Origin of the sequence: Pleomorphovibrio marinus (assembly GCF_003347495.1) — a bacterium.
Taxonomy (GTDB): Bacteria; Bacteroidota; Bacteroidia; order Cytophagales; family Cyclobacteriaceae; genus Pleomorphovibrio; species Pleomorphovibrio marinus.
On the sequence record NZ_QCXY01000002.1, the window covers coordinates 173,015 to 230,685 of the forward strand.

Genomic DNA, 57,671 nt, shown 5'->3' on the forward strand with positions numbered 1-57,671 from the left:
ATCAGCATTTATTAAAATTAACAGTATTGAATTTAGCGAAGAGTACAGTTCCTATAAAATAGATTCGGAAGCTATCCCTATTAATGAGAAAGTTGAAAATATATGATGATCTAATTGAAATTTTCTATCAATTAAAAATGCTAAATTTTAAGATAAATTACTATTTAATTAGTGCTTTATTTTTACACATCTCAAATGAAGCTTTGAAAAAGGTTTGACTAATATTTATCTGGACTAACGTGACCATTTGATTTGTTAAGTTCTCGATTACTTTATTTATATGTCAGTGTATGGCCGGAACGACAATTACCATGTGTAAATTGGAACAGTAATGTGTTTTTAACGACCTTAATTCAGATAAAACAGCCGGTTTACATAAGGAAAGCCGATTTGCGTTTGGCCTTGCAAACCATTTTTTATTAACTTAATAGCATTAGAGTTGGTAATGACAATTAGCCCAAATGAAAAAAGAAGAGTCTATAAATCCTGATGATTTTGAACGAGAAGTTGAATGCACCTACAAAAATGAACGTTACTCTGTTCGGGATAACGGATCAGTATTGCGACACGCACGTGAAAACAAGCCATTGCGTGCATATGATAATAAGTGGACTTTTGGAAGGCCAAATAACAATGGGTATTTGCTTATAGTTTCGGAGGTTGTTCATCGCATAGTGGCATATGCTTTTTTAGGTGAACCGCCAACTGCTCAACATATTGTTGACCATATAGACACCAATCGTCAGAACAATCGTCCTGAAAACCTTCGTTGGTTAACTAAGCTGGAGAACATACTGAACAACCCGATAACCGTAAAAAAAATAATATTTCACTGTGGAAGCATAGAAGCCTTTCTTGAAGATCCATCAATATTAAAAAACTATGTAAACGAAGACCGTAATTTTGGATGGATGAGAGCTGTATCACCTGAAGAAGCTCGAATATCCTGGGAGCGTTTGAAGAATTGGGCAAAAAAGGAAAATAATGGTACCACTTCTAAAGGCGGTTCATTGGGCGAATGGGTATTTAAGGATGACCAAAAATCTTCCTCATTTCAAGAAAATTCAGAATTTACAACTTCCCTAACCCCAAATGCTGTCCAAAAGGATTGGAAAACACCTTCCGAATTTCCTCTTTGCCCAAGGGAATATAAAGATAATTGTATTGAGGCCTATGCAGGAAACTTAAAGATTGGGGAAATATTTTCCAACGATAAATATTCAAAGTCAATTATTGAGAATTTTGCCACATCCAAAGGCAAAAATATTTTGTGGGTTATGTGTAAAAGTACCGATGAAAATGCAATAAAACCTTGGACTTTGGCACAGGTTATCTATGACAATGAATTGTTTGTTCATGAAAACCTCGGTAGTTTTTTCAAAAAAGAGGGTGCAGAAAAGCAATTTATCCATGCTCAGGGGTTAAAATGGACTGGCGGAGATACTTTGGACGATTTTTCTTGAGCCGAACGCAAATCCTAAACAAAGCTAAACAACCCAAAAATGCAAAAATGCTTGTATGCATTTACTGGACCTGAAGTGGAGAGGAATTGCAAATTGGTTTAAGGTTAGCTATATTAGAACCAAGCGATTTATAAACATGAAGCATAAGTGGGGTACGGGAGATTCATGCTCGGTTTTGAAAAGTAAAGGAAGACTCTCTGTCTGACCCAACTAGATGTCGCTTTAACAAATCTTTTAATCACGACAATAATTTTGATATGCCAAGATTATTTTCTTATTGTATCCCACATGACAATGGTGCAGCCCCAAATCCATTTTGGGGTGTATGCACCCTTAATATTTGTAAACCGGTAATTCGTAGGAATGCCAAAAAGGGAGATTGGGTTGTAGGAACGGGTTCTGCCCAACACGGCTTTGAGAACAAGGTTGTCTATGCAATGGAAATAACAGAAAAAATGACCATGCAAGAGTATGATAGCTATTGTAAGGCTGAACTCCCAAAGAAAATCCCTAAATGGAGAGGGAGAAATTATAAAGATAGAGTTGGTGATTGCATCTTTGATTTTTCTGTGGAACCAGCGAAAATATTAAAAAGTGTTCACGACGAAGGAAACCGTCAAAGGGACTTAGGTGGAAAATTCACACTCTTGTCAGATCATTTCTATTATTTTGGCGATAAGCCTGAACTTTTACCAGAACATTTATTACCTATAGTTCGGCAGGGACAGGGACATAAATCAACATCGAATCAATACTATTTTCACGATTTTATTGATTGGATTTTAACCCAGGGTAAAGCAAAAAACAAGGTTAATTCAGAACCGTACGACAGAAACTTATTTACTTTAGACTGTGACTATATTACCAAATGTGCAATCAGAGACAAACAATTTGATGATATGGATGAAGAACTCGAAGGAGGATTAAGTAATCACAATAATTGAGGTAGGCCATAGTGGGTTCAAGACCTGTTTTGGATCGTAATAAAAAATAAGCCAGAGGTCGGTTCAGCCTGACTTTTTTAATCTACTATTGCGAGATAAAGCCAAACCACTTTAGTAGTGCATCCCAATGGCTTGTTAGATTACGAGGCTCAATTCAAAATGGCTTTTCCAAGGAAAGTGGTTACAACCAAAATCCTCCTTTTATCCCCGATAAACCGATAAACGCCTTCCCTGCCATTTAATTTATTCAACCCTTATGGTGATAAATTTTAAAATATTGGCTTTATTTGCTCTCTATGCGGCCTGAACTAAAAAGTGCTTTGGGTTTTGGGATGTTGTCGGCAGTCGTGTTTCTATTCCCGGCGGTTTTTCATGCTCCCATTGTTTCATTTTTGGGGTTGTCCTCTATCACCCCACTCCTGGTTACCATGTCGGTGGCAGTGGTGGTCATGGTGATGTTTTATGCCTACAGGTGTTTCAAGCGGTATAAGGACACCGAAGAGGATTTAGAGGCAAGGTACCGGTTGATTTTTGAAAAATTACCGAACGCAGTGTGGGTGCTTTCCCTTAACGATTTTTCAATATTGACCGCCAATGAGCTAGCAATCAAGAAATATGGGGAAGTGAGTGAAAACGGCAGTCAAAAGGTGTTCAGTTCATTGTTCCAGTATCCGGAGAAAGTGAAGCTGGAGAACATGCAAGAACCCCATACGATCAGGAATTTAATCATGATTGACAAAAAGTATGATGCCAGGCATGTGGATTTATTTTCCATGCCTTTTATCTATGATGGTGAAGATAGTGTAATGGTGCTGGCAGTGGACCATTCTGAGATACACGGGTCCTTAAAGGAGAACATGAAATTAAATGAATCGTTGAAGGCTCAAAACCAGCAGTTGAAGGATTTTTCTTTTGTGCATTCTCATCACATAAGAAACCACCTGGCCAATATTATGGGCATATTGAATTTGGCGGGAGATCAAGAGCAACTTAACAAGGAGGTTCTGGATATGTTGAAAAAATCAGCACATAATTTGGATACTGAAATAAGAAAAGTTAATAAAATTTTGATGGAAAAGAATATTGAGAATGGGGAAAGCGTAAAGGATGGAGACCCCTCCAAGGTGATAGTATTTGTGGATGACGACAAGGTGCAGCATATGATTAACAAGAGGATTTTGCTGAAAATAAACCCAAAATTAAATTTAGTGTTTTTTGAGAACCCCCATGAAGCTCTCTCTTGGCTTGCAGAGAACCCGGCGGATATTCTACTGCTGGACATCAATATGCCTGAAATGGAAGGTTGGGAATTTTTAAGCCTGATGGGGCAAATCGGCATCAATATTGAGGTGAAGATGCTTACCTCATCTTTGGATCCAGAGGACATAGAGAAGAGCAAAAAATTTGAACTCGTCAGTGGATTTTTGGTTAAACCACTAAGGAAAGAGGTAATTGATGAGTTTATCAACGATTGATTGTTTACTTTTGTCCTTAATCAAACCCAAACATTGTTTAAACCATTTCCGGTATGGCAGAAAATACAGCAACTCACAAATCAGGCTTGAGGAGAAGAGTTGAGAATTTCTTCATTGGGCTGGCCAGTGCCTATCGATTTGTTGAGCGCTTTTTCAGGGAAGTATGGTTTCCCCCTTACGAATTCAAAGAATTTATCCGGCAGTGTTATCAAATAGGGTATAATTCTTTGCCCTTGATTTCCCTTACCGGGTTTATTGTAGGCGTGGTATTTACTAACCAATCCAGGCCCTCCTTGGCCGAGTTCGGAGCTACTTCCTGGTTGCCTGCCTTGATTTCCATAGCGGTAATAAGGGCCATGGGACCATTGGTGACAGCATTGATTGCGGCAGGTAAGGTAGGGTCAAGTATTGGAGCTGAGATTGGATCTATGAAAGTGACAGAGCAAATTGATGCTATGGAAGTTTCTGCCACCAATCCCTTTAAATTTCTGGTCGTTTCAAGGGTACTAGCGAGTACCTTCATGATACCTGTGCTGGTAATGTACACTGATTTTGTCGCGCTGATGGGGGCATTCTTCAACGTCAACCAACATGAGCTGGTAAGTTTAAGCACGTTTTTTGTACAAGTGTTTGATGCCCTTTCTTTTCTGGACATTACCTCCTCCCTGTTAAAATCGCTGGTATTCGGCTTCACCATCGGAATAGTGGGTTGTTATAAGGGGTATAACTCCACCAAAGGGACAGAAGGGGTGGGAAAGGCTGCCAACTCTGCTGTAGTGATGGCGATGTTTTTGATATTTATTGAAGAGCTTCTGGCCCTTCAGATCACTAATTTCTTTAGACAACTTTAATGAATGTACATGCAAAAAAAGGTAATTGAAGTGAGAGGTTTAAAGAAATCCTTTGGGGATTTGGACGTTTTAAAAGGGGTAGATCTCGACCTTTATGACGGGGAAAACCTGGTGGTTCTGGGGAAATCCGGAAGCGGCAAGTCCGTTTTGATAAAAATTATGGTGGGGCTACTCACCCAAGACGAGGGAACCTTAAAGGTACTGGGGCATGAGGTAAGTGAAATGGGTTCTAAAGCCCTCAACCAATTGCGGTTAAGGATAGGGTTCTCCTTTCAGGCAAGCGCACTTTACGACAGTATGACTGTAAGGGAAAATTTGGAGTTTCCATTGGTTAGGAATGTGAAGGGCATTGGAAAAGCAGAAAAGGACAAACTGGTAGAAAGCGTTTTGGAAAGTGTAGGACTAATCCAAACCATAAATCAAATGCCCTCAGAGCTGTCGGGGGGTCAAAGAAAAAGGATTGGGATTGCCAGGACGCTGATTCTCAAACCTGCAATTATGCTGTATGACGAACCCACTGCAGGTCTGGACCCTATTACCTGCATGGATATCAATAAGTTGATCAACCAGGTCAATGAGGAGTACAAGACCTCCTCTATAATCATCACCCACGACCTGACATGTGCTAAGGTCACCGGTGATAGGATGGCGATGTTAATTGACGGGGTGTTCAGTGCCGAGGGTGAATTCGAGGAGGTGTTCAAATATTCGGAGGACCCAAGTGTGAAATCATTTTATGACTATAATTTCATCCAATAATGAGAAACGACAATAAAAAAACAGTTATAGTCGGCATTTTCGTGCTGATAGGCATTGTCATACTGGTTGTCGGTATAATGACACTAGGGGCCCAGCAAAAAGCTTTTGTGAAAAGCTATAGGGTTTCCACGGTTTTTGACGATGTGGCTGGATTGCAGACGGGAAATAATGTCTGGTTTTCTGGGGTCAAGATAGGCACGGTAAGGAGAATTAATTTTTTCGGAGAATCACAGGTAGAGATAGAAATGAACCTGGAATCCTCGACTAAGGACTTTATTCGAAAAAACTCCAAGGCCACCATCAGTTCCGATGGACTGATTGGTAACAAAATAATCGTAATATATGGAGGAACTGGGGATGCTCCGCCCATAGAGGCAGGGGACAGGCTGGAAGCGGTGATGCCATTGGACACCGATAGAATGATGGAAACCCTACAGGAAAACAACCAGAACTTGGTGAGCATTACCAATGACCTAAAGAAACTAACGGGGAGGCTTGCTGGTGGTGAGGGGATCGTTGGTGCCATGTTGACCGATAGCGTGTTAGTGCAGGAGTTTAAATCCATCATGACCAATTTGAATCAGACCGCAAATAACAGTAATAGGATGAGTAGGGAGCTTGCAAGGTTTTCCACACAGCTAAATCAAAAAGGCACCTTGGTGGACGACTTGCTTAACGACACCACCTTGTTTGCCAACCTAAAAAGCACCAGTGGTGAACTGGATCAAACGGTGAAGCAGGCACAGGAAGCCACACAAAACATCACCAAAATCACGGAGAACCTCAATTCAACGGATAACCCGGCGGGCATGATGTTAAACGACGAGGAGTTTGCAGAGATGTTGAAAAGCACTCTGGAAAACCTGGATGTAGGGTCTGCTTCCTTTAACGAAACCTTGGAAGCGATGCGTTACCATTGGTTTTTTAGGCGGTCTTTCAGAAAGATGGACAGGGCGAAAGAACAGGAGGATGAGGAATAAAAGTTGAATGGTGGATGATTTCCACCATTTTTTTTGCCAAAGATTCTTTCTGGAAAAAGCTTTATAAATTTCAAAAAAGCCTTATATTATGGAATCAAAGGAAAACCTTTGAGGTTTAAGAAGTAACCGATTTTTAAAACATTTAACCCATAAATTCATGTCAAAAGATCCATATAAGGTTATTAAACAGCTTCAGACTTCCAGTGGAAAGCTAGACTATTGGAGTCTGGAAGCCTTAAAAGAACAGGGGCATGCCATAGAAAAGCTGCCCTTTTCCATTCGGATTCTGTTGGAAAATGCTTTGCGAAACTTTGATGATTTTGCAATCACCAAAGAAAATGTGGAGACTATATTGAACTGGAAACCCGGAAAATCGGACAAGGACATTCCTTACAAACCCGCCAGGGTGCTGATGCAGGACTTTACCGGAGTACCGGCCGTGGTGGATATTGCCTCCTTAAGGGCTGAAGCGGTTCGTAAGGGGAAGGATCCCAACAAAATTAACCCATTGATCCCGGTGGATTTGGTGGTGGACCACTCCGTGCAGGTAGATTTTTTTGGCACTAATTATTCCTACAAGAAGAATGTAGATGTCGAATACGAAAGGAATGGGGAGCGCTACCAGTTTTTGAAGTGGGCACAGAAATCCTTTGATAATTTCTCGGTAGTTCCCCCCGGCATGGGTATATGCCACCAGGTAAATCTCGAATACCTGGCTCTGGGAGTAATCGCCAGGGATGGTCAGGTTTTTCCGGACACCTTGGTGGGAACCGATTCCCACACCCCTATGGTGAACGGCATAGGTGTAGTAGGTTGGGGTGTAGGGGGTATTGAAGCGGAAGCAGCAATACTGGGACAGCCCATCTATTTCATCCTTCCGGAAGTGGTGGGTCTTAAACTTACCGGCAAATTGCCGATTGGTACTACCGCTACTGATATGGTGCTCACTATTACGGAGTTGCTTAGAAGGCAAAGCGTGGTAGGGAAATTCGTGGAAGTATTTGGGCCAGGACTGGACTCTTTGTCTGTTCCGGATAGGGCTACCATCTCCAATATGTCCCCGGAATTTGGTTGTACAGTAACCTACTTTCCCATCGATGACAGGACCTTGGACTATATGGCCAAGACTAACCGCAGCGAAGAGCAGATCAAGTTGGTGGAAGATTACTGCAAGGCAAATATGCTTTGGAGAAAAGACGAGTCCGCCATCAATTACTCCACAGTAGTGGAACTCAATCTCGATACAGTAGAACCTACGGTTTCTGGGCCTAAAAGACCCCAGGATAAAATATTGTTAAGGGAATTTAAGGATAAGTTTGGGCAGCTATTGCAGGAAGTCCATGGTCGGGAATACATCCCCCTTGCAAAAAGAGATGTGGGGCGCTGGTACGGAGAAGGTGGGAGTAGCCAGCCGACCGTTGATTCCGGATCCGGAAAAGCCGCAGACCAAGCTGAAATTGAGACCAAGATAAAAGATGGGCTAAAAACAGTAGTAGTAAAGCTTCACAATGAAAAATTCGCACTGCACGATGGGTCTATAGTAATCGCAGCCATTACCTCCTGCACCAATACCAGTAACCCAAGCGTGATGGTGGGCGCGGGATTGATGGCGAAAAAAGCAAGGCAGAGAGGCCTTGATGTCAAGCCCTGGGTGAAAACCTCCCTAGCCCCAGGATCCAAGGTGGTGACAGATTACTTGCAAAATGCCGGATTGCTAGAAGACCTAGAAGCTCTTAGGTTTCATGTGGTAGGCTATGGGTGTACTTCCTGTATCGGAAACTCTGGCCCTTTGCCCAGACACATTGCCAAGGCGGTGGAGGAAAACGACTTGGTAGTAGCATCTGTGCTCTCCGGAAATAGAAATTTCGAGGCAAGGGTACATCCACAGGTCAAAATGAACTACCTAATGTCCCCGATGTTAGTGGTGGCCTATGCGCTAGTGGGAAGGGTAGACGTCGATCTCAACAACGAACCTCTAGGATATGACCCCAACCTAGAGCCTGTTTATCTAAAGGATATTTGGCCAAGCCAGGAGGAAATAGTCGATATTCTGAGCACTGTGCTGTCTCCTCAGGATTTCAAGAAAAACTATGGGGAAATCTTTGAAGGAAACGACCAATGGAAGTCCCTCACCGCACCATCTGACAAGGTGTACCAATGGTCGGATGATTCTACCTACATTAAGGAAGCTCCCTTTTTCAAAGGCATATCCAAGGAAGTTTATGAGCCTAATGACATACACAGTGCTCATGTACTTTTGAAGTTAGGGGATAGTATTACCACTGACCATATTTCACCTGCGGGGTCATTTTCCCCACATTCCCCAGCAGGAAGATACCTCTTGGATAAAGGGGTGGAGAGCAGCAATTTTAATTCCTATGGCTCTAGAAGGGGAAATGACGAAGTGATGGTTAGAGGCACTTTTGCCAACGTAAGGATAAAGAACCAACTCTCTGACCAAGAAGGAGGCTTTACTACCTATATCCCCACCGGAGAAGAAATGTCAGTCTACGATGCCTCCCAAAAATACCAGCAAGAGGGCAAGCCACTGATAGTGTTGGCAGGTAAGGAGTACGGATCGGGAAGCTCCAGGGATTGGGCAGCTAAAGGTACTAGTCTGCTTGGTATAAAAGCGGTAATTGCCGAAAGCTATGAAAGGATTCACCGTAGCAACCTTGTGGGCATGGGGGTTCTTCCATTACAATATACCGAGGGCAAATCAGCGGATAAACTCGGCTTAACCGGAAAGGAATCCATAAGCATAACAGGGATTTCAGAAGGACTTAGCCCGCAAAAGGTTTTACGTGCATCCGCAAAGAGACCGGACGGTTCAACGATAGATTTTGAAGTAATTGCCAGACTGGATTCTGCCATTGAAATAGAATATTACAAAAATGGGGGAATACTCCATTATGTACTCCGGCAATTTCTAGAAAAATAGACCATTTGTTCCAAATGTAAACTTGAAATGAACCCCCTTTCTCACACATAGAGAAAGGGGGTCTTTCGTTTTTTAACCAATCAAAGGCTCTCTAAGCCTTATTCTTTTCCAGTGCCAACCCCGAAATTTTCCAAAAGGTTTCTATTAAAGAATTAATTGGCCTTGAATCCAACCACCTCCATTCCGGTTCCTACTTCATTTTTACCTTGAGATCAACAAAACGCCTGATGTTCTTGGGATTCAACCCTTTCTCTCCTATTAAATGCCAGACTTTAACGGGGGAAAAGGCCTATTAAGGCTAAAACTAAGTTTATGGGTATAGACCTATGTCCACACAAAATATTTAACGTTGATAAAATTTATTTCCGATTTTATTGGGATGTGCGACATTTTTACTATGTTTAAGGGATTTTGGAATTTAAAAAACGGAACATTTAATCTATTTGCAAAATCATTATAGCTGTTAGTCAGTTGATATAAACCCAAATAAAGGAATCTTGACAAAGATTCCTTTTTTTTTGGTTTTATATCGAACCATATTTTTAAAACATGACAAAATTATTTTAATAATAGGTTGAAAATTTAACCATGATGAATGCCTTAATACCTTAAGCCCATCTAACAGGTTTTAAATTGGACTTATTGCTCCTGTATACTTACAAGTTTTGGTTTTTGAGTGTTAATTAAGCACCTTACCAACGAAATCATGTTTTTTAGGGAAGTTCTGGTAAATAAAGTCCCTGATTGCTTACATTAGATGCTGGATTATGAATGAAATCAAACAATAAACGATGAACCCACTAGGAAAAACCACGCTTATTTTATGGACTTTAGTTTTTTTTGCAATGGATGCAATTGCCCAAGAGCAATTAAGGGCTGAGAAAATTGGTGATCGCATCGATGTTTATATTGGCTCACTTTTTTTCACTAGTTACAGGTTTCATGCCGATGAAAAATACCCTTATTTCTATCCTGTAAATGGCCCTTCTGGTACCTCTGTGACCTCAATGAGAAACGGGACCTATCCCCACCACAGTTCACTTTTCTTTGGTTGTGACAAGGTCAATGGAGGTAATTACTGGCAAGAAGGACTGGATAGAGGCCAGATTTTGTCCATAAGGGAGGATTTGGAGAGCTCGGAAGGGGATCAAATTAAGATCCACAATGAGTGTATTTGGACAAGACCAGGAGCCTCGGCACCCATAAAGGATGAAAGGGTAATTACCATCAGTTCCCCGGAACGGGGAATCTTTCAGATCGATTTTGAAATTACCATGGAAATGTTGGAGGAGGTGTTTATTGAAAAAACAAACCACTCGCTTTTTAGTGGGAGAATGGATCCTGATTTATCGGTGACCAATGGAGGAGTCATGGTAAATGCTGAAGGGGCTTCGGCCGAAAAGGAAACTTTTGGAGAAGCCAGCGCCTGGGTGGACTTTAGTGGGCCACGCTTGGAAGGAATAGAAGGGATGGCCATTTTGCAACATCCTTCAAGTAAGTGGTATCCTTCCCCTTGGTTTACGAGGGATTATGGGTTTTTTTCCCCTACTCCTATGTACTGGCCAGAAAACGAGAAAGGAACGAGACTTTCTAAAGGGGAGAAGGTGACCCTTCGTTATAGGGTACTTGTGCACCAGGGGGATCATTTGGAGTCCAAAATCAAGGAGAGGTTTGACACTTATGCTAAGGAGTGACAGGTCCACTATTTGGTAACCATAAATCTCTGTATACTCCTTTCGCCGTTTTCCCAAGTTAAGCTGAGCCAATACCATCCGGGTTTCAACAGATTGAGATCAATTTCGAGGGATGGCCTATTGGTAGAAGCGGAATAAAGAAGTGCCCCGCTCACATTTCTTAATTCCAGATTTGCTATTCCACTGAGTTTATTATGAGTAAGTTTGATGCTGTCTTTTGCTGGGTTGGGGTAGATATGCAACTTTGGCCCTATGCCTGATAGCATCAACCTAAGATTATCTGACCATGATAGGCAGCCCAGGGGGTGCTCAATGCCCACCTGATAAATCCCAGCAGATGAAAATTCTAAGCTGGGCTCCAAGGTGGTTGTCATTAGAGAGTCATTCCTCCTCCAATGATAGGTGAACCCTCCTACTAAAGTTTTCAGGTAGTTTCTCCTTTGTTCCAAAGGAGGTTTTGGAAGCTTTATATAAGTTATTTTCATGGGGTCGGTGTACATTTCTTGGTTACAACCTTCCGTTTTCACAATGGCCCTCATCCATTTGGAACCGGTTAAATTGGATAGTTTTAGGGGATTGGCCGCTTTAGAGCCTGGTAAGTAGTGATAGGAAACTCCTTTATCCGTACTCTCCTCCCATCCCAAAAGTTCGAAAGGCTGATCCGTAAGTGAAAGCACCAAGGTATCAGAAGGACTGCATACCCAATCCTTTCCGGTTATCACTCCTTGGTATTTCTCACAACCCCAACCAAAACGGTTCATTACTGGAAGGTGATCTGAGGTAGTACTTAGGTAATCTGGTATCCAGTCCAGTGGGTTTACAATGCGTTCCGAGCCTTTCAACCATTTATCTTCGAGCAGTTTATTAATTAGGATATTATCTATGACATTTGGGAAAGTCGGGAATGACCTCAATCCTGCATGGCTCAGAGATAAGGTGATGGGATTGTAGTTTAAAGAGTCATTGGTAAAGGCCAAAAAGGAGGATTCCGTGGTGCCCACAGTGGGAGCAGAATGGTCTGCTACCGTAGCAGCTAGGTCGTCGTTGAAATCTCCTAATAGCACAATTGGTGTTTGCAGGTAATGCTGATCCAAACTGTCTTTTAACACCTGTACATCATACTTTCTCATGGCGTATCGAGGGTTGCTTGCTGATTCGCCGCCACCATTACTGCGTGCGTGTATGTTGATAAAGCATATTCTCTTGGTTTTCCCTTCCAGATTAACCCAAGCTTCAAGCAGAAAGGGCAATCGGCCACTTGCCCAAAAGCGGTTAGGATCAGAGGGATAGTTTGTCAGTAGTTCCGGTGAAATCTCTTCCAACATTACACGGTGAGATATGGGTTCAATCACCGATTTTTTATATAGAAATGCCAGCTTTTGGGCATTTTCGTAGCCTTCTGGTTCCCTGGAAGCCGCTGGGGAAAGTACAAAAGCATAGGCTGGGTTTTCCTCTACCAAAAGTTCCATCTGCTTATTATCCACAATTTCCTGAAGTGCAAAAAGATCTGCATCTAGTCGTTTTATGATTTCTCCCACCCGTTTCCTTTGAAGGGAAACATCTTCAGGCCCATACTCTCTAGATCCAAACCACTCTACATTCCATGTGACGATGTCCAGGGTTTTCTCTCCCGGAATGGTAGATGCGGAAAGGTACCCTGCTTTTTGAATTAGTGTGTCACTCTCAAAGTATACCGGAGAACCATAGGCCCTGCTTTCTTTGGAAGGGGCTGAGAATTTCACATGAACTCTTTGTGTGGCTTTAAGCTCATTTTCAGAAAAAAGCAATTCAGGTAAAAAGTTTACACCATCTTTTGAAAATTCGAAGGCGGGTGAGGCGTAAATGCTGAGTTCGGCAAAGGCATCCGAAAAATCGAAGGAGAAGTCTCGGTGCTCAGGCGTGCTCCCATCATTGGCAAAATGCCAGTAATCAATTTGGCCTATGTCATGCCGAAGGTAAGGTGCAGGAGGGGATGCACTGTCATTCAGTTCTATATCATCAATAGACCATCTTGCTGCTCCCTTTTCCGGGGAAGATTCGTATACGAAGGCAAGTCTTATTTTCTCATTTCTATAACCCGTTAGGTTAATAGGTTGTGAAAAAGACCAACTATTTTCCTTGGCAAATCGGTCAGGAAGGGTTTCCCATGTAGCTAAGTTAGGGTCACCCTCGTAGTAATTCGTAGAAATCTTCAACCTTAATCTTGGCCCACCAAAGGCAACTCTACTCCAAAATGAAAATAAGGGAAATTGGAAATTGTTTAGGTCAAAGACAGGGCTGATCAGCCAGGCTTCCTGGGCAGTAATTCCTACTCCTGGGATAAACCCGTTCATCTGGATTCCAAAAGGAGCGTTAGTTCTGGGATTATTTTCGTTCCTTCCCAAGTTGGAGCATGCCCACTTTTCTTCCCCTATGGAAGAATGGAGGATCCACTCCTTGGGCAGGCCCACTTCACAGCTATCGTCAAAGGGCTCCCACCACCTTTTGGGGTCCATAATATAGGTTATTACTTCTAAAGTGGTGTATGCTGCGCCTGTACTTGAGTGAGATATGCTGCCCTGGAAAAACCCGGCAGAATCGGTATCATGGGTCACCCAGATTTTGATAGGGGAGGAGCCCGGTTGTTCTAGCCTCAACTCATTTACATAGGTGTGATTATCTACACTAAGGAGAAATGGGTAAGAAGCAGAAAGCTTCAAACTGTCTGTCAAACCCTTTGTTACAATTTCGTATTGTGCAAAAGAACCTTTTTGATCTTGGGTACTGTATCCAAAGTTTATTTGGCTTTGACTTAATTGTATGCTGGGAGGTTTTTCATGGCTGCGGATTTTACCTTTAGTTGGCAATGGTTGATTCCTTGGGTATCCCTCCAAGTTCCAGGTCACAAGGTTTTCCGGACTTCTATTTCTATCGGTTTGAGGGGAATCGGGGATGTCGTTTTGAAAGACCAGCCCTAAGGAAATTGTTTGAATAAGTAAGCAAAATAAAGCCCCGAACATGGAAATAATGTATGGTCTGCACATAATGCATAAATGGTAAAAATGAAAAATCCCATCCCCACTAATCCCAAGCTATTAATTTAATAATTATTTGGTGCATTGTAAATAGATGAATAATATTTGTAAATTAGGATCAATTTATATACGTTAAATGACAAATATTTCAACTATGACAAAGATTAAGTCGTTGAGCTCTCTGCTTATCCTACTTCCCCTATTAAGCATGGGCATTTGGTCTTGCGGAAGTGATGATGATGAGCCCCAGGTCACCCATGAGATTGTTGGCACTTGGGTATACGAATCCCACGCAGTGAACGCTTCCGTTAACGGACAGAATGCGCTACAATTCTTGATGGAAGGACTGGGGTTGACAGAATCTCAAGCATTGGTAGTAATGAACATGGCCTTAAGTGAATTTTTGGACCTTTCCGAATTTCAGGGTACCACTATTCAGTTTAGGGCAGATGGCACCTATCAAATCACCAGTCCGTCCGGAGTCGAATCAGGGACGTATGAACTTAGAAATAATGACACGCTATTGGTTTTGAATGATGGGGAGGAGGTTACAGAACTAGAAGTCTCAGAGCTTTCAACTAATCACATGACCGTGGTGTTTGAGGAAGAAGATGAACAGGACATCACGGACGATGGCGAGGAAGAGGATATAATTATCCAATTTTCGCTACGTATGCAAAAACAAAATTAATGAGATTGACACCATTGAAACGAGATTTTGTTGTGTAAAAACAAAGTCTCGTTTACAATTTTTATAAATTTTTGATTCAGCTAAATCTGTATTTTTCATCTGGTACGTAGATGTGATCATGTTAAATAAAAACAGATCACATTATGAAAACTAACCATCGTACATCCTTTTGGAGATTGTGCCTTGCGGCTCTCCTTATTGTCTTTGTATCCTCCTGTTATGAGGAATCGGACCCTACTCCTGAAATGGACATGCCGGGAATGGCTCCTGATGTGGAGTTCACCGCACTCTGCGAAAACAACCGTATTTTTTATTTCAATGCTCGTGATCTTGGTAGCCCCCTGCGCACCTTGAATGTAGAGGGCTTGGAGAATGATGAAATGCTCGTTAGTATAGATTACCGACCAGCAACCGGACAGTTATATGCGCTTGGAAGTTCTAGCAGGCTTTATCTAATTCACGAAGCCACTGGAAAAGCAAAAGCCCTAGGGGAGGGTGCATTTTCACCTTCCATTGAAGGGGAAAATGTTTCTCTGGACTTTAACCCAACGGTGGACAGGATCCGGTTGGTCACCGCTTCCGGTCAAAATCTACGTTTGCATCCGGAGCTGGGCACAGTAGTAGCAGAAGATGGCAGGATCTCCGGATCAGAAAATCCACGGATAGGTGGAGTGGCCTACACTAACAGTGTTGCAGGGGCATCAAGTACAGAATTATATGACATCGATATTGAAGGTAACAAACTATTTATTCAAGATCCACCTAATGATGGGGGCTTGCGGGAAGTAGGAGACCTGGGTGTGGATTTGCAGGGTATGATAAACTTTGACATCAACCCTGATAATAGTGTAGCAATGGCAGTGGCTTATCATGAAGATGAATCTAGGTTATATACCATCAACCTTAATAGTGGAAGAGCAGAATGGATAGGTGATTTCAGCAGCCCAATAAAAGGAATTGCGTTTAAAACAAACCCGGTTGCTTTTGCCACAGGGCAAGATAACCAGCTATATCGCTTTGACCCAACCAATCCCTCCATGAATGCGGTGGAACTTCAGGGGTTGATGAATGGTGAAATGGTGGTGGGGCTTGATTTCAGGCCAGCCAATGGCGCCCTATATGCAATTACCGATGCAAATAGACTGTTAACTGTAAATACAGCAAACGGCCAGCTGGAGGCTGTTGGAGACGGATTATACCCGGAACTATATGGGGAAGCCTTTGGATTTGATTTTAACCCTACTGTGGATCGCATCCGATTAGTAAGCAACACAGGCCAGAATCTCAGATTGCATCCTGACCTTGGTACGGTGGTGGCTGAAGATGGAAACCTAAATCCAGGAAGCCCCATGGTGAGTGGCGCGGCTTATACTAACAATTTTCACAGTGCTGAGACCACACTCCTTTATGTTTTGGATCATGAAACTAACCTGTTATACACTCAGGACCCACCAAACGACGGAGTGCTGAATGAGGTTGGATACCTGGGGGTAGACTTCACGGGAGAAAATGGCTTCGATATAGGAGGGGAATCTGATATGGCATATGCCTTACTGGAGGTAGATGGTTCAACAGCGGTTTATGCCATTAACCTGATGGACGGATCTGCGGAAAAAGTGGCAGACTTCAACATAATGCCTACAGCAATGGCCTTGGGGTTAGGGTTTTAGTGTGCTGGAATTTTTTGATAAAGTTTTCCAAAAGCCCAAGAATTTTGGGCTTTTGGATTTTTTTATCTGTTAAAGCGTAAACAACCCATCACAGTTAATTTTTGCTATTTTTCGGGTATGGTCCACATATATACCCTTGCTCCGTCCACTTCTATTTGCTTTTCCGGCTTCCAATCCCCCATGTCAAAGGCATGGGAGACTATCCGGGTCCCTGGTTTTAGTTGTTCCATGAGAATGGGCCTTAGGCGTTGGTTTAAAGACCCTAACAGGTAAAGGGTCACCACAGTGGCTTCACTGATATCTGATTCAAAAAGGTTGGCCTCTACGAATTTTACCTTGTCGGTCACCCCGGCCTGGGTGGCGTTGGCATTGGATTCCTCTATCCGTTTGGGGTCTATGTCAATACCCGTACCTTGAGCCCCATATTTTCTGGCAGCAGCAATCACGATCCTGCCATCCCCACAACCCAAGTCATAAACGATATCGCTTTCGGTCACATTTGCCAAATCCAGCATTGCCTCGACTACCTCCTGCCTAGTAGGTACATATTGCACATCTTGGGCCATCACTTCTACCCAAGCAAAGCAAAAGCCCATTAAAAGAAAGAATATTTTATGTGTTTTCATCATCGGTGAAATTTAGTTTTGTTGGACAGATTTATTTTTAATTGGAAATAAGTACATCAATAGGACTCCGAGAATCAATACAGCGACCCCAAGAAGCGCACCCCACCCCGTATAGGCGATAGAGCTGTAGAGTAAATAAGCACTGGAAATACAAAACAAAATGGGAAGTAGGGGATAGAGAGGGACTTTATAGGGTCTGTGGGTTTCTGGGGCCTTTTTTCTGAGTAGGAACAGGGAAATGCCGACCAGAAGAAAGAAAAACCAAAATACAGGTGCTGTGTATTCAACCATGGTTTCGAAGCCATTCCTCGAAAATAAACCCAATCCCACTAAAAGCAGTGCAACTATTCCTTGAATGATAAAGCTGTTGATAGGTCCCTTGTCCCCTTTTTTCCATTCTCCCAAGGGGGAAAACAAACTAAAATCCCTGCCCAAGGCAAAGTTAGATCTGGCACCGGTAAACATGGAGGCGTTAGCAGAAGTCAAAGCGGCTATGGCCACAAGAATGGCCATTACCCAAGCTCCGGTATCACCAAAACTCACCTTCATCAAATCCCCCGCAACTGCATTGGAGTTGGCCATTCCCTCCATGCCCAAGCCCCTATAATAGGCTAAATTAATCAATGCATAAATTATTGTGATAGTTATAATACCTGATATTAATGCCTTCACTAATAATTTACTTCCTTTTTTTAGCTCTCCAGATAGATATGCTGCCTCGTTCCAGCCCCCGAAAGTCAATAGCACAAAGACCATAGCCAACCCGAAAGAACCGGAACTTCCCGAATCCGTAGGCAGGGAGCTAGGACTTACCTCTGTGCCATTTGGTGCCAAAAGGAGTCCGGCACCTATTACCAGTATAATCCCAGTAAGTTCAGCCACTGTTAGGATTTTCTGCGCACCAGCCCCCATTTTTACGCCTCCTATATTGATTACTGTAAGTACGATCACAGTAAGCCCTGCATAAATGACTGAGGAGTGAGGCCCCAAATCATGGATCAAAGTGGCATAATCACCGAAAATAAAGGCCAACAAGGCAATAGAACCTGTCTGAACCACACTCAGCCGGGACCATGCAAACAAAAAGGCGAGTCGCTTGCCGAAAGCCATCCTAAGAAAGTGATAATCCCCACCGGTATTGGGAAATGCGCTTGTCAATTCCGCGTAGCAAAGTGCCCCAATGATGGATACTATCCCGCCCAAAACCCATGCTCCTAACATTATTTCCCAACTTCCTGAATTGGCAGCTACAAGGGATGGTGTTCGGAAAATACCTGCTCCGATCACAATACCTACAATTAGGGCGACGGCATCAAAAAAATTGAGTGTAGGTTTTGGTGCCAGAGAGGTCGGGTTACTCATCTAAGATAAAATTAAATTTGAAACCCAAAATTTCCCGCAAAAACCATGCTTCATGCCGTTGAATGATAAAATAAAAATTGGCATAAAATGAGGTATTCCAAATATGGGGAATAAGTAGGATGAAAGGTTTACTGGGAAAAAGGACCAGTAAGATAAAGGAGTAGGATCCCGAATATAGCCCCACTTACAAAACCAATACCCACCTCTGCCAAACTATGCCTTAATTGCGTTACCCTTGCCCATGCCACTATTGGAATTCCCAGACCAATTGCCAAGCTTAAGTGGTTATCCATGGGCCAGAGCCCTAATGCTACATAGGTTATGAAAGCGGTGTGAAGGGATGATTTCAGCCAAAAGTTAACAAGGAATGAGATAAAAATAAGCCCAAGGACCAAAAGACAGCCAATGAGAATCACTTGTGGTTGCCCACTTAACCACAAATACGCTAACAATAAAAAAGCCAGGAGGAACACTACACCAAACATGCTAAAACGCTGTTCTCGGTTGGACACGTCGAAGTTGCTATATTTTCCCGTTTTCGTGCGGTAAATGTTCCAAATGGCCAAGGGAAATATACCTATTCCCAGGATGTAAGCAGTAGTCCAAAGTGCCTGTTGGATAGGCTGAATGGAAAAAACCACGTAGCATATAAATAAGGGCATCACAACCATGGGATGAAATACCCGGGAAATGGTTAAAGCTAGGTTTTGCTTCATTCGATATAAGATGATTTTTAAATATAACAGCTAATCCATATCTTACAAAAAACTCACAAATCCATGCCCATATTTTTGTACTGGTATTTTGCCATTTTGGCGGCACTTACCCATGTCCGGAATCCCGAACCTGAACGATTGGAAATTTATTTGGCCATAGGACAATCTAATATGGCAGGAAGGGCTGCTCTGAATGAGAAACTATTGGAACCTTTGAATGGTGCCTACCTATTTAAGAATGCCGGGGGCGAAAGGTGGATACCGGCAACTAATCCGATGAACCTGTTCTCCACTGTGAGAAAAGAAGTGGAGATGCAGCAGCTCAGCCCGGCTTTTGGTTTTGCCAAATCCATAAGAGGAAAAAGGCCAAAAGAGATAGGTATGGTGGTAAATGCTCGAGGTGGCACTGCCATCGGACTTTGGCTGCCCGGCACAGAATACTACAGTGCCTTTATGGACAGGATCAAAGATGCAGCTAAGGATGGTGAGGTGAAAGGAGTGATATGGCACCAAGGGGAATCTGATGTCCGTGACTTGAGTCATTACATGGAGGATTTGCAAAATCTTATCGGGCAAATCCGAAAAGACCTGGGGAAACCCAATCTCCCCTTCGTTGCCGGGCAGGTGGTAGGAAACACCCCTGAGCGTTTGGTGTTTAACCAGATGATCCTACAATTACCAAAGCTAGTGTCGCATACGGCAGTAGTAAGTTCGGAAGGAACGAAAGTGTTTGACGAGGTACATTTTGATACGGAAAGTCAGTTGATACTGGGAGAAAGGTATGCGGAGAAAATGATGGGGTTATTGGAAAAAACGAATTAGAAAGATTCCCCCGAATCGAGTTCCCCGAATCGAGTTCCCCGAAACGAGTTCGGGGCAGGCAGGGGCAAGCTATATGACCGCTGAAAAGACAATTATAAACATATGAAATTTTTATTTTTGACTATTATGTTAAGTACTGCTTGGGCCACGGCTATAGCGCAAAGTAAGGAGAACCCTGTTTTCCAATTTGGGGTTTTCACGGATGTACAGTATGCGGATATAGAACAGGTAGGGGAAAGGGATTACCGTGGAGTGCCTCCAAAACTGGAGAAAACCATAGAAATTCTCAACCAATATGACTTGGAATTTACGGTCAATATAGGAGACCTTATTGATCAGGATTTCAAAAGCTTTGAGCTGCCCCTGTCCCTATTGGAGAAAAGCAAGGCTAAGGTTTATCACGTTTTTGGCAACCATGATTTCACTATTCAGGATGAAAAAAAGAAAATGGTACCGACACTTTTGGGCAATTCTGTTGGCTACCACGCTTTTGAGAAGGAACACATGAAGTTTATCCTGCTGAATGGGTTGGACAACAGCTTGGATGGACATGCTGAGGGCACAAAAGGCTACGCGAAAGCCAAACAAACCCTTCGTGAATTGGAGGAGGCAGGAGGCAATAATGCCAAACCATGGAATGGGGGACTTGGTGAAAAACAATTTGACTGGCTGGCAGCACAGCTCAAACAGGCAGAAGAAACCAATAAGCAAACGCTTATTTTTTGCCATTATCCCCTACTTCCAGAGAACGGGCTGCAATTGTGGAACAACCGTGAAGTTTTGGAGTTAATCAGGCAGTATCCTGGAGTAGTAGCCTGGTTTTCGGGTCATCATCATGCCGGTAATTATGTCATTCAGGATGGTGTACACCATTTGACCTTTTTAGGAATGGTAGAATCAAAGGAGGAGGCCTTAGGAGCTGTTATACAGGTGTTTGAAGATGGTTTGGCCATTAAAGGTTTTGGGGAGGAAGAGGATAAATACCTACCTTTTCGCCCCTGAATTCGAGGGGAGGGGATTCAGCTGGGTACTTGTATTTATGGCGGGGAGATCGCCCCATTTCAATTTTTTAATCTTTATATTAGCGGCTTAAAAATAGTAACCATGTATTCAAGACTTACCAAAGCCTTTTATTTTCTATCCATATTCTTTTTTCTGATTGCTTTCATGTTCATTTATTCATCCTCTCCGGAGTTTGTCACCTATGAGCTGAGCGATAGGGGGTTGCCCTTAAAGCAATTTTCCAAAGAATTTTTTTTCTACCTGTTTTTAGGAGTATTTGTGGTTAGCAATGTGCTGCTCATTGTGCCGGCTAAGTTGATTGAGCTGCAGTACAACCTGACATTGAAAAGGCTTTTCCCCAAAGGGGGCAGGTTCAGGGAAAGGATGTTGGTATGGATCTATTCTTTTGCCGGGATGGTGAATTTTTCTACCATTATTTTGGTGTTTTACCTGCATCGCATCACTTACATAGAGGAATTCCAACACAGTTCCTTTAATTTCTTTTTTTACCTTGTTCCTGTCCTATTTGTAGGATGGGTTTTGGGGTTGTTTTATATTTTGGTGCAAAAAATGAAAGAAGTCAAGGAAGGACAGACTCCATCAGCATACATGGATCATTAACAGTTTAATAAAATGGCTGAAAACGTAAAATATAACGAAGAGAGTATCAAATCCCTGGATTGGCGCGAACATATCCGACTCAGGCCGGGGATGTATATTGGGAAGTTGGGGGATGGAAGTGCCCAAGATGATGGGATTTACGTACTGGTAAAGGAGATCCTGGATAACAGTATTGATGAACACATGATGGGCTATGGAAGGACCATTGACATCAAAATTAGCGAACATGTGGTAGAGGTCAGGGATTACGGCCGTGGCATACCCCTAGGCAAGGTCATCGATTGTGTTTCTAAAATCAATACCGGAGGCAAATATGACTCCGGGGCCTTTCAGAAATCTGTGGGCCTAAACGGGGTAGGTACCAAGGCGGTAAATGCATTGTCTTCCCATTTTAAGGTACAGTCCTTTAGGGAAGGCAAAAGTAAGGTGGCTATTTTTGAGCAGGGTATATTGAAGGATGAAAAAATGCTGGATAAGGTTTCTGAAAGAAACGGAACCAAAATCATATTTACTCCGGACGGTACGGTGTTCAAGAACTATCACTTTATCCCGGAATACCTGGAGAACCAAATCTGGAATTACGCTTTCCTGAACGCCGGCCTAACCATTAACTTCAACGGCAAAAAATTCTTCTCCGAAAACGGACTAAGGGACCTACTGGAGCGAAAAGTGGATGAGGAAAGTAGCAGGTACCCCATCATTCACTTAAAAGGAAACGACATAGAGTTGGCCATTACACATTCCAACCAGTATGGAGAGGAATACTATTCCTTTGTGAACGGGCAATTCACCACACAAGGAGGTACACACCTGGCTGCTTTTAGGGAGTCCATCGTAAAGACGATAAGGGAGTTTTTCAAAAAGGATTATGATGCTTCGGATATACGGCAAAGTGTGGTGGCAGCCATTGCGGTGAGGGTACTGGAGCCTGTGTTCGAATCTCAGACAAAAACCAAGTTGGGCTCCCATAGTGTTGGTCCCGACGGCCCTACGCTGCGGACCTTCGTCAACGACTTTGTAAAGACAGCATTGGACAATTATCTTCATGAGAACCCCGAAACAGCAAATGCGCTATTAAAAAGGATACTTCAATCCGAAAGGGAGAGAAAAGAAATTTCAGGAATCAAGAAACTGGCCAATGAGAGGGCCAAAAAAGCCAATCTTCATAACAAGAAACTAAGGGACTGTAGGGTACACTACGATGATGCCAAAGCAGACATAGAGGCCAAAAACCAGACCATGCTGTTTATTACCGAGGGGGATTCCGCCTCTGGTTCCATCACCAAGTCCCGGGATGTACAAACCCAGGCGGTTTTTTCATTGAGGGGAAAGCCCCTGAACTGTTATGGAATGACTAAGAAAGTGGTTTATGAAAATGAGGAGTTTAACCTTTTGCAGCATGCCTTAAATATTGAGGATGGCATTGAGAGTTTGCGGTACAGAAAAATCGTGATTGCCACCGATGCGGATGTGGACGGAATGCATATCCGCCTGCTTATCATGACTTATTTTCTTCAATTTTTCCCGGATTTGGTGAAAAATGGCCATCTATTTATTCTGGACACACCACTATTCCGGGTAAGGAATAAAAAAGAAACCATTTACTGCTACACCGATGAAGAAAGGCAGAGAGCCATTGCCAAACTAGGCAAGAGTTGCGAGATCACCCGGTTTAAGGGGCTTGGGGAAATATCCCCTGAGGAGTTCGGTGGGTTTATAGGGGAGGATATTCGACTGGACCCCATTATCTTGAGCAAGGACACCAAAGTTTCCGATCTGCTTGGCTTCTACATGGGAAAAAACACCCCAGACCGGCAGAGTTTCATTATACAAAACCTCAAAATTGAGAAAGACATTGTAGAGGAAGGGGACCTTACGAAGAAAGGGGAGGAATTAGAGGAGGCTGAGTTGTCTTGAGGAAATAGGGAAATAATTGGCTGAAAGATCTCTTCGAAAGAAATTTTGTCTCCTTTAACCATAACATTAGGAGATGAATTTCAAGGGGTTTTAAAAAATGAATTTTCATTTTATGAGGTACTGACATGGATAGAGAAGAATAAATGGAGAAGCAATGAAGAAATAAGATTGCGATATGTTTTAGAGTATGGCCAAATTGAAACCGACATCAACACCGAAATTGCACATGGAATGATGGGGGAGGGGTTAAAAATAGCTCGGGAAAAACTATCTAATTTAAAAAAAGAAAAGGCACTTTTTTCAATAAGTCAGAATGTGAAACAAGCAGAATTGAAACAGATAATGGTTCATCTTTATCTTTCTCATGTAGGCGATTGGAATTGGAGAGATAAAGATTTGATTTGGAATTTTCTGGAATTTACCGATTATAAAACTGTTGCCGAACGCCTTCAGAAAGACACTTCCCTCATCTGGAAACGGCAGTATTCATTGGGTTTGGACAATTATCAAAAATTAAAGAGAGCCTTAGAAATAGTTTTTTGTTCAAGATGACACCAATTTTCCTTAAAATAGCGATTTATATTGCATCAGGATTAATAGTTTTTCTGGTATTCAGACCAATGAGAAAATTCTTCACGAAGAGGGAATTTGACATGAAGCCAGTTTTACATGGGGTAGGACATGCATTGGTGTTTTTTGGGGCACTAAAGGTTGGAACAAGGATAAAAACAGACGATAAAATTTCAAATGACTATTTATTAATCGGGAATTTGTTTTCGGTAGGAATAGTGATAGTAACGGTTTTAATAATGAATTACATTAGTTGATCATGAATGAAGAAAATCCATTAAACCCTGGAGAACGGGACGACAGCTTACACGATTCCATCCCAGTTACGGGGATGTACAAGGATTGGTTTTTGGATTACGCTTCCTATGTGATCCTTGAGCGGGCAGTGCCTGCCATAGAGGACGGGTTGAAGCCAGTACAGCGCCGAATTCTTCATGCCATGAAGGAAATGGATGATGGTAGGTTTAACAAAGTGGCTAACATCATAGGCCAGTCCATGCAGTATCACCCTCATGGGGATGCCTCCATTGGGGATGCAATTGTCAATTTGGGCCAAAAAGACCTTTTGATAGAAACCCAGGGGAACTGGGGGGATGTGCGTACGGGAGACGGATCAGCGGCGGCCAGGTACATTGAGGCACGCTTGTCCAAGTTTGCCCTGGAAGTGGTGTTCAACCCCCAAACCACGGAGTGGCAGCTTTCTTACGATGGTAGAAAGCGTGAACCTGTAACCTTGCCCATGAAATTCCCTTTACTTTTGGCCCAGGGGGTGGAAGGAATTGCGGTGGGTCTTTCGACCAAGATTCTTCCCCATAACTTTTGTGAATTGATTGAGGGCTCGATCCAGGTTTTAAAGGGGAAACGAACCCATATCCTACCAGATTTTGCCACGGGGGGACAGGCAGATTTCTCGGAATACAATGAAGGCCAAAGAGGAGGAAGGGTGAAGGTAAGGGCAAGAATTGAAGAGGCCGACAACAAAACCCTACTTATAAAGGACATTCCCTATGGCACCACTACCAATTCCCTTATTGATTCCATCATCAAGGCCAATGACAAAGGGAAGATTAAGATAAAAAAGGTGGTGGATAATACGGCCAAAGACGTTGAAATCCAGATACAACTGGCTCCCGGTCAATCCCCCGACATGACCATTGATGCTTTGTACGCATTTACGGACTGTGAGATTAGCATTTCCCCAAATGCCTGTGTGATAATCGATGAAAAGCCCGTATTCCTTTCTGTAAATGATATCCTTGCTTACAATACGGATCAGACCAAATCCCTATTAAACAGGGAACTTGAGATCCGAAAAGGGGAGTTGATGGAGAAATTGCTTTTTTCTTCCCTGGAGAAAATTTTCATAGAAAACAGGATTTACAGGGACATAGAGGAATGTGAGACTTGGGAAGCGGTAATCGAAACCATAGACCGGGGCTTGATTCCCTTCAAACCGCAGTTTTACCGGGAAATCACCAAAGACGATATTATTCGGTTGACCGAGATTAAAATTAAGCGTATTTCTAAGTTCGACACCTTTAAGGCGGATGAATTGATGCGCAAATTACAGGAAGAGCTGGATCAAGTCCTCCATGACCTAGACCACCTTACTGATTACGCCATCAATTATTACAAGAAGCTGCTTGAAAAATATGGCAAGGGCAGGGAGCGGAAAACCGAGATTCGGACCTTTGACAACATAGAGGCTACTGTGGTGGCAGCCAATAATGCCAAGCTCTATGTGAACAGATCAGATGGATTCATTGGGCATGGCCTGAAGAAGGACGAATTTGTGTGTGATTGTTCAGATTTGGATGACATTATCGTTTTCCGTAGGGATGGTCAATGTGTGGTTTCCAGGATCCAGGACAAGGTATTTGTGGGCAAGGACATCATACATGTGGCGGTGTTCCGAAAAGGGGACGAGCGTATGGTGTATAATATGGCCTATGTGGACGGGAAGAGCGGCAGGACCATGGTGAAAAGGTTTCAGGTGCTTTCTGTGACAAGAGACAGGGAATATGACTTGACCAAGGGATCCAAGGGGTCCAAAGTCCACTATTTCACTGCAAACCCAAACGGTGAGGCGGAGATTGTCACCATATACCTAACCCAAGGGGCCAAGGCCAGAGTCAAGGTGTTTGATTTTGATTTCAGTACCCTTGAAATCAAAGGTAGGGGAGCGGGGGGAAATATCCTCACAAAATATCCGGTTCGAAAAATCCAACTGAAAATGGAAGGGGTTTCCACGCTGGGCGGACTGGACATATATTATGACAGATCTGTTGGGAGGCTGAATACTGATGAGAGAGGGAAATTGCTAGGTAATTTTCTGGGGGATGACCGGATAGTGGTGTTCTATAAAAACGGAGATTATGAGCTCACAAACTTCGAGCTTACCAATAGGTTTGAGCCGGAAAGTATCCTTCATTTGGAGAAGTTTGATCCCCAAAAGGTGATTTCGGCCATTTATTTCGATGGAGGCAGTAAATCCTTTATGGTAAAGCGCTTCCTGATAGAGACCAGCTCCCTTAACAAGAAATTCAATTTTATCACTGACCACAGGCAGTCCAAATTGGAATTTGTTTCCACCGACAATCAACCCCAAGTAAAGGCTTTGATAAAAAAGGGTAAGGAAAGAGAGGAAAATGAATACGATCTGGACATGCTTATCGATGTCAAAGGCTGGAAGGCAATAGGTAACAAACTATCCGCTCACGAGATCGTAAAGATCATCCCCATCGAGCCCAGAAAGGAGGAGGAAAAAAAGGAGGAGGATGAACTTGGTGTAGGGAGTACGGTGGATTTTAAGATCAATAAAGAGGATGATGAGGATCAAATGAACCTGTTTTAGTATGGAAGGAATGGAAAGGGACTTCTTGCTCTATTTGGGTGAATTTATTACCCAACATAAGAAAACCCTGATGGAGGAGGTACTTTCAAGGAGAACCCGCTATTTTACAGTGGTTTTGGAAAATATCTACAAGCCCCATAATGCCTCTGCTGTAATACGTACTGCGGATTGCTTTGGCATCCAGGATATCCATGTGATCGAAAAAGAAAACAGCTACAAAATTAACCCCTATGTGACTAGGGGAGCTTCCCAATGGGTGGATATCCATAAATACCAAAATCTGGAAGGGATGGCGGTGAGCAACTGCTTCACCGCCTTAAGGTCACAAGGTTACCAAATAATCGCCACCACCCCTAAACTTGAAAACAGCATTTCGATTCACGAATTTATTCCTGAAAAGAAAACAGCTTTGGCATTTGGAAACGAACATGAAGGAGTGAGTGAAGAAGTAACCCGGCAGGCTGATGCCCTGGTACATATACCCATGTATGGTTTTTCCGAAAGTTTTAACATATCCGTGACGGCTTCCATTTTTTTGTTTGACCTCTTACGGAAAGCACAAAATCTCACCATAACCAACTTTCACCTTTCCGAAAGGGAAAAAGACATCCTAAGGTCCAAGTGGTACAGGGGTTTGGTGAAACAGGTAGAGTCGCACGAAAGGGAATTTTTCCAAAAGTATGGTTGCTGAAACCCTAAACAACGTCAAGAAGTAGGGCTGCCTCTTTTGGTATCCTGGAAAGGGTTTCCTCAAGAATGTATGTTTTTTGGTGGATTTGCTGAGGTTGATCCCTTCTGCAAAAATAACTGTGAATGGCTCTTCTAGGCTTGTCTGTTTGGTTGGTGGTGCCACCATGCCAGGTGTGGGAGTTGAAAATCACCACTGAACCTGCCGGGGCATGAAGGATTTGTTCTTCAGGATGGGGTGCCATGGGATCCTCCATTGTATCTTCCGGAAGGGATTGGCTTTTATGCGATCCAGGCACTATTCGGGTAGCACCGTTGGAGGCAGAAAAATCGTCCAAAAGCCAAATGGAATTGCATACCCGGTAATCCCCTGTGGGTACAGGGTCCGGGTAATCTGCATGAAGCTTTTGTAGACCGGCACCGGGTTTGGCAGCCCTGTAGTTGAGAGAACTAAGTTTGAGGTTTGCCCCAAGTACATGGCTGACGGCGGCCAATACCTTTGGGTGGGTATAAAAAATATCAAATACCACTCCTTTGTTTACAAGGTCACCTAGTCGATCGGCTCCCGATTCCTTGGGGTGCCGAATAAAGGGGGAGTCTACAAGTTCCTTCCCGGCATTTTCCCCTTCCAATTCCAGCAGTAGGTTTATCTTATCCTGGATTTGGGCAAGCTGCACGTCGGAAAGAAGTTTGCCTAAATTTAGATACCCGTTTTCATCTAGAAAGGATCTTTCTTCCTGAGTGAGGCTGTCTTCTTTAACACCTAGATTTTGTAAAGTTTGATGATTCATTGGGATAGTTTTAACTTCCCAAAATATACACTTTTTACCGGATAGGAAGCAAGTATTGTTTTCTTACCATAGTCAGAAAAATTTGTTTTTGGGTTAATTTTCCAACTTATCCAACCGCTCTAGCAAAGGGGGGTGTGAATAATTCACAAATACGTACCAGGGATGGGGATTCAGTTTGGAGAGGTTGCTAACCGAAAGGTTTTTCAAGGCCTCGGCTAGGGGGCCTCCATCGTAGGTTTCTTTGGCGAAAGCATCCGCCTCGAATTCATTTTTTCGGCTTAACACATTCATTCCTATTCCCAAAAGGGCGGAGAGGGGAGAAAATAACATGGTGAAACCGACTAGGTTGAGATGAATGGCCATGGTTTGACCTCCCAAAGCCAAACTCAGGGGTTCACTGAAAATCATCAAAGACAGTACATAAAGGATTAACCCCGTTTGGAGTACACTAAGCAGCATTCCCCAAATAATGTGTTTTTTCTTGTAGTGGCCCACCTCGTGAGCCAAGACTGCCACAAGTTCCTCATGGGAATGCTGGCTAATCAGGGTGTCATAAAGTACTACCTTTTTCTGTTTACCAAAGCCGCTAAAGAAGGCATTTGCTTTACTGGATCTTTTGCTCCCGTCTATCACAAATACATTGTCCAGTGAAAAATCAACGGACTGTGCATAACTGAAAATTTTATCTTTCAGCTCCCCTTCCTCCATTGGGGCAAGTTTATTAAACAGAGGAAGGATTAGACTGGCGAAAAAGTTATTGGCAAGGATCATAAAAAGGGCGGATACAATCCAAAACTGCCACCAAAAGCCAGCACCCATATAGTGCACCAGCCAAAGAAAGACAAAAAGCAATACCCCTCCAATCAAGATGGAAAGCATGTAACCTTTTAGCTTGTCCATGAAAAAGGTGGAGGTGCTGCTCTTGTTAAAGCCAAATTTTTCTTCTATCACAAAAGTATGGTAATAGTCAAAAGGGATTCCCAAAATGTCCGAACCAATATAAAGCACGGCAAAGTAAACCATGGACAAAACTATAGGATCCTGGGTGTAGTTTCTCAGTTCGGTATCCATCCATCCAAAGAATCCGGAAAGCACAAAAATCACGGTGAGAATGTAACTGAAGCTTCCCGCGAGCAGTCCAAACCTGAAATTGGCGGATTGGTATTCTTTGGTTTTGCTCAGTTTGGTTTCATCCACGTAGCCATGCAGGGTAGGTGGGATATTAGGATCTTGTCTGTTGATGTTTAGCCAACTTAGTAGCTTGGTAAACACGAAATTAAAACTCAATATACCTACCAAAAGGTACTGTATTGTGGATGGTTCCATGAAATAGTTAAGTCGTATTAAAATTTTGGACACGGTAAAATGGTGTCCCTTTTTCTTGGTGCTCCTGGGTTTTTAGGGGGGAATACGTAAGAAATACTCACCTCATGGGCACCACCGGATTGAATACCCAGTTGCGAAACGGTATAATCAAAGCTGTAACCTACATTTAAACCCGATTGCAGGTGGAATCCCATCATCATCACCAATGCATCCCGATTATTCTGTTGTTCCACAGGCTTGTAAGGCAAGCCACGGTACCACAACCCAAAAACCACAGGCTCTAAATAGAAATAGCCTCCAACGTCTAATTGTTCAAAAGGCCCCTGTCTTTTGTAGTTTATTGTAGGGGTGAAAGCCCTCTCCCTATAGGTATGGGTAAAATCTCGCTTCATGGAACCCCTGCCCAGTGGGATACGATAACCCGTGTGTATGGAAAACTTCATAGGAAGGTTGCTTATACCATCCTCGATGAAGCTTTGGTTGGGTTCATTTACGTGGTGGGCGGTGAACCCAAACCAGAAACTGTCGGTAAAAAACAAGCCCCCAAGAGAAAGGGAGAAAAGGTTCACTGGCTCCCCAAAGCCGGCAATGTCGTTTCCGGGAAGAATGGGGCCAAAGGGGTCCCCGGGGTTGATTTGATTGGCAAATATCAAGTTTTCGTAGAAACCAATATCCCTTCGGATATAGGAAGCCTGAAACCCAGGCCTGAAATAAGCTCCTTCAGCTATGCGCAATTCATAGGAAAACATCCCGGAAATATTCGTGGACCTTAATCCGGCAGCACCTTCAACATCGTTGGTTATCAGAAACCCCACGCCGGCGTTGTAATCTTCCAGAAAAGTGTCGTAATAAGCAGAAAATGTACTAAAATTAGCATCCAGTCCCGGCCATTGGTTTCTATAGTTCACCCCCACCCTGCTGGCTAATTCCGATCCTGCGAAGGCTGGATTGAGAAAAAGCGGAGCAGCATAGTATTGGCTATATTGGGGATCTTGGGCAAAAGCTGTGGAATACAGCGACATAAATACCCCCAATAAAAAAACTCTATGTAGATGCGACTTTAACAATGAATTATTCGTTAATTGGATACTAAACAGCTATTAAACGTTTGCTAGGCTTACTACGTATGTAAGGTAGCTCTTAAATTATGAAATCCGGTAGTATAAACTTTGCAAATAAATATATTTTTACTGGAATATACCTGTTGATTTTTGCATTTATTTCCAGTACCGGTTTGGGGCAAGGCTTCAACAATAACCAATGGATATTTGGTTATTGTGAGACGGGGGATAACAACTACATCACTTTTGGCAAAGATGGCAGGGCTAGGACGGCTACCTTGCCCGGTGCAATTACCCTAGGAAGGGACAATTCGGCCATGGCCATAGACCCGATCACGGGAGAAATTCTTTTCTATACGGATGGTGCCCTGGTATATAACTACCTCAATGAGCCCATGCAAGGTATAATCGGTGACCTGGGTGGAGACGAGACGGGAAGACAATCGGTAGCCATAGGCGTACAGGACTTTGATCTGGGTCCAGATGGGAACCGACGCTTCTATCTCTTCTATATTAACCGCATTGGAGAGCTGGAGTACAGTTTGGTGGACATGAACGAACAGGGGGGGGCACCGGGCAACCAACCCCCAGGTGGGGCAGTATCCCAGGGAGAAGTGATAAGCAATGCTCAAGGAGCCATTATTGTAGTAAAATCACCCGATTCCCCATCTTACTTGATCAGTTTTGAGAGTGGGGAGCTGGTATCCAGAAGGTTGGAAGACCAGGAAGGTCAGTTTACCATCACCGATAACCTTAATTTGGGATTCACACCAAAGGCGATGGTGTTTGATGAGGCTACCCAGCAACTTATCCTGATTCCCGAAGAAACAGGTCAGGATTTAGTGGTTTTGGACTTTGATACTTCTACAGGGACGTATGGTGAACCTTTTGCCTTGGAAGGTACGGGATCGGATGAACCCATTATGGGGGCCTCATTTTCTTCGGATGGGGAGATGATCTATTATTCCCAAGGCAACCAGCTCTTTCGAATCAGGACGGATGGTACACTGGCACAAGAACTCCCAGAAACGGATGATGAAGAAGGTGAAGATGATGATGAAGAAGACGATACAGAAAATGATGGGGAGGATACTGAGGAAGAACCCCAGCGTGGGCCAATTGCACTTCCCTTGTCAGAGGACATCTACCGGATTTATGATGTGAAATTGGGGCCGGATGGTAATATCTATTATATCTATGAAGAAACGGAAGGTGGTCCTCAGTTTGTAGGTAGGGTCATGGATCCCGATGAGGCCTCCCTAATGGACCTTACTGTGGAGGAAGACCCCTTTAACGGCACGGATTTTTGTGGAAGGGTCTTTACCGTATTTACCCCAACCATAGATATCAATCCCGAGGTAAATTTCACCTGGGAGCCGGATATGCCTTGTATGAACAACCCCTTGCAGCTTACCAGCCAAATCACCCCACTCAATTACAGGCCAGTGAGCTTTGAATGGGAAATTTTGCCGCCCATGGTAGATGAGGAAGGGGAGGAAATTGAAATGGAGCTGGACGCCAAGCATCTATTGCTGCCTAGGGATGCTACCTCCGAGCAACAGATTACTGTTTCGCTTACGGTCACCTTTGCCGATGGGGAAACTAGGGAAGTGACTCGCGATATCATGTTTACGGAAAATGACCTGGACGCCCAGTTTACTCCGGCAGACACCACCCTTTGTTACCCTGCCTGTATAGATCTTATGCCCCTGCTGGAAGTGCAGAGCGGACAGGATCAGCAAGGAGGTCAACAGCCGGGTGTAGGTCAACCGGGATTTGGACAACCGGGAATCGGCCAGCCGGGGTTCGGTCAACCAGGTATAGGCCAACCAGGTATAGGTCAGCCAGGAATTGGACAACCAGGAATTGGACAACCAGGTATAGGACAGCCTGGCATGGGTCAACCGGGTATGGGAGGCAATTACGAGTATTTTTGGTCCAACAAAAGGGAGGAAGGCTGGGGTCCTGAAGCACCCAATGAGGTGTGTAGGCCAGGTTATTACTGGGTGCTTGTAAGGGAAGTAGGTACGGAATGCTATTCCTACGCCGGTATTCGCATACAGATGTGGGACGAGGATGACCAGACCAATAATATTTGGTATTTTGGTAACGGCGCCGGATTGGACTTTAACCCCGACCCCGATGACCCGGATGCCCCTACTCCCAGACCCATAGAAAACCCCCATCCCCAAAATATTCCTGCGGGGGTGACTACGGTATCGGACCAGGCCGGACAGGTGCTGTTCTACACCGATGGCTCCACCGTTTGGGATTTAAACGGAAACCCCATGCAAAATGGTCTGGACATAGGCGGGGACAACACCTCTGCCCAGAGTGTAATGGCCATTCCGGTACCGGGAGATGAAACCATGTTTTACCTCTTCACCACACAGCGCGGAGCAGGAGGCAGCAATGAAGTCAACTTTACCGTGGTGGATATCAAAGGGGACAACCCGGATGGTATTGGAAATGTAGTAACCAAGAATAACTTCCTTTTTAGCCCCAGTACTGAGCATTCGGCTGCATTTGCCTCCGGGGATACCACCTGGGTGGCATTTCATGAAATGGGCAACAACACCTTTAGGTTTTATCCAATTTCCCAGGAGGGCATAGGCCAACCAGTTTTTAATTCCTTGGGAGGTAACCATAGTTTTGGAACTGGTATAGGAGCCATGAAGTTCAGCAGTGATGGTTCCAAAGTGGCCGTTTCCTATCAGGATGGCGGCACCAATAAGGTAGATATTTTCGAGTTTGATCAAAATACCGGTGAGCTCACCGAATATGCCAGTTTGGACTTGGGCAGTGATGGGGATATTTATGGTCTGGAGTTTTCCAGTGATGCCAGCAGGATATTTGTGTCTTATCGAAACGGTGGCCCCGGGGTAGAGGAATTTTTTATCCAATCCCTGGAAACCACGGATGACAGTGACCCGGAGAATCCAGTTACCACCACCTGTCCGGAGTGTTTTGAAACCGCAGAAACCAAGGAAGAGATAGAGCAGTGTATCCTGGACAGCAGAGAACCCGTTTCCCAGACACAGGGTTTGGATCTGGGAGCTATACAAATAGGGCCAGATGGTCAAATCTACGTGGCGGTGGTGGGCTCCAATCGAATTGGACAAATCAATATTGGCTCCGAATGTAACCCCAGCACCTTCACGCAGGACGGGGTGGACCCCATGCCGGGGACTACCAATCTGGGGCTTCCTTCCTTTGTTCAAAATTCCGGAAGCAGTATTCCCGACCCGAGTTTAAATGGGCCTGACCGATTATGCCTGAGCGAAGAAGGTGGTGCTGTTGGTGTCTTTGAGGGAGGTGGAGAACCTGATATAGATACTTACAACTGGACCATTTACAATGAAGACGGGGAGGTGGTGGACCAGTTTTTAAATGGAGGGGAGGATCTTCAGGATTTGGAATATGAATTTACTTCAGTAGGCATATTTACCGTAGAGCTTCAGGTGGACCGCTGTGGTGAGCCTTGGGAAGAGGAATTTTCCATGGAGGTGGAGGTATTGGATAGTCCTGAGCTTATTGTTCCCAATGAGATTTCCATTTGTGAAGCCTCCGTATTGGAGCTTGTGGCAGTAGATCCAGAGGACCCTAGGCTGGAGGAATATATTTTCCTTTGGGAAAATGCTGCCGGGGAAGTAGTGGGAGATGAAAATGTATTGGAAGTCACCGAGGAAAGTATATACACCGTAACGGTGGCTTATCGATTGCCGGAAGGGGAAACCTTGGAGACCTTTCAGACCTGCCCTGTATCTCGTTCCGTATTTGTAGGACCTGCTTTTGATTTTGAAATTGACCAATCCGATGAGGAGCTTTGTTTTGGAGAAACTGTGACATTTTCCCCCAATACGCCCGTATATGGGGAATGGTCTATACAGCGGGAAGGTGAAACGGAGCGGATGGTGCTGTCAGACACCCTTCAGATGGAATTGGAGCTGGATACCGAGCTCTTGGATGGGCCGGGAACCTATGAGTTGTTTTTCCTTACCGCAGACCCCTTAAATGAGGATTGCCCTGTGGAAAGGTCAACCATGTTGGTTTTGGATGAACCTGCAGATTTTGAGGTAAACCCCATTTCTCCTGCGGAGAGTTGTGACATTCCTGATGGGGTAATAGAAGTGTTGGCAATTACCGCCATGGACAGTCTTCTCTTGGAGGAAAACGAAACGATTTTCTTCGACCTCCAAGAAGATGAGGTGGTGGAATTTACGGGCTTGGCCCCCGGGACATATACTTTCATAGGATATATTAATGGGTGTCCCTATTCAAGGACAGGGGTTATTGAGAATGCCAATCCACCGGAGGACATCTTGTTTGAAGTCAATGCCACCCCAGAGGTCTGTAGGGAAGATGGTACTGCTATTGGGGAGATTGTGTTGGAATTTATCAATGGCCCCACATCAGGTTCTTATCGCATTCAGAGTCTATTGGATGATGAGTTGTATGAAGGAAACTTCACTAATGAGGGAAGTGTGACAGTGGAGGTACCTGCGGGGGAATACCAAATTGAGGTACTGGATGTAGGAGGTTGTGCCAATCCGGATTCGGAGGTAGTGATCATAGAATCCTTTGAGGAGGTGGAAGTGGAGCTTAGTAGCCCAAACCTCTGCGATGAAGCCGAATTCACTACCATTACTGCCTCTGGAGACCTGACTGGAATTGATCGCATTGAGTGGTATAGACAAATCAATGGGGAGATGGTACAAATTCCAGATGAGCAGGATGTGGTGATCCTTGTGGAGGATCCTGGAATATATGAGATCCGTATCTATAATGAATTTGATTGTTTGATAGGAGAAGATAACATCGAGATAATTAGGTCGGATGCCACCCCTCCTGAACTTGCCGATAGTTATACCATTTGTTCGCTAGACGATGATTTGCTTAGTCTTGAGGTAGGTGAGTATACTACTTATGAATGGAGGTTAAACGATGAAATTATCAGTGAAAACAGGCAATACCAGCCAGATCAGGCAGGCACCTATTTGCTCCGGGTTTGGGATGCGGATGGATGTGAGTTTGAGGTGGAGTTTACGGTAATAGATGAATGTGACTTGGATGTCACCTTCCCCAATGCCATAATCCCCGGGGATCCCTCCAGAAATTTTGTAGTATATACAATGGGGGTTATTGACAACCTGGAGGTGTTGATATTCAACCGTTGGGGAGAATTGATTTACTATTGTCAACAAGAGCAGCCAATCCAAAATGAAATGGTTTGTAGCTGGGACGGAATAGTGAATGGTAAAAAGGTGCCTGTGGGAACATATCCGGTGGTTGTAAGGTTTAAAAATGAAGGATTGCAAATAAACAGAACCCTTAGAAGAGCAATTGTTGTAATAGACTAAACTATGATCACCTTACTTTCACCTTCAAAAACACTAGATTATTCAGATTCTACCATTTCGCTTAAAAGTGCTCCCGATTTCAAAAAGGAGATTGGAGAGCTGGTGGGCATTATGAAGAAAAAGTCCCCCTCCAAGCTGAAATCACTGATGAAGGTCAGCGACGACCTTGCCAACTTGAATGCAGAGCGATTCCAGAATTTTGAAAAGGAGTTCAATGAGCAAAATGCCAAGCAGGCATTGTTGGCCTTCAAAGGAGATGTGTACACCAAAATTGACGTGGAGGAGTTTTCACCGGAGGATTTTGAATTTGCCCAACAACATTTGAGAATTTTATCCGGCTTATACGGCTTGTTGAAACCATTGGATTTGATTCAGCCATATAGATTGGAGATGGGTACAAGACTTTCCAACCCAAAGGGCAAAAACCTTTATTCATTTTGGGGCACCAAAATTGCCAAGGCAATAAATGAGGTGCTTGACGACAATTTAGTGATTAATTTGGCTTCACAGGAATATTTTAAATCGGTAGAAATTAAGGCCTTAAAGGCAGAGGTGATTACACCCGTTTTCAAAGAATACAGAAACGGTAACTACAAGGTGATCGGTATATTTGCCAAACAGGCTAGGGGCATGATGGCAAATTTTATTATTAAGGAAAGAATAAATCAACCAGAGAAGCTTAAGCTTTTTGATGGGGGGGGATATTCCTTTGACGATAAGCTAAGTAATCAACAGGAATGGGTTTTTATACGGTAACGATAAATCTTTCGTGATTTGTCCTCTCAAGCCTTGGATATTCCAGTAAATACTCAAGGCTTATTTTTTTTGATCTATAAAAAAATGTTTTTTGATCTATTTATTTTGTATTTGAAAAATATTTATATTCGGGCAAAGTTTTTGATTAGTCCTTGTTTAATCAAGTTTACCTGAATGATAACACCTGTCTTTCTTAATGGCGATGTTTCAGGCCGGCGGGTTTTAGTATAGTGTTTATTCTTAATGACAGCCTTTGTAGGCAGGCAACGTATATGATAGTGGGTGTTTTATGGAAATTTTGGCTGAGCTTCTTGGCAGGTGTTTCCTGGTTTATGATAGAAGGGAGTGAAGAAAGCCAACCTTATACGTGGACATCGGAAACATATATGCAGGATCCCGAACTACAGGGACCTGACCAAATTTGCATCAATGGATCCTTTGTATTTGCCGAATATTCAGCCGGGGGTATGGCAGGGGATAGGTACATCTGGTCCATTACCGATGCCAATGGTTTCGAAATTTATTACCAATCCGGTGGTGCAAATGTAGAAACCATCGAGTTTGCCTATACCTCTACAGGCTCCTACACGGTTTCACTTAGGGTACTTAGGGGAGGGGATCAAAATTTTTATTCTGCTTCCATGTCAGTGAATATAGAGAGGGGGCCTAGATTTGCCCTTGCCCCAGATTATGTAATATGCGGAGACGAAACTATTCAAATGCAGGCCATAGCCACCGATGACCCCAATTTTGGCAGGTATACTTTCGAATGGTTCAACCGTAATGGCACTATACTGGGCACAGAGAATATTTTTGAAACCAATCAGCCTGGTAGATACTACGTAAAGGTGAGTTCTGAAGCCTGTGAAGCAACGGGGAGCACCTATGCGGGACCATCCATACAAGTGGGAGTCTCTGCTAGTACCAGAAATGCCTGTTTGGGCCAGACCGTTTCTTATAGACCAGATACACCCTATCTGGCAAACTGGGCCTATCAAAAGAATGGGCAGGCAGAAAGGGTATCTTTGGGAAGAAGCTTTGAATTGGACCTGGATACGGAGGATGACCTGGAGGGCTTGGGTGACTATACCATATTCTTTAATGTGGAGGATCCGGAGAGACCGGGTTGCTCCATAGAAATGACTTTTGACCTTGAGGTATCGGATGCAGCGCAGTTGACGGTGAACAAATTACAGGACTCGGATGGCTGTGATGCCTCCGATGGTGCGTTTGAAATAAGAGCACGAAGCCCACTTACCAACGTTAGCGTCAGCGGGGTGCCCAACGGGAATATTGGAAACCTTGCGGAGGGAGGCACCAGGCGTTTTGAAGGGCTCAGCCCTGGGCTTTACACCATTTCAGCACGAAGGGGAACTTGTACCATCTCAAGGACAGTCAATATAGAAAACCTGAACCTCGAGGAAGGGATTGAATTTGATGTAAGCGCCACTCCCCAGGTCTGTTCTCCTACAGGCACCAGTAATGGTTCCCTGATTTTGGAATTTGAAGAGCCCCAGAGTGGGCAATATCGTGCGATAAGGAGCAATGGGAATGTCTATTCCGGGAATTTTGAAAATGAGACCAGTGTCACAGTTTCTGTGCCTGTCGGAAATTATGAGGTGGAAGTGGGTACCGGAGACAACTGTAGTTCCACTAAAACCGATATCTATGAGGTACCAGGAGAGAGTCAAGTGAACTTTTCCATCCCCACGGATTTGAGGGCCTGCCAGTTCTATGATCTGACACCCGAATCCAATCAGCAGTTGTCATACACCCTGACAAAGCCTGATGGAAGTACGGAAGAAGGTGCCAGTGGAGATGAATTCAGGTTGGAACAGTCAGGAGAATACCGGTTATTGGCCGTGTCGCAAGACCCGGATTCACCATTGTGTCCTAGAAACCGCACTTTTGAGGTGACAATTAATGAGCCTTTGGAATATGACTTGGATGTGAGACAGATTGATTGCTTTGGGAATCAAATTTTTACGGCAGTTTTAAATGGTATGAACATCAATGACGTGACCATACGTTGGATGAGGGAGAACAGACAAATTGTGGGTAGGGACAGGGAATTTTTCCCTCCCCAGACAGGGAATTATATATTGGAGGTACAGCCCAGGGCCAGTAGTCGTTGCGAAGTTGATCCCATTTTTTTTGAGGTAGTAATTCCTGACAGCCAAACTGACGTTTTGTTGGAAGGAGAGGCTCTTTGTGAAGAGGAACCATTTACCACACTTACTTTGGAGGCCGACATGGAATTGGTGCGCCGGATAGAGTGGTTTAAGCTGGATGAGAATGGTGGGGATAGAGAATGGCTTTTTGAGTTTGACGACGAAACAAGCATAGATGTAGCTGAAGAGGGAGTGTATGAGGTGGTGGTGAGAAACAAGATCAACTGTAGACTTGGGAGTGATACTTTTGAGGTACGTAGAGTTGTTTTGAATACGCCAGAAGTCAAAGATACCTATGATATTTGCAGTGAAGAAGGGGTGTATCCCAGAATCAATCCCGGGGATTTTGCCAATTACGAATGGTGGTGGGATGGAGAGCTGCTAAGCGAGGAAGCCGATATCAGGCCTACCCAGGCAGGGTTTTATGAGCTGAGGGTAAGAGAGGAGCATGGCTGTGAGCAATCCTTCGAATTTGAGGTCATCGAGCAATGTCATATTTATATCCGGGTTCCCAATGCCTTGATTCCCGGCCATTCGGAAAAGGATTTCAAACTTTATGCTGATCCTGAAGTGGATCAGGTGGAGGTGTTTATCTATCATCGCACTGGGGAGTTGATCTATACCTGCAAGTCCTCCAATAATGGAATGGTAAACCCTCTCTGCACCTGGGATGGTTTCTTGTATGGAGAACCCCTGCCACCAGGCACCTATCCTCTGGTTATTAAATTCAGCAGTGCATCACTAGGGATAAATAAGGTGCTTAGGCAATCCCTTTTTGTGGTGAATTAACGCAGCTTTCATTTCATCCCTGAAAGACAGAAAACACCTGCCAGGTTTTTAGATTTGGGAGCCTGATATTATGCGTTTATCGATCCTAAAATCTGCCAGGTTTCTTTTTTAACAACTAAAGGTCGGGGTTAAAAGCGATAACCTAAATTAAACACCAGTCCATAGTCGAAATTGGAGCCCATTGGGATTGGTGGTTGGTTGTCGAAGTTGTTGTAAAAGTTCACCCCAAAATCAATATTGTTCACGATTTCCCAATTGATACGGGTTTCTCCGTCATTCCGGTAACGACCAGCCTGGGTAAGGCCTATAAAGAAGGTTTGGTTAGAAGTGAAGTTAATCTTAGGTTTGTTTAGCTTGAAAAAGGTCACATCCAGTATCACGGGTACCTCGTAGAGGTTGTTGTCCCTTAGGTCTTCCATGTTTATTTCTTGGTTGATGACGAGTCCCGTCTGTAGGGTAAGTACGCCTCTTTTGTGTTGAACCATGGGAAGCCCTACTCCCAGACCCTGCTGGATCCGCCTATTGATACCCAATTGAAGGTTCCTTTGGTACACCCCTAGCCCAAAGGCGAACCAATTTGGGTCGAAATAATAGTTGCCTGTTAGGACCAGGTTCTCCCTTTCCCGGTCCAGGACTTGCTCTGCCTGAGTGATGATTACCGAGCCCCGGAGATCCACTTCCAGCCTTTCGGTATCGTACCCCAATACCAAATCCCCATTCCACCTACCGATGGCACTACTGCGGGTATAGCTATATCCGGCACCCATCCTTCCCTCAATTCTCCTGAAGAAATTCCTATGGATCAATTGTACATCGTTGAGGTGGCGCACCTGGAAGGTTCTGTCTTCATACCCGTCGTAAACGGTGACCATTCCATCCTCCTCGTGGGGTTTAAATACCCCCAAAACAAACTGCCGTTGTGCAGTTTGTATGCGATAGCCATAGCCATAGGCCCTAATGGTTCTGACATTGTTGAGGTCTATTTCCATGTTCCCCAGACCCTCTCCCCTAAAGAGCATAGTGCCATACCGGATGCGTTTCAGCTCACCGATTAATGGGTTTTGGTGGTACAAGTACACCGTGTCCTTCTCTTGAGCCAATACGTCAACACCACATAGCCCACAGGCTAAAAAAATCAGCAGTAGCTTTTTCATCATGAAAACTGAATTAATCAATCTGGAATTAGCAATCTTTTCTCCAGAAATAAAAGTGTTTGTTGGACTATTTTAAGGAGAGGATGTATGAGGCCATGGCAATCGCCTCTTCTTGGGTAAGTTTGGGATGTGGAGGCATGATTGGGTTTCCCCAGGAACCAGTTCCTCCGGCAATTATTTTTTGGGCCAACAGGTCAATATATACTTGCTTGCGGGGGTACCTTTTTGCGATATCCCTGTATGCTGGCCCCTTGAATCTGCCATCCTTTTTGTGGCAGTCGTAGCATGCGTTATAAGAGATCAAAACTTCCCCCTTGTCCAGGATTTCGGGGTCCACAGGTTCATCCTGCCCCGGAATGGGACGGATATAGTCCTTGGTTGCAGTTTCATCACTTTCTGTCTCCTTTTGCTGGCAAGCAAAGGCAGAAAAGACTACCAGCGAAATAAGTACGTATTTCCAACCCATGACAGTAAAGGAATTCTCTATCCAATATTAGGGTATAAAATTGGGACTGCAATGGGTTTTGGATCGGATTTTTCGGCCAACCGGGTCAATAAGGGTAGTGCCTGAGCGAATGATAGGTCTGTCCGGCTAATGGAGGGATAAGGTTTCCAGTGTTGGAAATCCCTGTAGTAGGAGAGAGCGGTCCGCATGGGTGCTTTCTGCTGGAATACTTCACAAAATTGTGGTGGGCTAGGGCAGGCCAGCAAGGCCATTCCGGCTCATCCTGGCAGCGGCATATCTGGAGTTTAATTTTTTCAATCTTAATGATATTTCAACATCCTAAACTTACAACTCCCCAAACACCTCACCCAAATCCAATTCAAATCCAGGAAGGGCCTGAGATGCTACCCGATCGCCCAGGGTAAACAAGCGGGATGGCCGGTAGTTCCCGGATTCCAGGGTATAGATCAGTAGGGTGCGCTCATCGGGATGTACCACCCAATATTCCTTCACACCGGATGCTTCGTACACCTCGTATTTGAGTTGCAGCTCCTTTTTATTGTTTCCGGGAGACAGTATCTCCACGATCAGGTCAGGCGCGCCTACGCAGCCGAGTTCGTCCAGCTTCTCGGGGTCGCAGACCACACATAGATCCGGCTGCACCACGGTATCGATTTTGTTGGGATCTTTGGAGGAGACAGGGAGACGCACATCAAAGGGAGCGGTATACACCTTACAGCGTCCTCCTTTTAAAAATCCGTGAATTCTCGTAACTAATGCCACTGTAAGCCCTTGATGGATTCTACGGGGAGCCGCCGCCTGCCGAAACACTTTCCCCCGGATCAGCTCCACCATCTCATCGAGCTGCCAAGTGAGATAGTCCGCATACGTGTAAGAACCATAAGCGGAGAAAGGTTCTTTGACCAAGTCATCGTTATGTTCCTTTTCCATAGCTCTTGTCTATTTGATTGAAGTTACGATAAATTTACACATTTTTTAGTGAATGTTGTTTTGATTTTCCAACCATTAAGAAGTTAAGGGAATTAAGGGGGAATACAACAAAGGCTCTGTTTGTAGAAACCCTTGGCATGGTCAGGCCAAAATAATCAATTAGTTTTGAAACTACATGAAGATTAGAAATGCATTCATGAACAATCTATGGATTGAAAATCTGTATATTTACAAAAAAATTGAGCAATGATAGACTACAAAAATATAATTACCATTGAACCCGGTAAGCGTAGTGGTAAACCATGTATACGGGGGATGCGGATTTCGGTAAGTGATATTTTAGGTTGGATGGCCTCAGGAATGACGGTGCAAGATATCGTATCTGATTTTGACGAATTAACCGAGGAGGATATTTATGCCGCATTAAGTTTTGCTGCTGATAGGGAGAATAGGGTTTATAAAATCGCAATATGAAGTTTTTGTTCGATCAGAATATACCCCACAAATATTAAAATTTATCCCCAGCCAATTTTCGGATTCGAGCTCCGTCAAAAAGGAAGGTTTACTAAATGCTACTGATCGGGAAATTTGGAAATTTGCAAAGGAAAACAACTATGTTATCGTTACCAATTATTCCGATTTTAATGATTTAAATCTGTTATATGGATTTCCACCAAAAATCATTTGGATCCGTACAGGAAATCTTGCAACACAAAATCTATCTAGGCTATTGGTAGAAAATTTGGAAGAAATCCTCAAATTCTATGCAGATGAAGGCTACGGTTGTTTTGAAATAGTTAAACTAAAAAAAGAATAGAAAACCAACCAAAGGTGCCATTTCATGCTTCCTCACCATCACTTCCCAAAACTTGTGGTTTCGGTGTATGGATACATGGATTACCTAACAACTTACTTTTCGCAGGAAAATATAACGTGGGGGGGAAATAATTTCTTTTATAAAACACATTACATATAATGGATTTTAACAGATTCAAGTTTTTTTTGGAAGTATGTAATACTGTATTTACCGATTTTGGATCCAATAAGAAGTTAAGTGAATTAAGAGGAAATATTACCAGAGCAGTATTATTTTTCTCTTCTAAAAATAAGAAATATCATCTTTCATCCCGCATCCCTTCATAACTCATAACCCATCATCCCTCACTCTAAAACTCAAATCCTAAATCCAAAATCAACCATTCGTAATTCGAAATTGAATCATTCGAAATTGAATAACCATTAAGAAGTTAGGAGAATAAAGGGAAAATATTACCTGAACTGTTTTCATCCCACTCTTCCAAAAATCACTCATGTCATTCACTCAATACTCAAAACTCAAAACTCATCACTAAAAAACCCTAAATCCAAATTCTTAAATCTCAAACCAATCATTAGTAATCCCTCATTTTCAACTTTCAATTTTCCATTTTCAATTAATCCCCTCCCCATTCGTAGTTCGAAATTGAATAACCATTAAGAGGTTAGGATATTTAAGGGAAAATATTACCCTTTTATTCTTACCCTTCCAAAAATTAATTATTTTTACTCATCATTCATCACTCAAAAATCCTATATCCTAAATTTTTATCCTGAACCATTTGTGTATCATGAGAAAATAATCATAAATCTTAAAACAAAATTTTCCTTTTCTCACCATTTCCCCCTTTTCGTCTTAGCTTAAAACAAATTCGGAAGTGTGCTCTTTTAATTTGATCTTGAGGTTTTTCCATTTGGAACGGGATACGGCCAACCATTCATCCTCGGATACCCTTACCGACCTGTTGCGCACATCTAATTCCAGTACATGGCTTAAGTTGATAATGCAACTGCGGCTAATCCGTTGGAAATTATCGGGAAGTTCTTTGGCCAATTTTTTTAAAGATTGACAGCAGGAATGGGAGTTACTGCCTTCGCAATGAACAGTACACAGATAATCATCCACCTGTATATGCGTCACCTGGTCTGGGTCAATGTTAAGAATACGGGGCCCGCATTTTAAAACGATTGGATTGTTTACCATAAAAATTAAGATAAAAAGGTTGAACTAGTTTGTTAATATAAAAAAAAAAAACTTACACCTTCCTAATTTTTATATTGTTTTTATTATAAAATATTACATGTTTCAATAAATTTATTGTATTTATTTTATGTTTTAAACGTAATTAATAATTTTTATTTTACAAATTAGATCTAAAAATTGTATTTTATTTTTTAATTATGGCATTTTAAAGTATTCTAAATAAATTTATTCCAACTGCCTTCCGATTAGAGAGTCGTCGATTTTTTTTGGACAAATACCCTCCACCTTTTCCCCATTCCCCCCTCGGCAATTGGGTTTTTAATAAGATGCTTCATTTTTTTCGCAACTTCCTCGATGTCCTTTTCAGGCACTAAGTAGGTGGTAAAATCCTCTTTTACCCCTAATGAGTGTCAGGGATTTTACAATTTCGATGATATTGATGTTGTTTGGGAACCCGGGAAATTTTGAGAAGAGAACGGGACAAATGTAAATCATGAATAAATTCTGGAAGGCTGGTATCGATAGGTAATACAAAAATTACGTATCAACTAATGATAGTAAAGTAATACTACTTAATTTCTGTTACTTTAAATAGTCTTCAATATACCTAATAGAAAGCTTATTGAGGGTATAGAATAAAATTTCCTCAAAATATTCGGAAAAATTTAGATGTGTTTTCATTAAATAGCTTAAAGTTTCTAATAAGTGATATGTGTTATCGTAATCAATTTTATCATTACAATGTTCAGTAATAAATAAGTTGCAAAGTAGATCCCATTTATTAAAGTCTATATTTTTACTAATTATTGTATGTGAATTTTTGACATTAATTTCATTTAAAATACTCTCAAATTGTTTTTGATTATCATAATAAAAACTATATATTTCATTGTTGACATCTTTCCTGTAGTTTTTTCCATAAAAATTCAATATACCTTGGGATGTGTTTTTATTAATTTTCAAAAGAGTTTTCACAGTTTTCACATGTAAGTATATTGAAATTATTATTTTAAAACTTAAATCAGGAATTTTTTTATTTAAATCATCAAAAAATAAATATATTTTTTGATGTGATTCTAATATGTAATAAAATGAAATATTCACAAAATTAATTGTGGTATTGTATTTTTCACACATATTTTTAAGCTCTACATTGGGGTTAATTTTTTTTTTTAGAAGAGATTTATATAAAACCCCATCGTATAAATTAATAGGTTTAGAATGTAAAGCTATTACCTTGTCCAATATAGAAAATATATATTTATTACTATTTAATAATTTAGCCCAAGCTAGTTCAAGCCCCCATCCTGATTGACTTTCATTAAAAGTTTTCAGGCAAATTTTTAATGCCTCTTTAGAAAAAAGTGGACACATAACCTCGATCATAGAGACATTTCTATAAAATGTATAGGGATTGTTTATGGTTACATTATATGTGTAATTAATCGGTTGAATTGAAGGCTGACATAAAGCGATGCTTTTTTCTTGAGCAAAACTAAAAAGAATTTCTATCTCTGAACCAAATATTTCAATATCATCGTCAGGAAGAAAAAAGTACTCATATTTTTCCAATAGCTTTGGATATTTTTTAAAAAATGAATATAAAGTTGGGTATTTATATCCCTCCTGAAAAATTACTACATCTGCTAAATCATGATAAAAATATGATTTCGTTATGTTTTTATCATAATAAATGAGTATAATGTCATAGCTTTCCCTGCTATTTATCCAATTTAAACAAGTTGCAGTTGATCGAGCTCCTACAGTAGTTATTAGTAAAAATTTATTTTCGCTATTTATAATTTTTTCTAAACCCATTATAGATTTATGTAAATGAAATGTATATTTATTGTGGTAAATGTTGTATTAACTTTCAGATCTTCCTAATAATTTGTGCTTGTTCCTGCTGAATTCTTCATAAGAAGTACTCCAATCTGTAAATTCTTTATCTATTTCAAGTTCTGTTTTGAAAATAGAAAATATACCATAAGGCTCATCAAGAAGCGCTGTTTGGATCTTGTCTCCATATTTTGTTCTAAATCCAACACAGGATCGCCAAACATTTCCAGTCCATTCCATTTGTATTCTTGGGACTATTTGCATCAACTCAGTAAATGGATTACAATCATGTAAAAGTATTATACCATTTTGAGATAATGTATTTCAGCTATTTATAATGTCATTTTCTACCTGTTCAGCAATATGAAGTCCATCGATGAAAATCAGGTCAAATTCATTATGTAAGTTTTCAAAAAATGTATCACTTGTCATTCTATATAATTTTTCATTCTTATTGATTTCAATTTGTGGTAAATAGGGGTCAACTCCAATTTTTAAAGGACTTATTATGGATTTAAAATTTTCACCCGTGCCTAGCCCAATTTCCAAATAAGTTCTGTAATTATTTTTAGTGAATATTTCATTGATTATTTTTGTACGTGACTTCATGTTATTAGATGTGATTTATTTATAATTTGTTATTTCTATCTTATAATTTTATTGGACTATTATCTGATTTCATTTTGTGTATTTTTTATAAACAATTTGGGATTTTCATTTAATATTATTATACTATTCTTTTTTTTGACATTTTTTTTAAATGGTATAATTATTTGAAACTATTTTCCGATTTGCTCTTTAAGTTCAGATATAGACATTGATAAGGTTTTGTAGAGTTCTGCATGCTTTAAATCGCTTTGATTTAAACTTTGAAAAGTGCTGTTGACTCCTCTTCCGTGACTCAGGTGAAACAAAGGGCCCTTTATGTGCTGATGCCTATAACCCAGTATCCTCCATCGGTTTGCCCTGTCTCCATCTTCTAGCCCCCAACCATAAAATTTTTCGTTTTCCATTCCCGTATTAATATAGGACTGCCTATGGGCAAAGAATACCCCGCCCACAGGATTTGGTTTGTATAGCACCTTCATCTTTCCCTGATGTTTCATCAATATTCTGATATCTCCTGATTGGATATATAGATCCCGCAGGATTTCAGAGGTATCTAAAAACTTGTCCTGAAAGGGAGTCACAAAATCCGTCTTCCCCTTCCTAAGCAAGCTCATGGTTTCCTCAATTTGTTCTACCGGAACAAAGACATCAGTATCCCAAAGACTTAAAAAAGGGGTTTCGCATATCCCTGCTAGGTTATTGATATATTTCGTTCGGTGAAATATCGCGTCGCTGTCTTGCATAAACCGGTGTTCCACCACCTCTGGAAGCAACTTTCGTAACAATCCGGTATCTCGGTGGGAGGCTTCCAAAATTTTTATCTGGGTATCGAAATTTCCCAAAATAAAATCCACGATGACGAGCGTGTTTTCCAATCGGTCAACCGTGTCTATCCGAAGGGGGATGATAAATGTGACATCTTTAAGGTCTGATTTTTCCTTATCCATTTCGTATTCAATCCACTTTTACCCAGTAACTATCTTTGACATATTCAAGAAAGAGCATTCCCATTCCGGATAGGCCTGTACTCAAGCCAATATTTTTCTTTATTTCCTTGTAAAAACCAACCTCATCCCAGTACACCGATTTCGTTATCTTTTGAATTACCCTTTCCTGAGGAAGTAGTAGGTCGGAAGCCCCAGTAAGTGCTGCCAATTTTCTGCTGATAAATGCCAGACCTGTGATACCATCTGTCGCCAGGATATTCAAATTTCTGAATTCTTCATCCATGATCTTGTTAAGACATATGCTATCCCCAAGTAGATCCGCATGGCTTCGCAATTCGGGTTTGGGTACATGCTCTAAAACACTTTCCAAACCCAATAAGAGGTACATTCTGTTGCTATGCAACATAGGATATAGGGAAGAAACTATTGGTGTCAGAAAGTCCAGAATCCGGTCAATCTTATTGGGATTGATCTGTAATTGTCTTGCTTTCGACATTAGGATTAATAAAAGGGGAAGATCCCAAAACAGGGAAAACAAGGCCGGTTCCCTGCTCTGAAATTGTTCTTCTTCTACCAGTTGGCCGATCCTGTTGATGATTTCAGAAACCACCCGGATATGGATATATCTGTTTACCTTGTCACTGTGATCCAGTGATATTTCCAGCCTATAGGTATAGTAACTCAGGTAACCCAGCAACCCCTGTTTAAGATCAACTGGCAAACTATCCCTATTTTCATTCCAATAGCGGTAGATGCGGTCGTCCACATCTTCTAGAATTTCATCCGGGTCAGCCTCTACAAAATCATTTTTGACCAGATGGCACAGGCCCCAGGCAATGCCGGCCAGCCCATTTTCGAAATCGGTAGTGATGGTAGCATTTCCTGCTGCCTCGTAAACTTCCCCTATGCACCTTTCGGACATGGATTGATGTACGGGATCATTGGTTTCCCGGGCCAGCATAAAATAGAAGATGCTCAGGCCCATCTTTCCATTTAACAGACCAGGCATTTCATTGGAGGAGGCATACTTCACCAGCAAATTATTGATTTCTATGAGTTTTGGGAGCAACTGCTTCATATTTATGGTATTTATGATTTTTATTTACGATCGATTTAATTGGCCATGATTGATTTAAACTTAAAGAAAAGTCGTTCTGCCACACTATGATCCTCGGTAATGATTTCGGCGTTTCCCAAGAGCTCCTGTGTAAACGGTATGGTCAAGTTAAAAGAGGTTCGGGTACCCTCAGGAAGGGAGGCGTAAACCGAATAATTGAATTCATCATCAGGGGAGACCGATACCCTTGTAATGCGTCCAGTAAGAGCCCCGTATTGCTGAAAAGAGAAATTGTCCAATTTGATCAGCACTTTAAGGCCTATGGCCACCTTTCCCGCATTCTGCGCAGGTATCTTCATAGCGCCAATCAGTTCATCCTTTTTTTCAGGAAGCACGGTAAATACCGGTTCACCGGCATTTACCTGTTGGTTGGCACTCCATATTCTCTGAAAGCTGACCACCCCACCTGTGGAGGAACTCATCAGATAGGTATATTCCCAATCCCGGACGGCACGTTTCAAGCCGTGGTAAGACTGGATAAGGCTTTTCAAAGCACGGGTTTCCTCTTCTTTCTTGTTGATTTTCGTGGTGCGTAGTGTTTGGTTCCTCAGATTGAGGGCTTCCTGCATCTGTGAAATGGCAATGGCCATGCCGTTGACCTGCTCCTGGACCTGAAGGTACTCCATCTCCCTGGCCTCAAAGTCCTTGTCGGCAATTACCCCGTCTGCATGAAGGGACTTGTTCCTCTCGTAGTCAATGTGGATTAGCACCAATCTCCGCTCCAACAGCTCCTTTTGGGCGAGCTGTTTTTCGATACGATTGTTGATTTCTATCAGAGCGGCACGACTGCCGTCCAACTGTCCGGTATACGGCTGCAACTCCTGAAGCAGGTGGTATTCCATGTAATTTCGTTCGAATTCCAAGAAAGAAGGCTCCACCTCTCCGAGTACCAAATTGGAAAGGGTATCTATAGGAAAACTATAATTGTTTTCCTTCCCAAAGCCCTTTCTTTCCAACGCATCCTTTAGGCTTAGGATATCCCCGAGGTCGGCAGTGCTTTTGATCCCTGCCAATGGTTGACCTGCTGCGACAGGATCACCATTTTCCACAAAGAGCCTTTCTATCTGACCGGAAGTACGCGCAAGCACCCGCTCCGTCGGCTCCCGGGTGGTCACCAGTACCTTGGCCTGTACAAAATCCGGATATTTGATAAGAAAGGAAAGCGCGATGATCAGACAGGTCAGGATAAAAACCAGGGTGATGCCCCAGCGGATCAGCCAGGCCGGAGGCCGGGTGATGATCTCCTGTACTTCTTCTGACCTGAGATGAAGGTTATCGATATGGGTAGGCTGATCCGGCATGCTTAGGTCGCATTTATTTTTTCCAGCTCCAACTGATTTTTCACCAAATCAAAATAGGCCCCCTGTGAATACAGCAGTTGGTCATGGGTCCCCTGCTCCACTATTTTTCCCTGATCGATAACAATGATCTGATCCGCATTTTTTACCGTACTCAAGCGGTGTGCAATGACCACTACCGTCTTCCCTTTTAGAAAATGCTTTAGGTTTTCCATTACGACGCGTTCGTTTTTGGCGTCGAGTGCCGAGGTGGCCTCATCAAAAAAGAGGATTTGGGGATCCTTGTATACCGCCCGGGAGATAAACAGCCGTTGCTTTTGCCCGGTGCTGATCCCTGCACCTTCATTTCCAATTTTGGTATTAAACCCAAGCGGAAGGGATTGAATGTAATCGTAAATATTGGCGATCCGGGCGGCCTTGAACAACTGTTCCTGATCAATGCGGTCCTGGCCCACGGCTATATTGGCCGCTATGGTATCATTAAACACATATCCTTCCTGCATCACCACCCCGCAATGGTCCCTCCAGCTTCTGGCAGCAATCATTTTCAGGTCATGGTTGCCATAAAGGATCTCTCCTTTGGTGGGTTCATAAAATTTGAGCAACAACTTCATCAGGGTGGTCTTTCCGCTTCCGCTGGCACCAACCACTGCAGTGATTTTCTGAGGAGGTACCGTCAGATTGACCCCCTCCAATACCGGTTCATCGGCACCTATATACCGGAAAGAAAGATTTCTTACTGCCAACTCCTTAGCTGCCCTGACTTTTCGGATATACTGCTTGTCTTTAGCTTCCTCCTCTTCCTTGTTATGAATTTCGTTTAGCCGCTCTAGACTGATACTGGCATCCTGATAGGCCCGGATAAAACCCACAACCTGGGTGATGGGGCTGTTTAGCTGTCCGATGATGTATTGGAGCGAAAGCATCATGCCCAAAGTAAGGTTTCCCTCTATTACCAACACAGCAGAGATAAAGGTGATAAGAATATTTTTGAGCTCATTGATCATAGAAGAACCAACCCCTTGGGTCTGTTCTAAAGACAGGGTCTTAATGGAGACATTAAACAGACTGGCCTGTACAAATTCCCACCTCCAGCGTTTTTGCTTTTCCGCATTGTGCATTTTGATTTCCTGCATGCCGTTGATCAGTTCGATCACTGTGCTTTGTTCCTGGCTCAACTGTGCAAAGCGCTTGTAGTCCAGCTCCCTTCTGCGCTTCATAAAATACAGTACCCAAAGGATGTAGAAAATGCTTCCCCCCAGAAATATTAAAAATATAGTTAGGCTGTAGTAAATGAGTACCGCTCCGAAGACGAAGAAATTAAAAAAGGAAAACAATGTGCTTAGGCTGGTTCCCGTCAGCAGGTTTTCTATCCGGCGATGGTCGCTAATGCGCTGCATGATGTCCCCGGTCATCCGGGTATCGAAATAGGCGATGGGCAGGCTCATCAGCTTGATAAAAAAGTCGGATACCAGGCAGATATTGATCCGGGTACTCAGGTGAAGCAAAATCCAGCTTCGGAACACCTCCACACTGGTACGCCCCATAAAAAGCATCACCTGCGCCATCAGTACCAGGTAGATAAAACCGATATCCTGGTTTTGAATACCCACATCTACGATACTCTGGGTCAAAAAGGGAAAAATAAGCTGCAAGAGACTTCCTACCAGCAGTCCGATACAAAGCTGAACCAACAAGTTTTTGTAATTAAACAAATACCGGAACAGAAAGCGAAGAGAGCGCTTGTCTTCTTCTTCCCATTTCAACCTTTTGAAGTCAGGGGTAACTTCCAGCAACAGGGTGATACCTTCTTTGGTAGCATCATCCGCACCGTTTCCTATCCACCGAGAGATAAATTCAGATTTCGTCAAGTGGATCAGGCCATAGGCGGGATCGGAGAGGTACACTTTATCCTTTTTGATCCTGTACACTACCACAAAGTGATTTTTATCCCAATGAACGATCAGGGGAAGGGGAGCCTCTTTTAGCCTGTTAAAATCAAGCTTTGCACCAATGGTTTTAAAGCCAATGAACTCTGCCGCCTCACTAAGCTTAAGCAGGTTGCTTCCGGATCGGGTGGTTTCCGAATTTTCCCGAATTTCTTGCAGAGAGATCAATTTGCCGTAATGCTTGGCGATGATGCGCAGGCAGGTGGGGCCACAGTCTTTGGCATCGGGTTGTTTGTAAGAAGGAAACTTGGTTTTCAAAACAATTAATGATTTTAAAGTTTTAAAAATCAAAAATTTAAATAAGCTGATTTACCCCGCATACTTTATTGCTTTTTGGGTACCATATCTAGAATTGTCACAAACATTTACCTTGTATTTGCCCAATTCCAACTGAAAGATCCGGATATAATTCATTATATGGATCCTCCATAAACAATAATAAACAATCCTATTTCGAGTACTTAAATATCGATAATAATAAATCCCAATTCATCTGAGAAATTTTGAAATATCCACAGTTTCCCATCTTTTGCAAAATATTTCCCCCATTTATATGATAACTCAGAAATCTCTGATTCAGAGATCAGATTGAATTCGATATCAAAAACAGATAAATAGGTTTTTGTATTTAATGTCTCGGGAAGAAATTCATCTTCTTCTTTTCGGTCTAAGAAAATGCGTCTAGTTGACAAACGTAAATACCGTTCTTTTTGATTATCCCAGACTGGATGATAAAACTTGACTTGCTCTAAATAATTTTGATATTCTTTCTCTACTTGCTCAATTGTTGTAATACTTGAACTGTCAATTTCCTTAACACGTTTAGGAGTTAATTCAGGATCATAATTTACAGTTTTTACAAACTCGCCTTTAGGATTGAAAAGGGCTATTTGGTTTGAAAATTCGTGACTAATAATTATCAAATTATTCTCAGATTTTATATCCACATATGGATTCACAAAAAAATCACCATCTGGATCTTTTACTTCCAAAATTAAATCACTATATGTCTTTTTAGAATCAATATCCAATCGATTGACTGAATTGTCCTGTACTGACAGGGCATCTAGAAAAACTTCTCTATTTTTATTATTATAGCTTAAACCATAAGCCTTTAGATCATTCTTGGCACAAACAAGGATCTCGTTTGTAGGAATATTTTCATATTTTAAACCATTTGAATCAATAGAATTAAACCAATCAATTTTTTTTACTATGCGTCCATTTTTATCAAAAATCGCTGAGCTATAAAAGGATTTAATAAAAAACAAACTGTCATTCAATAAATTAAGACTATAAAAGTTTCCTCCTGTTCCATTAGGACCTTCAGCATCAAAGGAATAATTATTTACAACCTTTAATTTTTCAAGGCTTACTTCATCTATGGAATGATCGAAGCCGTTATATAGAAAAATTGATGCTTTTTCATTATCGAAATCAGAAATCAGGATATATCTAGTCAAATCAAGCAGTTTTCCTTTTGAATCAATGATAACAGTATCAAGCGAATACAATAGATCAAGATCATTCTTTTTATCCTTGTTTTTTTGACATGATTGGGAAATGTATAAAATTACAAGCAATGTTAAATACCTCATATGACACACGTTAAATTAAGAAGAAGCTAAATCTATTAGCTTCTTCAGTATTGAATATTCTGGTCGTTTTAGGATCGTGTTTGACAGACACCCACATCAGCAGTACTACATTCGTCACCAGGACAGCATCTAACAGTAGGAGAGCAGTTATTGATATTACATCCGCTACCTCCATATCCCCCATAGATCTCTGCCAATTGACTCCGCTGTAGCACATCCTCTGCTGCCAGCTGTAATTTTTCTAAATTTAACTTTTTCATTTTTCTTTTATTTGTTGAAGTTTATTGTTTTCCCGGACCACCTAAGGACACCCGGGGTTTGTGCCCATTCATCGCGATTGAATATTTTTGTTTACCTACTTGTAGGCACTTATTTCCTTGATGTCTGCAATACTGTATTCCTTTGGTAATTCATAACCGTTAATAAAATAGGTCGGTGTATGGGTAATCCCTTCCTTTTCACACCAGGCCTTCATGGCCAGAAGTCTTTCCTGCTGTTGGTTGAGCTCTCCATTCATGGGGTAGCGATGGGCAAAAACCGTATAGTCCTTTTTTTCGGCAGTATACCAATGATCCAAAGCTTTCCGTGTAAACTGCTGGTTTTCCTTACTGTTTATGGCTAGAAAATGGTTGATAGTTTTTGTTCTAATATCCTCCATATCTGCATTGGGAAAATAAAGAATTTGCAAGTCAATAATTCCCTCCTCCACCAGTAGTTCTAACTCCGGATGTGCCTTGGCACAGGGGCCACAGTAGGGATTGCACACTTTGATCACCTGGTATCTTGGGGATTCGTTTTTTAATATTATACCTAGGTCCTGAGTTGAGTTTTTTATCTTTTTTGAGCGGGAAAGCAGGCTCTGAAAAATTCCACGATCACTTTTTAATTTTTTTAAGTTTCTTTTGTATGTAAAAAGATCTTCTTTTGTATCAAGGATTGGTCTCTGGTAGATCCATCCCAACTGACTGCCGATAAAAATAAAGGCAAAAACTGAAGCCTGCTGTAATGCTATGGGATGCAGATATAACTGCTGTGCCCAGGCCAATGCCATCTCCAGCAGTAAGAGACTTATCAGAATCAAACAAAGTCGGCACCAATTCTTAAGCTTGAAGGCTTGGTAATAAAGGGAAATTACAACTAGAGGGAACGTAGCCAGACTTAGCCAGGCTAATGTAGTTAGTAAACTAAGCGAAAATATTTGGGTCAGCAGCATCAAGGAGCCGGCAAAGAAGTAAGCAAAAGCCAGGGAACCGGGGCTGATTGCACCATCGGCAAATTTGAAAGCTGTACTGTCTAAGACCGTGTTGCAGTCTACCGTCCCTCCTCCGGGGCAGAATTTTTGAACCAATGAGTTTTCCTTGTCAATTTCCCGCCATAGAATCAATACTGAAACGCCCAATCCGGCCATCTTCAAAACCAAGTAGCCAAAACCAGCAAGCCAATACCAACTTCCCATCATTTCAATCAATCCGGAACCAATTGAAATAAAAGCGAATAGGGCAATTCCACCCATCAGAAATGCTTTAATTTTCCCCTGCAGCACCCTTTCTTCAATTCCTGGCTCGGCCGAGTTTTCATTTCTTTCCACCACCAATACCACCCCAGTCCAACTTTTCATGAAAGCCTCCCTGTCCACTTTGATTTCCTTCCCCTTTTCATCATAGCCGGAAACGGTTTTTTCCGAAATATGGAAGAGTGCATGAAAAAAATTGGTTCCTTGTACCGAAACCTGAACGATACAGGGCAAGGGAACCTCATCCAGCTTTTCTTTCCCAATTTTAAGTGAAACCTGACTGATGTTATACTTTTCCAACACATCCGAGACCGTCAACAGACTGGGGAAATGCGGGTGGGAGAGCACCTCCTCTTTCAGGAATTTTCCGGTAAACCGAACTTGAAGCAACTCAAGGATTTTTTTGGAAGCTTGAAAACAATTGTTCATTTGGATTGGAGTTTAAAACATTCACAAAGCTTGAGGGATTCCAATTCTTTTGTTTAAGTAAATCATGTTTTTGTAATAAATACTTGTCAATCTAACTGTTTTACTTAAAAATATGAATACGAATAATGCTGTTTCCCGTGAATGGTAGGTTTTATCTTGTGAATGGACAGTTTTTCCTCGTAAGCTGTTTTTGAAGTTTTGTTACTATTTTGTAATTGATTGGTTTTAAAGATACTAAACGTTATGAGTTTGCTTTTTTGAACCTATAATTATCATCCTGTTGTTTTATTAGATTGGGTATGGTTTTTACTGAGAAAACAATTTATGGATTGGTTTTGACAATGCTATTTTAGATGTAGTTCGGTTATAAGAAATGGCCGAGGTAAAATCCCTTCACGTATAACAAAAAAAGTAACTCTGTTAATATATGGGTAATAATTTGTTAACTTTGTTAATTTAACAATGTATGTGTTAGATGCCGAAAATATTTCCCCTTTTCAGGGCTTGGTGGAACGGTCGAAATGGTATTCAAAAAAGAAAACCCAAAGAACAACAACCTAGGACCTGATCAATCAGTTCAGGGCTATAATTTGGACCGATTCGGTCAAAATCAATTTATCCGACTTCATTGCAATGGAGAATAATCAGCGAGGAGCCAAAAATAAACCCGTCTAACCTGTTTTATGCACTTAATTATCCAAACTTAAGAGCCGGTTTTCATAAAGAAAACCGGCAATATTTGACTCTGTGAACCGTTTATTTTAACTCGATAGTATTTAAGGAATACCTTGGTTATTAGACGAAATAAATATTTTGACTAATAACCACTAGTGGCAACTATAAGTGTAACACTGAGGGTGCGCATAACAAGCAGGACCAGCGACTATTTGGCATTGAGACATTGGAGTACCTGGTGCAACATTTAAGGTATCAACAGTTGTACCAGTACTACCATACAAATAACATACAGAACATGTTTCAGAGGTGAGTCCTATACTATTTCCTCCAATTAATTTTTTCATTTGCTCCTTAGTCAAATTATCTCCTAAATGTGAAACAAGCGATTTAATACTTTTCTTTTTCATAATAGTAAATTTAGGTTAATATTATAATATCAAAATATTTTTTATATTGAAGTCAATTAATTATATTTAATCAATTCATATATATAAGCTGTCTGATGATCTATTTCGATTTCGTAATCTTGGAGAACTAGCCATTTGTTTTCACCAATATACAATGTGTTATAGGGGTTTAACTTTGTGGAGTTATGTTCTGGTAATGATATTCCAGAATCAATAACTTTCATTTCCTTAATTATTGCCCCAAAATTTTTGGATTCATCTGAATAATACCAAATGTCATCTTCAGGGAAATATTTATCTGGAATTCCATTTCTATACATAATAAATATAGTATTATTTTCAGTATAAAAAATGTCATATATTTGGCTGTTTATTGCTGATAATTGAATTAGTATATTTCTGTTTAGGGTAATTTCAGGATTTTCTTTTAGTTGAGAACTTCTATTGTTTTTAGGGTTATCTAATTCTTTTTCACTTACTCCTTTCGGCTCTTTAAAATAGTTTATATCAAGTTGGGAATGCTGGAATAGTAACAATTTATTGCTTTTATTAATTTTATAATTATATAGAGAAGGTTCATTTTGATATATTACCCAAATATTGCCTGAATCATCAATGTCAAATATGACATTGAAATTTGGATATATCTCATCACTTTTATTTATGCTTCCTCTTTCATACTCAATCTCATCAATGATTTCAGAAATTCCAAGCTCAATATCAAATTTTCTTATTTGAATAATGCTTATGGTGTCTAGAACTTCGGTTTTTCTACTACTTCCCAGAACTACCTCCGTTACAGGG

At 42.1% G+C, this 57,671-nt stretch carries 47 protein-coding genes (2 of these 47 running past the window's edge); 24 read left to right on the forward strand and 23 right to left on the reverse strand.

The window, feature by feature from the left end:
• The 9 genes from DB520_RS06735 to DB520_RS06775 all read left to right on the forward strand — a co-directional run.
• Window positions 1-106, forward strand: the 3' portion of a protein-coding gene (locus DB520_RS06735; RefSeq protein ID WP_114748936.1) for a hypothetical protein. The gene continues 989 nt to the left of window position 1, outside the view; the window shows 106 of its 1,095 coding nt (coding positions 990-1,095); its start codon lies off the left edge, out of view; it ends in the stop codon at window positions 104-106.
• Between the two features lie 355 nt (window positions 107-461).
• On the forward strand, window positions 462-1,463 hold the full coding sequence (locus DB520_RS06740) for an HNH endonuclease signature motif containing protein (protein WP_114748937.1): 1,002 nt from the start codon (window positions 462-464) through the stop codon (window positions 1,461-1,463).
• A gap of 257 nt (window positions 1,464-1,720) precedes the next feature.
• The gene (locus DB520_RS06745; RefSeq protein WP_114748938.1) at window positions 1,721-2,407 is read left to right on the forward strand and encodes an Nmad2 family putative nucleotide modification protein; all 687 of its coding nucleotides are present in this window, start codon (window positions 1,721-1,723) and stop codon (window positions 2,405-2,407) included.
• A 296-nt stretch (window positions 2,408-2,703) separates the two neighbouring features.
• Window positions 2,704-3,882 carry a response regulator gene (locus tag DB520_RS27210; protein WP_232834872.1) on the forward strand — a complete coding sequence of 393 codons (1,179 nt, stop codon included), beginning with the start codon at window positions 2,704-2,706 and terminating at the stop codon, window positions 3,880-3,882.
• A gap of 53 nt (window positions 3,883-3,935) precedes the next feature.
• Window positions 3,936-4,733: an MlaE family ABC transporter permease gene (locus tag DB520_RS06755; RefSeq protein WP_114748939.1), complete on the forward strand. Its 798-nt coding sequence runs from the start codon at window positions 3,936-3,938 to the stop codon at window positions 4,731-4,733.
• Window positions 4,734-4,742: 9 nt separating this feature from the next.
• The gene (locus DB520_RS06760) at window positions 4,743-5,492 is read left to right on the forward strand and encodes an ABC transporter ATP-binding protein (protein WP_114749403.1); all 750 of its coding nucleotides are present in this window, start codon (window positions 4,743-4,745) and stop codon (window positions 5,490-5,492) included.
• Window positions 5,492-6,472 carry an MlaD family protein gene (locus DB520_RS06765; protein ID WP_114748940.1) on the forward strand — a complete coding sequence of 327 codons (981 nt, stop codon included), beginning with the start codon at window positions 5,492-5,494 and terminating at the stop codon, window positions 6,470-6,472. The genes DB520_RS06760 and DB520_RS06765 overlap by 1 nt, the downstream gene beginning before the upstream one ends.
• Window positions 6,473-6,629: 157 nt before the next feature.
• A complete protein-coding gene (acnA, locus tag DB520_RS06770; protein WP_114748941.1) occupies window positions 6,630-9,413 on the forward strand; it encodes an aconitate hydratase AcnA in 2,784 nt (927 codons plus the stop codon).
• Between the two features lie 791 nt (window positions 9,414-10,204).
• Window positions 10,205-11,107 (forward strand): DUF6807 domain-containing protein, encoded by a 903-nt coding sequence (locus tag DB520_RS06775; protein WP_114748942.1) that lies wholly within the window; start codon window positions 10,205-10,207, stop codon window positions 11,105-11,107.
• Window positions 11,108-11,115: 8 nt separating this feature from the next.
• On the opposite strand, the gene DB520_RS06780 is transcribed toward DB520_RS06775, so the two are convergent.
• Window positions 11,116-14,130 carry an endonuclease/exonuclease/phosphatase family protein gene (locus DB520_RS06780; RefSeq protein ID WP_114748943.1) on the reverse strand — a complete coding sequence of 1,005 codons (3,015 nt, stop codon included), beginning with the start codon at window positions 14,128-14,130 and terminating at the stop codon, window positions 11,116-11,118.
• 145 nt (window positions 14,131-14,275) lie between these two features.
• Between DB520_RS06780 and DB520_RS06785 the strand changes: the two genes are divergently transcribed.
• Both DB520_RS06785 and DB520_RS06790 read left to right on the forward strand, forming a co-directional pair.
• Window positions 14,276-14,812: a lipocalin-like domain-containing protein gene (locus DB520_RS06785; RefSeq protein ID WP_157971960.1), complete on the forward strand. Its 537-nt coding sequence runs from the start codon at window positions 14,276-14,278 to the stop codon at window positions 14,810-14,812.
• A 143-nt stretch (window positions 14,813-14,955) separates the two neighbouring features.
• Window positions 14,956-16,482, forward strand: coding sequence for a DUF4394 domain-containing protein (locus DB520_RS06790; RefSeq protein ID WP_114748945.1), 1,527 nt, complete (start codon window positions 14,956-14,958; stop codon window positions 16,480-16,482).
• Between the two features lie 104 nt (window positions 16,483-16,586).
• On the opposite strand, the gene DB520_RS06795 is transcribed toward DB520_RS06790, so the two are convergent.
• The 3 genes from DB520_RS06795 to DB520_RS06805 form a co-directional block, all read right to left on the reverse strand.
• Complete coding sequence (locus tag DB520_RS06795) at window positions 16,587-17,108, reverse strand: SAM-dependent methyltransferase (protein WP_114749404.1); 522 nt, start codon at window positions 17,106-17,108, stop codon at window positions 16,587-16,589.
• 12 nt (window positions 17,109-17,120) lie between these two features.
• The gene (locus DB520_RS06800; RefSeq protein ID WP_114748946.1) at window positions 17,121-18,470 is read right to left on the reverse strand and encodes an APC family permease; all 1,350 of its coding nucleotides are present in this window, start codon (window positions 18,468-18,470) and stop codon (window positions 17,121-17,123) included.
• A gap of 128 nt (window positions 18,471-18,598) precedes the next feature.
• Window positions 18,599-19,186: a hypothetical protein gene (locus DB520_RS06805; protein ID WP_114748947.1), complete on the reverse strand. Its 588-nt coding sequence runs from the start codon at window positions 19,184-19,186 to the stop codon at window positions 18,599-18,601.
• Window positions 19,187-19,249: 63 nt separating this feature from the next.
• On the opposite strand from DB520_RS06805, the gene DB520_RS06810 reads away from it, so the two are divergent.
• The 8 genes from DB520_RS06810 to DB520_RS06845 all read left to right on the forward strand — a co-directional run bounded on the left by DB520_RS06810 (window position 19,250) and on the right by DB520_RS06845 (window position 27,663).
• Window positions 19,250-20,008 carry a sialate O-acetylesterase gene (locus tag DB520_RS06810; protein ID WP_114748948.1) on the forward strand — a complete coding sequence of 253 codons (759 nt, stop codon included), beginning with the start codon at window positions 19,250-19,252 and terminating at the stop codon, window positions 20,006-20,008.
• Between the two features lie 102 nt (window positions 20,009-20,110).
• Window positions 20,111-21,010, forward strand: coding sequence for a metallophosphoesterase (locus tag DB520_RS06815; RefSeq protein ID WP_114748949.1), 900 nt, complete (start codon window positions 20,111-20,113; stop codon window positions 21,008-21,010).
• A 102-nt stretch (window positions 21,011-21,112) separates the two neighbouring features.
• Window positions 21,113-21,631: a DNA topoisomerase IV gene (locus DB520_RS06820; RefSeq protein WP_114748950.1), complete on the forward strand. Its 519-nt coding sequence runs from the start codon at window positions 21,113-21,115 to the stop codon at window positions 21,629-21,631.
• Between the two features lie 12 nt (window positions 21,632-21,643).
• On the forward strand, window positions 21,644-23,548 hold the full coding sequence (locus DB520_RS06825) for a DNA topoisomerase IV subunit B (RefSeq protein WP_114748951.1): 1,905 nt from the start codon (window positions 21,644-21,646) through the stop codon (window positions 23,546-23,548).
• Window positions 23,549-23,593: 45 nt separating this feature from the next.
• On the forward strand, window positions 23,594-24,100 hold the full coding sequence (locus DB520_RS06830; protein WP_157971961.1) for a SatD family protein: 507 nt from the start codon (window positions 23,594-23,596) through the stop codon (window positions 24,098-24,100).
• Window positions 24,097-24,375, forward strand: coding sequence for a hypothetical protein (locus DB520_RS06835; RefSeq protein ID WP_114748953.1), 279 nt, complete (start codon window positions 24,097-24,099; stop codon window positions 24,373-24,375). Before DB520_RS06830 ends, DB520_RS06835 begins: the two co-directional genes overlap by 4 nt.
• A 2-nt stretch (window positions 24,376-24,377) precedes the next feature.
• The gene (locus tag DB520_RS06840) at window positions 24,378-26,972 is read left to right on the forward strand and encodes a DNA gyrase/topoisomerase IV subunit A (protein WP_114748954.1); all 2,595 of its coding nucleotides are present in this window, start codon (window positions 24,378-24,380) and stop codon (window positions 26,970-26,972) included.
• Between the two features lies 1 nt (window position 26,973).
• Window positions 26,974-27,663 carry a TrmH family RNA methyltransferase gene (locus DB520_RS06845; protein WP_114748955.1) on the forward strand — a complete coding sequence of 230 codons (690 nt, stop codon included), beginning with the start codon at window positions 26,974-26,976 and terminating at the stop codon, window positions 27,661-27,663.
• A 4-nt stretch (window positions 27,664-27,667) separates the two neighbouring features.
• On the opposite strand, the gene DB520_RS06850 is transcribed toward DB520_RS06845, so the two are convergent.
• The 3 genes from DB520_RS06850 to DB520_RS06860 form a co-directional block, all read right to left on the reverse strand.
• Window positions 27,668-28,450, reverse strand: coding sequence for a phytanoyl-CoA dioxygenase family protein (locus tag DB520_RS06850; protein ID WP_114748956.1), 783 nt, complete (start codon window positions 28,448-28,450; stop codon window positions 27,668-27,670).
• A gap of 93 nt (window positions 28,451-28,543) precedes the next feature.
• The gene (locus DB520_RS06855) at window positions 28,544-29,776 is read right to left on the reverse strand and encodes a M48 family metallopeptidase (protein ID WP_114748957.1); all 1,233 of its coding nucleotides are present in this window, start codon (window positions 29,774-29,776) and stop codon (window positions 28,544-28,546) included.
• A 17-nt stretch (window positions 29,777-29,793) separates the two neighbouring features.
• Window positions 29,794-30,843, reverse strand: a complete 1,050-nt coding sequence (locus tag DB520_RS06860; protein WP_114748958.1) for a PorP/SprF family type IX secretion system membrane protein — start codon at window positions 30,841-30,843, stop codon at window positions 29,794-29,796.
• An 80-nt stretch (window positions 30,844-30,923) separates the two neighbouring features.
• Between DB520_RS06860 and DB520_RS06865 the strand changes: the two genes are divergently transcribed.
• From DB520_RS06865 to DB520_RS06875, 3 genes are all read left to right on the forward strand, one after another.
• The gene (locus DB520_RS06865) at window positions 30,924-36,197 is read left to right on the forward strand and encodes a T9SS type B sorting domain-containing protein (RefSeq protein ID WP_114748959.1); all 5,274 of its coding nucleotides are present in this window, start codon (window positions 30,924-30,926) and stop codon (window positions 36,195-36,197) included.
• Window positions 36,198-36,200: 3 nt separating this feature from the next.
• Window positions 36,201-36,953, forward strand: a complete 753-nt coding sequence (yaaA, locus tag DB520_RS06870; RefSeq protein WP_114748960.1) for a peroxide stress protein YaaA — start codon at window positions 36,201-36,203, stop codon at window positions 36,951-36,953.
• Window positions 36,954-37,225: 272 nt separating this feature from the next.
• Entirely contained in the window at window positions 37,226-39,913 is a 2,688-nt protein-coding gene (locus DB520_RS06875) for a hypothetical protein (protein ID WP_114748961.1), read from the forward strand.
• Between the two features lie 128 nt (window positions 39,914-40,041).
• Here the strand turns inward: DB520_RS06875 and DB520_RS06880 are convergent, their stop codons facing one another.
• From DB520_RS06880 to DB520_RS06895, 3 genes are all read right to left on the reverse strand, one after another.
• Window positions 40,042-41,070, reverse strand: a complete 1,029-nt coding sequence (locus DB520_RS06880) for a DUF481 domain-containing protein (RefSeq protein ID WP_114748962.1) — start codon at window positions 41,068-41,070, stop codon at window positions 40,042-40,044.
• 64 nt (window positions 41,071-41,134) lie between these two features.
• Window positions 41,135-41,533 (reverse strand): c-type cytochrome, encoded by a 399-nt coding sequence (locus DB520_RS06885; protein WP_114748963.1) that lies wholly within the window; start codon window positions 41,531-41,533, stop codon window positions 41,135-41,137.
• A 324-nt stretch (window positions 41,534-41,857) separates the two neighbouring features.
• Window positions 41,858-42,463 carry a Uma2 family endonuclease gene (locus DB520_RS06895; RefSeq protein WP_114748965.1) on the reverse strand — a complete coding sequence of 202 codons (606 nt, stop codon included), beginning with the start codon at window positions 42,461-42,463 and terminating at the stop codon, window positions 41,858-41,860.
• A 246-nt stretch (window positions 42,464-42,709) separates the two neighbouring features.
• Between DB520_RS06895 and DB520_RS06900 the strand changes: the two genes are divergently transcribed.
• The gene (locus DB520_RS06900) at window positions 42,710-42,937 is read left to right on the forward strand and encodes a DUF433 domain-containing protein (RefSeq protein ID WP_198675257.1); all 228 of its coding nucleotides are present in this window, start codon (window positions 42,710-42,712) and stop codon (window positions 42,935-42,937) included.
• Window positions 42,894-43,280: a DUF5615 family PIN-like protein gene (locus DB520_RS06905; protein WP_232834874.1), complete on the forward strand. Its 387-nt coding sequence runs from the start codon at window positions 42,894-42,896 to the stop codon at window positions 43,278-43,280. Before DB520_RS06900 ends, DB520_RS06905 begins: the two co-directional genes overlap by 44 nt.
• Window positions 43,281-44,135: 855 nt before the next feature.
• Here the strand turns inward: DB520_RS06905 and DB520_RS06910 are convergent.
• The 13 genes from DB520_RS06910 to DB520_RS06965 all read right to left on the reverse strand — a co-directional run.
• The gene (locus tag DB520_RS06910) at window positions 44,136-44,483 is read right to left on the reverse strand and encodes a LytR/AlgR family response regulator transcription factor (RefSeq protein WP_114748966.1); all 348 of its coding nucleotides are present in this window, start codon (window positions 44,481-44,483) and stop codon (window positions 44,136-44,138) included.
• Between the two features lie 582 nt (window positions 44,484-45,065).
• Window positions 45,066-46,301, reverse strand: coding sequence for a DUF707 domain-containing protein (locus DB520_RS06915; RefSeq protein ID WP_114748967.1), 1,236 nt, complete (start codon window positions 46,299-46,301; stop codon window positions 45,066-45,068).
• Between the two features lie 48 nt (window positions 46,302-46,349).
• On the reverse strand, window positions 46,350-46,586 hold the full coding sequence (locus DB520_RS06920; protein ID WP_157971963.1) for a hypothetical protein: 237 nt from the start codon (window positions 46,584-46,586) through the stop codon (window positions 46,350-46,352).
• A gap of 60 nt (window positions 46,587-46,646) precedes the next feature.
• Window positions 46,647-46,931 (reverse strand): class I SAM-dependent methyltransferase, encoded by a 285-nt coding sequence (locus DB520_RS06925; protein ID WP_114748969.1) that lies wholly within the window; start codon window positions 46,929-46,931, stop codon window positions 46,647-46,649.
• 170 nt (window positions 46,932-47,101) lie between these two features.
• Window positions 47,102-47,878 carry a galactosyltransferase-related protein gene (locus tag DB520_RS06930; RefSeq protein WP_114748970.1) on the reverse strand — a complete coding sequence of 259 codons (777 nt, stop codon included), beginning with the start codon at window positions 47,876-47,878 and terminating at the stop codon, window positions 47,102-47,104.
• A gap of 7 nt (window positions 47,879-47,885) precedes the next feature.
• Window positions 47,886-48,956 (reverse strand): glycoside hydrolase family protein, encoded by a 1,071-nt coding sequence (locus DB520_RS06935; protein ID WP_114748971.1) that lies wholly within the window; start codon window positions 48,954-48,956, stop codon window positions 47,886-47,888.
• Window positions 48,957-48,991: 35 nt separating this feature from the next.
• Window positions 48,992-50,296 carry an HlyD family secretion protein gene (locus tag DB520_RS06940; RefSeq protein WP_114748972.1) on the reverse strand — a complete coding sequence of 435 codons (1,305 nt, stop codon included), beginning with the start codon at window positions 50,294-50,296 and terminating at the stop codon, window positions 48,992-48,994.
• Between the two features lie 2 nt (window positions 50,297-50,298).
• On the reverse strand, window positions 50,299-52,500 hold the full coding sequence (locus DB520_RS06945) for a peptidase domain-containing ABC transporter (RefSeq protein ID WP_114748973.1): 2,202 nt from the start codon (window positions 52,498-52,500) through the stop codon (window positions 50,299-50,301).
• Between the two features lie 203 nt (window positions 52,501-52,703).
• The gene (locus DB520_RS06950) at window positions 52,704-53,840 is read right to left on the reverse strand and encodes a DUF4221 family protein (RefSeq protein WP_114748974.1); all 1,137 of its coding nucleotides are present in this window, start codon (window positions 53,838-53,840) and stop codon (window positions 52,704-52,706) included.
• A gap of 68 nt (window positions 53,841-53,908) precedes the next feature.
• Window positions 53,909-54,100, reverse strand: coding sequence for a hypothetical protein (locus DB520_RS06955; RefSeq protein ID WP_157971964.1), 192 nt, complete (start codon window positions 54,098-54,100; stop codon window positions 53,909-53,911).
• A 95-nt stretch (window positions 54,101-54,195) separates the two neighbouring features.
• On the reverse strand, window positions 54,196-55,782 hold the full coding sequence (locus tag DB520_RS06960; RefSeq protein ID WP_114748976.1) for a vitamin K epoxide reductase family protein: 1,587 nt from the start codon (window positions 55,780-55,782) through the stop codon (window positions 54,196-54,198).
• 827 nt (window positions 55,783-56,609) lie between these two features.
• A complete protein-coding gene (locus tag DB520_RS27215) occupies window positions 56,610-56,867 on the reverse strand; it encodes a hypothetical protein (RefSeq protein ID WP_157971965.1) in 258 nt (85 codons plus the stop codon).
• Window positions 56,868-56,923: 56 nt separating this feature from the next.
• Window positions 56,924-57,671: the 3' portion of a hypothetical protein gene (locus DB520_RS06965; RefSeq protein ID WP_114748977.1), read on the reverse strand. Its footprint extends 470 nt past the window's final position; the window shows 748 of its 1,218 coding nt (coding positions 471-1,218); its start codon lies off the right edge, out of view; the stop codon is at window positions 56,924-56,926.

Bases quoted from the DNA above. Each gene is read 5' to 3' on its own strand.
- DB520_RS06795 (WP_114749404.1), bottom strand. From the start codon at position 17,108: ATGAAAACACATAAAATATTCTTTCTTTTAATGGGCTTTTGCTTTGCT.
- DB520_RS06940 (WP_114748972.1), bottom strand. From the start codon at position 50,296: ATGCCGGATCAGCCTACCCATATCGATAACCTTCATCTCAGGTCAGAA.
- DB520_RS06915 (WP_114748967.1), bottom strand. From the start codon at position 46,301: ATGGGTTTAGAAAAAATTATAAATAGCGAAAATAAATTTTTACTAATA.
- DB520_RS06840 (WP_114748954.1), top strand. From the start codon at position 24,378: ATGAATGAAGAAAATCCATTAAACCCTGGAGAACGGGACGACAGCTTA.
- DB520_RS06885 (WP_114748963.1), bottom strand. From the start codon at position 41,533: ATGGGTTGGAAATACGTACTTATTTCGCTGGTAGTCTTTTCTGCCTTT.
- DB520_RS06955 (WP_157971964.1), bottom strand. From the start codon at position 54,100: ATGAAAAAGTTAAATTTAGAAAAATTACAGCTGGCAGCAGAGGATGTG.
- DB520_RS06960 (WP_114748976.1), bottom strand. From the start codon at position 55,782: ATGAACAATTGTTTTCAAGCTTCCAAAAAAATCCTTGAGTTGCTTCAA.
- DB520_RS06910 (WP_114748966.1), bottom strand. From the start codon at position 44,483: ATGGTAAACAATCCAATCGTTTTAAAATGCGGGCCCCGTATTCTTAAC.
- DB520_RS06815 (WP_114748949.1), top strand. From the start codon at position 20,111: ATGAAATTTTTATTTTTGACTATTATGTTAAGTACTGCTTGGGCCACG.
- DB520_RS06835 (WP_114748953.1), top strand. From the start codon at position 24,097: ATGACACCAATTTTCCTTAAAATAGCGATTTATATTGCATCAGGATTA.
- DB520_RS06950 (WP_114748974.1), bottom strand. From the start codon at position 53,840: ATGAGGTATTTAACATTGCTTGTAATTTTATACATTTCCCAATCATGT.
- DB520_RS06920 (WP_157971963.1), bottom strand. From the start codon at position 46,586: ATGCAAATAGTCCCAAGAATACAAATGGAATGGACTGGAAATGTTTGG.
- DB520_RS06895 (WP_114748965.1), bottom strand. From the start codon at position 42,463: ATGGAAAAGGAACATAACGATGACTTGGTCAAAGAACCTTTCTCCGCT.
- DB520_RS06755 (WP_114748939.1), top strand. From the start codon at position 3,936: ATGGCAGAAAATACAGCAACTCACAAATCAGGCTTGAGGAGAAGAGTT.
- DB520_RS06875 (WP_114748961.1), top strand. From the start codon at position 37,226: ATGATAGTGGGTGTTTTATGGAAATTTTGGCTGAGCTTCTTGGCAGGT.
- DB520_RS06850 (WP_114748956.1), bottom strand. From the start codon at position 28,450: ATGAATCATCAAACTTTACAAAATCTAGGTGTTAAAGAAGACAGCCTC.
- acnA (WP_114748941.1), top strand. From the start codon at position 6,630: ATGTCAAAAGATCCATATAAGGTTATTAAACAGCTTCAGACTTCCAGT.
- DB520_RS06740 (WP_114748937.1), top strand. From the start codon at position 462: ATGAAAAAAGAAGAGTCTATAAATCCTGATGATTTTGAACGAGAAGTT.
- DB520_RS06780 (WP_114748943.1), bottom strand. From the start codon at position 14,130: ATGTGCAGACCATACATTATTTCCATGTTCGGGGCTTTATTTTGCTTA.
- DB520_RS06745 (WP_114748938.1), top strand. From the start codon at position 1,721: ATGCCAAGATTATTTTCTTATTGTATCCCACATGACAATGGTGCAGCC.
- DB520_RS06800 (WP_114748946.1), bottom strand. From the start codon at position 18,470: ATGAGTAACCCGACCTCTCTGGCACCAAAACCTACACTCAATTTTTTT.
- DB520_RS06930 (WP_114748970.1), bottom strand. From the start codon at position 47,878: ATGGATAAGGAAAAATCAGACCTTAAAGATGTCACATTTATCATCCCC.
- DB520_RS06900 (WP_198675257.1), top strand. From the start codon at position 42,710: ATGATAGACTACAAAAATATAATTACCATTGAACCCGGTAAGCGTAGT.
- DB520_RS06775 (WP_114748942.1), top strand. From the start codon at position 10,205: ATGAACCCACTAGGAAAAACCACGCTTATTTTATGGACTTTAGTTTTT.
- DB520_RS06785 (WP_157971960.1), top strand. From the start codon at position 14,276: ATGACAAAGATTAAGTCGTTGAGCTCTCTGCTTATCCTACTTCCCCTA.
- DB520_RS06925 (WP_114748969.1), bottom strand. From the start codon at position 46,931: ATGAAGTCACGTACAAAAATAATCAATGAAATATTCACTAAAAATAAT.
- DB520_RS06880 (WP_114748962.1), bottom strand. From the start codon at position 41,070: ATGATGAAAAAGCTACTGCTGATTTTTTTAGCCTGTGGGCTATGTGGT.
- yaaA (WP_114748960.1), top strand. From the start codon at position 36,201: ATGATCACCTTACTTTCACCTTCAAAAACACTAGATTATTCAGATTCT.
- DB520_RS06855 (WP_114748957.1), bottom strand. From the start codon at position 29,776: ATGGAACCATCCACAATACAGTACCTTTTGGTAGGTATATTGAGTTTT.
- DB520_RS06865 (WP_114748959.1), top strand. From the start codon at position 30,924: ATGAAATCCGGTAGTATAAACTTTGCAAATAAATATATTTTTACTGGA.
- DB520_RS06845 (WP_114748955.1), top strand. From the start codon at position 26,974: ATGGAAGGAATGGAAAGGGACTTCTTGCTCTATTTGGGTGAATTTATT.
- DB520_RS27210 (WP_232834872.1), top strand. From the start codon at position 2,704: ATGCGGCCTGAACTAAAAAGTGCTTTGGGTTTTGGGATGTTGTCGGCA.
- DB520_RS06825 (WP_114748951.1), top strand. From the start codon at position 21,644: ATGGCTGAAAACGTAAAATATAACGAAGAGAGTATCAAATCCCTGGAT.
- DB520_RS06805 (WP_114748947.1), bottom strand. From the start codon at position 19,186: ATGAAGCAAAACCTAGCTTTAACCATTTCCCGGGTATTTCATCCCATG.
- DB520_RS06760 (WP_114749403.1), top strand. From the start codon at position 4,743: ATGCAAAAAAAGGTAATTGAAGTGAGAGGTTTAAAGAAATCCTTTGGG.
- DB520_RS06935 (WP_114748971.1), bottom strand. From the start codon at position 48,956: ATGAAGCAGTTGCTCCCAAAACTCATAGAAATCAATAATTTGCTGGTG.
- DB520_RS06790 (WP_114748945.1), top strand. From the start codon at position 14,956: ATGAAAACTAACCATCGTACATCCTTTTGGAGATTGTGCCTTGCGGCT.
- DB520_RS06810 (WP_114748948.1), top strand. From the start codon at position 19,250: ATGCCCATATTTTTGTACTGGTATTTTGCCATTTTGGCGGCACTTACC.
- DB520_RS06820 (WP_114748950.1), top strand. From the start codon at position 21,113: ATGTATTCAAGACTTACCAAAGCCTTTTATTTTCTATCCATATTCTTT.
- DB520_RS27215 (WP_157971965.1), bottom strand. From the start codon at position 56,867: ATGAAAAAGAAAAGTATTAAATCGCTTGTTTCACATTTAGGAGATAAT.
- DB520_RS06765 (WP_114748940.1), top strand. From the start codon at position 5,492: ATGAGAAACGACAATAAAAAAACAGTTATAGTCGGCATTTTCGTGCTG.